General features: G+C 67.8%; 42 protein-coding genes and 2 pseudogenes. 24 read left to right on the forward strand and 20 right to left on the reverse strand.

Annotated features, from left to right (window positions below; all coding sequences use genetic code 11):
• Positions 1-929: 929 nt before the first annotated feature.
• The 7 genes from AC0685_RS40925 to AC0685_RS40955 all read left to right on the forward strand — a co-directional run bounded on the left by AC0685_RS40925 (position 930) and on the right by AC0685_RS40955 (position 10,030).
• On the forward strand, positions 930-3,317 hold the full coding sequence (locus AC0685_RS40925) for a GtrA family protein (protein ID WP_478230419.1): 2,388 nt from the start codon (positions 930-932) through the stop codon (positions 3,315-3,317).
• 101 nt (positions 3,318-3,418) lie between these two features.
• On the forward strand, positions 3,419-4,891 hold the full coding sequence (locus AC0685_RS40930) for an ArnT family glycosyltransferase (RefSeq protein ID WP_478230420.1): 1,473 nt from the start codon (positions 3,419-3,421) through the stop codon (positions 4,889-4,891).
• Positions 4,888-6,237 (forward strand): alkaline phosphatase family protein, encoded by a 1,350-nt coding sequence (locus tag AC0685_RS40935; RefSeq protein WP_478230421.1) that lies wholly within the window; start codon positions 4,888-4,890, stop codon positions 6,235-6,237. The genes AC0685_RS40930 and AC0685_RS40935 overlap by 4 nt, the downstream gene beginning before the upstream one ends.
• A complete protein-coding gene (locus tag AC0685_RS40940; protein WP_478230422.1) occupies positions 6,234-7,244 on the forward strand; it encodes a hypothetical protein in 1,011 nt (336 codons plus the stop codon). Before AC0685_RS40935 ends, AC0685_RS40940 begins: the two co-directional genes overlap by 4 nt.
• 5 nt (positions 7,245-7,249) lie before the next feature.
• Positions 7,250-8,314 carry a glycoside hydrolase family 71/99 protein gene (locus tag AC0685_RS40945; protein WP_478230423.1) on the forward strand — a complete coding sequence of 355 codons (1,065 nt, stop codon included), beginning with the start codon at positions 7,250-7,252 and terminating at the stop codon, positions 8,312-8,314.
• A gap of 302 nt (positions 8,315-8,616) precedes the next feature.
• On the forward strand, positions 8,617-9,066 hold the full coding sequence (locus AC0685_RS40950; protein ID WP_478230424.1) for a hypothetical protein: 450 nt from the start codon (positions 8,617-8,619) through the stop codon (positions 9,064-9,066).
• Positions 9,056-10,030 (forward strand): metallophosphoesterase, encoded by a 975-nt coding sequence (locus tag AC0685_RS40955; protein WP_478230425.1) that lies wholly within the window; start codon positions 9,056-9,058, stop codon positions 10,028-10,030. Before AC0685_RS40950 ends, AC0685_RS40955 begins: the two co-directional genes overlap by 11 nt.
• Before the next feature lie 230 nt (positions 10,031-10,260).
• On the opposite strand, the gene AC0685_RS40960 is transcribed toward AC0685_RS40955, so the two are convergent.
• Together AC0685_RS40960 and AC0685_RS40965 are read right to left on the reverse strand one after the other, a co-directional pair.
• Positions 10,261-11,250, reverse strand: a complete 990-nt coding sequence (locus tag AC0685_RS40960) for a TolB family protein (protein WP_478230426.1) — start codon at positions 11,248-11,250, stop codon at positions 10,261-10,263.
• Positions 11,247-12,515 (reverse strand): MFS transporter, encoded by a 1,269-nt coding sequence (locus AC0685_RS40965; RefSeq protein WP_478230427.1) that lies wholly within the window; start codon positions 12,513-12,515, stop codon positions 11,247-11,249. The genes AC0685_RS40960 and AC0685_RS40965 overlap by 4 nt, the downstream gene beginning before the upstream one ends.
• Positions 12,516-12,783: 268 nt before the next feature.
• Here AC0685_RS40965 and AC0685_RS40970 point away from each other — a divergent pair, with 268 nt between their 5' ends.
• The 3 genes from AC0685_RS40970 (at position 12,784) to AC0685_RS40980 (ending at position 15,767) form a co-directional block, all read left to right on the forward strand.
• Positions 12,784-13,125: a three-helix bundle dimerization domain-containing protein gene (locus AC0685_RS40970; RefSeq protein ID WP_478230428.1), complete on the forward strand. Its 342-nt coding sequence runs from the start codon at positions 12,784-12,786 to the stop codon at positions 13,123-13,125.
• Between the two features lie 529 nt (positions 13,126-13,654).
• The gene (locus tag AC0685_RS40975; RefSeq protein ID WP_478230429.1) at positions 13,655-14,206 is read left to right on the forward strand and encodes a lamin tail domain-containing protein; all 552 of its coding nucleotides are present in this window, start codon (positions 13,655-13,657) and stop codon (positions 14,204-14,206) included.
• Positions 14,207-14,768: 562 nt separating this feature from the next.
• Positions 14,769-15,767: a ferritin-like domain-containing protein gene (locus AC0685_RS40980; RefSeq protein ID WP_478230430.1), complete on the forward strand. Its 999-nt coding sequence runs from the start codon at positions 14,769-14,771 to the stop codon at positions 15,765-15,767.
• 73 nt (positions 15,768-15,840) lie between these two features.
• Here the strand turns inward: AC0685_RS40980 and AC0685_RS40985 are convergent, their stop codons facing one another.
• From AC0685_RS40985 to AC0685_RS41000, 4 genes are all read right to left on the reverse strand, one after another.
• Positions 15,841-16,332 carry an ATP-binding protein gene (locus AC0685_RS40985; RefSeq protein WP_478230431.1) on the reverse strand — a complete coding sequence of 164 codons (492 nt, stop codon included), beginning with the start codon at positions 16,330-16,332 and terminating at the stop codon, positions 15,841-15,843.
• Positions 16,329-16,691: a hypothetical protein gene (locus AC0685_RS40990; RefSeq protein WP_478230432.1), complete on the reverse strand. Its 363-nt coding sequence runs from the start codon at positions 16,689-16,691 to the stop codon at positions 16,329-16,331. The genes AC0685_RS40985 and AC0685_RS40990 overlap by 4 nt, the downstream gene beginning before the upstream one ends.
• Positions 16,692-17,250: 559 nt before the next feature.
• Positions 17,251-17,928, reverse strand: coding sequence for a fasciclin domain-containing protein (locus AC0685_RS40995; RefSeq protein ID WP_478230433.1), 678 nt, complete (start codon positions 17,926-17,928; stop codon positions 17,251-17,253).
• 119 nt (positions 17,929-18,047) lie between these two features.
• Complete coding sequence (locus AC0685_RS41000; RefSeq protein ID WP_478230434.1) at positions 18,048-18,254, reverse strand: hypothetical protein; 207 nt, start codon at positions 18,252-18,254, stop codon at positions 18,048-18,050.
• 334 nt (positions 18,255-18,588) lie between these two features.
• Here AC0685_RS41000 and AC0685_RS41005 point away from each other — a divergent pair, with 334 nt between their 5' ends.
• The gene (locus tag AC0685_RS41005) at positions 18,589-18,870 is read left to right on the forward strand and encodes a hypothetical protein (RefSeq protein ID WP_478230435.1); all 282 of its coding nucleotides are present in this window, start codon (positions 18,589-18,591) and stop codon (positions 18,868-18,870) included.
• A gap of 195 nt (positions 18,871-19,065) precedes the next feature.
• Here AC0685_RS41005 and AC0685_RS41010 read toward each other — a convergent pair whose 3' ends face one another.
• Complete coding sequence (locus AC0685_RS41010; protein ID WP_478230436.1) at positions 19,066-20,316, reverse strand: hypothetical protein; 1,251 nt, start codon at positions 20,314-20,316, stop codon at positions 19,066-19,068.
• Positions 20,313-20,897 carry an RNA polymerase sigma factor gene (locus AC0685_RS41015; protein ID WP_478230437.1) on the reverse strand — a complete coding sequence of 195 codons (585 nt, stop codon included), beginning with the start codon at positions 20,895-20,897 and terminating at the stop codon, positions 20,313-20,315. Before AC0685_RS41015 ends, AC0685_RS41010 begins: the two co-directional genes overlap by 4 nt.
• Before the next feature lie 70 nt (positions 20,898-20,967).
• On the opposite strand from AC0685_RS41015, the gene AC0685_RS41020 reads away from it, so the two are divergent.
• Positions 20,968-22,419 carry a hypothetical protein gene (locus AC0685_RS41020; RefSeq protein WP_478230438.1) on the forward strand — a complete coding sequence of 484 codons (1,452 nt, stop codon included), beginning with the start codon at positions 20,968-20,970 and terminating at the stop codon, positions 22,417-22,419.
• A 19-nt stretch (positions 22,420-22,438) separates the two neighbouring features.
• Here AC0685_RS41020 and AC0685_RS41025 read toward each other — a convergent pair whose 3' ends face one another.
• Positions 22,439-22,807, reverse strand: coding sequence for a hypothetical protein (locus tag AC0685_RS41025; protein WP_478230439.1), 369 nt, complete (start codon positions 22,805-22,807; stop codon positions 22,439-22,441).
• A gap of 164 nt (positions 22,808-22,971) precedes the next feature.
• Here AC0685_RS41025 and AC0685_RS41030 point away from each other — a divergent pair, with 164 nt between their 5' ends.
• From AC0685_RS41030 to AC0685_RS41040, 3 genes are all read left to right on the forward strand, one after another.
• The gene (locus AC0685_RS41030; RefSeq protein ID WP_478230440.1) at positions 22,972-23,763 is read left to right on the forward strand and encodes an ArsR/SmtB family transcription factor; all 792 of its coding nucleotides are present in this window, start codon (positions 22,972-22,974) and stop codon (positions 23,761-23,763) included.
• Positions 23,764-23,795: 32 nt separating this feature from the next.
• Positions 23,796-24,575 (forward strand): DUF3800 domain-containing protein, encoded by a 780-nt coding sequence (locus tag AC0685_RS41035; protein ID WP_478230441.1) that lies wholly within the window; start codon positions 23,796-23,798, stop codon positions 24,573-24,575.
• Between the two features lie 105 nt (positions 24,576-24,680).
• Positions 24,681-26,840 (forward strand): terpene synthase family protein, encoded by a 2,160-nt coding sequence (locus AC0685_RS41040; protein WP_478230442.1) that lies wholly within the window; start codon positions 24,681-24,683, stop codon positions 26,838-26,840.
• Between the two features lie 9 nt (positions 26,841-26,849).
• Here AC0685_RS41040 and AC0685_RS41045 read toward each other — a convergent pair whose 3' ends face one another.
• Positions 26,850-28,037, reverse strand: a complete 1,188-nt coding sequence (locus AC0685_RS41045) for a beta-1,3-glucanase family protein (RefSeq protein ID WP_340686391.1) — start codon at positions 28,035-28,037, stop codon at positions 26,850-26,852.
• A gap of 305 nt (positions 28,038-28,342) precedes the next feature.
• On the opposite strand from AC0685_RS41045, the gene AC0685_RS41050 reads away from it, so the two are divergent.
• From AC0685_RS41050 to AC0685_RS41065, 4 genes are all read left to right on the forward strand, one after another.
• Positions 28,343-28,963: a sigma-70 family RNA polymerase sigma factor gene (locus AC0685_RS41050; protein WP_478230443.1), complete on the forward strand. Its 621-nt coding sequence runs from the start codon at positions 28,343-28,345 to the stop codon at positions 28,961-28,963.
• Between the two features lie 442 nt (positions 28,964-29,405).
• Positions 29,406-29,990 carry a GAF and ANTAR domain-containing protein gene (locus tag AC0685_RS41055; RefSeq protein ID WP_478230444.1) on the forward strand — a complete coding sequence of 195 codons (585 nt, stop codon included), beginning with the start codon at positions 29,406-29,408 and terminating at the stop codon, positions 29,988-29,990.
• A gap of 31 nt (positions 29,991-30,021) precedes the next feature.
• Complete coding sequence (locus AC0685_RS41060) at positions 30,022-30,735, forward strand: ANTAR domain-containing protein (protein ID WP_478230445.1); 714 nt, start codon at positions 30,022-30,024, stop codon at positions 30,733-30,735.
• Positions 30,736-30,787: 52 nt separating this feature from the next.
• Positions 30,788-31,702 (forward strand): LysR substrate-binding domain-containing protein, encoded by a 915-nt coding sequence (locus tag AC0685_RS41065; protein ID WP_478230446.1) that lies wholly within the window; start codon positions 30,788-30,790, stop codon positions 31,700-31,702.
• Here AC0685_RS41065 and AC0685_RS41070 read toward each other — a convergent pair.
• Positions 31,684-32,673 (reverse strand): small ribosomal subunit Rsm22 family protein, encoded by a 990-nt coding sequence (locus AC0685_RS41070; RefSeq protein ID WP_478230447.1) that lies wholly within the window; start codon positions 32,671-32,673, stop codon positions 31,684-31,686. The two genes, AC0685_RS41065 and AC0685_RS41070, sit on opposite strands and share 19 nt — an antisense overlap.
• Before the next feature lie 150 nt (positions 32,674-32,823).
• Between AC0685_RS41070 and AC0685_RS41075 the strand changes: the two genes are divergently transcribed.
• Both AC0685_RS41075 and AC0685_RS41080 read left to right on the forward strand, forming a co-directional pair.
• Positions 32,824-33,240, forward strand: coding sequence for a YciI family protein (locus tag AC0685_RS41075; RefSeq protein WP_478230448.1), 417 nt, complete (start codon positions 32,824-32,826; stop codon positions 33,238-33,240).
• Positions 33,241-33,270: 30 nt separating this feature from the next.
• Entirely contained in the window at positions 33,271-34,545 is a 1,275-nt protein-coding gene (locus tag AC0685_RS41080; protein WP_478230449.1) for an RNA polymerase sigma factor, read from the forward strand.
• Between the two features lie 56 nt (positions 34,546-34,601).
• On the opposite strand, the gene AC0685_RS41085 is transcribed toward AC0685_RS41080, so the two are convergent.
• The 3 genes and pseudogenes from AC0685_RS41085 to AC0685_RS41095 form a co-directional block, all read right to left on the reverse strand.
• Entirely contained in the window at positions 34,602-34,997 is a 396-nt protein-coding gene (locus AC0685_RS41085; RefSeq protein WP_478230450.1) for a sigma factor-like helix-turn-helix DNA-binding protein, read from the reverse strand.
• Between the two features lie 124 nt (positions 34,998-35,121).
• A complete protein-coding gene (locus AC0685_RS41090) occupies positions 35,122-35,994 on the reverse strand; it encodes a nuclease (protein WP_478230451.1) in 873 nt (290 codons plus the stop codon).
• A gap of 107 nt (positions 35,995-36,101) precedes the next feature.
• A pseudogene (locus tag AC0685_RS41095) lies at positions 36,102-37,458 on the reverse strand (L-lactate permease).
• Between the two features lie 23 nt (positions 37,459-37,481).
• On the opposite strand from AC0685_RS41095, the gene AC0685_RS41100 reads away from it, so the two are divergent.
• Positions 37,482-37,697 (forward strand): hypothetical protein, encoded by a 216-nt coding sequence (locus AC0685_RS41100; protein ID WP_478230452.1) that lies wholly within the window; start codon positions 37,482-37,484, stop codon positions 37,695-37,697.
• Positions 37,698-37,775: 78 nt separating this feature from the next.
• Here the strand turns inward: AC0685_RS41100 and AC0685_RS41105 are convergent, their stop codons facing one another.
• The 3 genes from AC0685_RS41105 to AC0685_RS41115 all read right to left on the reverse strand — a co-directional run bounded on the left by AC0685_RS41105 (position 37,776) and on the right by AC0685_RS41115 (position 39,853).
• Complete coding sequence (locus AC0685_RS41105; protein WP_340686402.1) at positions 37,776-38,558, reverse strand: IclR family transcriptional regulator; 783 nt, start codon at positions 38,556-38,558, stop codon at positions 37,776-37,778.
• A 280-nt stretch (positions 38,559-38,838) separates the two neighbouring features.
• Positions 38,839-39,246 (reverse strand): CoA-binding protein, encoded by a 408-nt coding sequence (locus AC0685_RS41110; protein WP_340686403.1) that lies wholly within the window; start codon positions 39,244-39,246, stop codon positions 38,839-38,841.
• 34 nt (positions 39,247-39,280) lie between these two features.
• On the reverse strand, positions 39,281-39,853 hold the full coding sequence (locus AC0685_RS41115; protein WP_340686404.1) for a hypothetical protein: 573 nt from the start codon (positions 39,851-39,853) through the stop codon (positions 39,281-39,283).
• A 130-nt stretch (positions 39,854-39,983) separates the two neighbouring features.
• Here AC0685_RS41115 and AC0685_RS41120 point away from each other — a divergent pair, with 130 nt between their 5' ends.
• Both AC0685_RS41120 and AC0685_RS41125 read left to right on the forward strand, forming a co-directional pair.
• The gene (locus AC0685_RS41120; RefSeq protein WP_478230453.1) at positions 39,984-40,781 is read left to right on the forward strand and encodes a 2-keto-4-pentenoate hydratase; all 798 of its coding nucleotides are present in this window, start codon (positions 39,984-39,986) and stop codon (positions 40,779-40,781) included.
• Entirely contained in the window at positions 40,778-41,539 is a 762-nt protein-coding gene (locus tag AC0685_RS41125; protein WP_478230454.1) for a 2-keto-4-pentenoate hydratase, read from the forward strand. Before AC0685_RS41120 ends, AC0685_RS41125 begins: the two co-directional genes overlap by 4 nt.
• Here AC0685_RS41125 and AC0685_RS41130 read toward each other — a convergent pair.
• From AC0685_RS41130 to AC0685_RS41140, 3 genes and pseudogenes are all read right to left on the reverse strand, one after another.
• Positions 41,526-42,405, reverse strand: a pseudogene (locus AC0685_RS41130) (alpha/beta fold hydrolase). The gene AC0685_RS41125 and the pseudogene AC0685_RS41130 overlap by 14 nt on opposite strands.
• A 32-nt stretch (positions 42,406-42,437) precedes the next feature.
• A complete protein-coding gene (locus AC0685_RS41135; protein WP_478230455.1) occupies positions 42,438-42,629 on the reverse strand; it encodes a hypothetical protein in 192 nt (63 codons plus the stop codon).
• 46 nt (positions 42,630-42,675) lie between these two features.
• Complete coding sequence (locus AC0685_RS41140; RefSeq protein WP_478230456.1) at positions 42,676-44,577, reverse strand: ABC transporter ATP-binding protein; 1,902 nt, start codon at positions 44,575-44,577, stop codon at positions 42,676-42,678.
• Positions 44,578-44,975 lie beyond the last annotated feature (398 nt).

The raw sequence follows: 44,975 nt of genomic DNA on the forward strand, positions 1-44,975 counted from the left end.
AAGGAGGGGGGTTCTTTTCCTACCTGCTGGTGGGGGGTTTGGGGGGGGGGGGGTTTTGGGGGGGGGGGGGGGGGGTTGGGGGGGGGGGGGGGGGGGGGGGGTGGGGGGGGGGGGGGGGGGGGGTGTTGGGGGGGAAAACCCAAACCCCCCCCCCACGACCCCCTCGTCGAACCGTGCAAATCACCCAAGCCGGACACTGTCGCCGCAGAAAAGTCTCTTATGGACAGTTGGGAAGGTGCCTGTTCGGCGAGTCCCGCTTCTGCCGCCAACTCCGGCACGCCACGTTTGCCTTACCCCTCTATAGACAGCCGCATGCTGCGTCTCACTCAGACGGCCGACCTGCGGGGAGCGACGCGCGCGCTCGCCGCTCTCCGATGTTGCCTTCTCATGCGCGGCGCCCTCGGGGCCGGCTGTTCTGCGCGGCAACTCGGGTCAACAGCAGGTGACCGGCGGGCACGGCCCATGTCCGCAGGTGGGCGACCCCACTGGGCAGCCCTCGTCGATGCGCGACACTCTGGTGATAGTGCGCGCATTCTTCGGACTCGCCCTCGATGGCCGAGCTCTCGTCCGGCGCAATAGACGGCATCACTCGTTTGACCGCCCCGCATGGGCGGACCTGTTCGACCGGAGAATGAGCTTGATGCGGGAGCGGCCAGATCATGTCGATACGGGCTGGCCGGCGGCGTAGTGGTCGGCGTCTCCTGGCGGGGCCGGGCGTATGGTCGCCTATTCTTTTCAGGCGCCGGATCGCATACTTATTCCAAGCGCTGGGAATAGCGAGATGAGGTCCACGGCCTTTCGGCAAAGAGTTGACGTAGATTCCGCCCCGAGTTCGGTCCCGCAGGCAACGGTCAGACTCTCCGGCTGTCACGTTCGCCTGTTCCTCGGCTGCCTGGTTTGTCGGTTCGCGAGGCGTGGGAAGGGAAGCTGTGCGGGAGAACACAAAAGGGAAAAGTGGGCCCGACTCGAGCCTCGCCCAATTCGCTATCAGGTCGGCACGGGTAAGTCAGCCACCCGAGATAAGCGTCATCATTCTGTCTGTCGCCAAGGCTGACGATTTCGCCGTCATCGTGCGGCGGCTTTCCAAGGAGCATTCGGGGTCGCCATTGGAGATTCTCTTTGTCGATGACGGCGACGATGTGGCTGGAAATGCCGTGCTTTCCCTCGTCGCGCGGTCACGCGTCCCGATCCGGCTGATCCACCGCGCGTCCGGCGAGCGGCACGGTGGACTCGGTGGCGCGGTGCTCACCAGCCTGGTGCAGGCGCGTGGCGAGTGGCTCGTGTTGATGGACGGCGACCTTCGCTACCCGCCGGCATTGGCACCACGGCTGGCTGAGATCGGCCGATCACGGGACGTGGACGTAGTGGTCGCCAGCAGGTTCGCCAGGCAGGCAGGCGTCTCACGGCACTGGGCGTCCCTGCTGTCCACCGCGGCCGCCAAGGCCCTCTTCCCGCACCGGCTCGGCCGGCCGAGTGACCCGCTGAGCGGCTTCTTCGCCGTCCGTCGCGCCGCGCTCGACCTCGACCGGTTACGGCTGGACGGGGTCAGGACCCTGTTGGAGATCCTGGTCCGGCATCCGGGCCTGCGGGTGGCCGAGGTCCCGTTGACGGCCCAGCCACGACCGGATGGGCGCCGCCCGGTCTCGCCGCGTGCGGGCGTGGCGCTCGTGCGGCAGCTGCTCCGGCTGCGGATCGCGCCGCCAGGCCGACAGGCTCTTTCGCCGGACAACCGGCTGGTGCGGGCCGGGGCGTTCGGGTTGGTCGGGCTGTCCGGGCTGGTGGTCAACACGGCCGTGTTGTGGTTGCTGCACGACCACCTGCTGGGCCTGCACTATCTGCTGGCCGCCGTTCTGGCCACCGAGGCGTCCACGACGTGGCTGTTCGCCCTCACCGAAGTGCTCATTTACCGCGGTGCGAAATCGAGTTCGACGGCCTCTCGTGCCGTTCGGTTCTTCCTGCTCAACCACGCGTTGCTGGTGCTGCGGTTGCCGATGTTGGTCCTGCTGGTGGACGGCATCGGGCTGGGCGTGCTGTCGGCCAACGCGTTCGCCCTCGGCCTGTTGTTCCTGGTGCGGTTCGTGGTGACCGACACGGCGATCTATGGACGCGGTGAATCGCCGACGACCAGATCCGGACGCGATCCGATCCGGCTCATCGTCGACGCCGCTCCCGCCGGGGGCCCGGCGGGTGGAACTCTGAACCGCTCTTCCGGCTTGGCACGGTACCTGCCGTATCGGTACAGCATTCCGAATGTCGCGACGATCGGCTCGCAGGTGCGGCTGGCGGAACTCGACTACTTCCGTGCGCAGTGGCTCGGCAACGACACCGAGATTCAGATCCGGGTCGGTTCGGTCGGCAGCCGTCGCCCGCTGCCGCGGGCGGTGGTCACCCAGTTCGCCGGGCCGCCCGCGATCGAATACTCCGAACATCTCGGCCGGTTCGGGGCCAACTTCCGGGTTTCGTTCGGCGGCCCGATCGAGGTGGTCGTCTCCCCGAGTCTTGGCCGGTCACCCCATGTGGTCTACACGAACATCCTCGAGGCGCTGCTGCGGTTCGTCGCGGTATCGCGCGGCGTGATGCTGCTGCACTCGGCATGCGTCGAACTCGACGGTGTCGGCGCGCTGATCTCCGCGCGAACCGACACCGGCAAGACCGGCACCGTGCTCCGGCTGGTCCGCGAACGCGGTGCGAAGTTCCTTTCCGACGATATGGTCGTGCTACACGGCGATGGCCAGGTGGGCTGCTTTCCCAAGCCTCTGACGATCAGCCACCACACGTTGCGGGCGGCGCAGTCCGACGAGCTGAGCCGCGGGGAGTGGCGGCGGCTGTGGCTGCAGAGCCTGTTGCACTCCCGGCAAGGCCGTCAGCTGGGCCTGTCCCTCAGCCACCTCAACGTGCCGATCATGGGCACGAACGCGCTCACCCAGCGGATCGTGCCGCCGCCGAAGTACGCGGTGGACCGGCTGCTGCCGTGTGAGATCGCATCCGAGACCAAGGTGACCGAGCTGTTCGTGATCGAGCGGGGCCCGTATGCCATCGCCGACCTGTCGCCGGAGGACACAACGAGCACACTGCTGGCCAATACCGAGGATGCCTACCAGTTCCCGCCGTTCAGCCACTTCGCACCATCCATTGTGATCGGTGAAGACGATCATCAGGCGTTGCGGGAAAAGGAACGCGAGATCCTGTCGGCCGCTGTCCGCGAGATCAGGGCACGCTCGCTGGCCGTGCCCGACTTCAGTTGGGCGGACGAGATCCCCGGACTGCTGATCACAGGCCCGGCCGACGGGCGGCCCGAGCCGCGCCGGTCTGCGTGATGGGTGTACCGGCGCCGCCGGGCATGGCCGTTGGTACCGTCACCAGGCAGCGGGACCGCTGGCCGGCGCGGGTGTTCTCACGCGGTGGCGTGGTGCCGGCGATGACCCTCATCTTGGGCGCAGGTGGCTTCCTGCGGGTGTGGGCGCTGGGTGAGATCGGCTTCAACAGCGACGAGGCCGTCTACGCCGGGCAGGCCGCCGCGCTGGCCGGAGACCCCGCGCTGACCGGGCTGTTCCCGATCTTCCGCGCACACCCCTTGCTGTTCCAGGTGATGCTGTCGCTCGGGTTCTCCGGTGGCATGAGCGACACCGGCGCCCGGATGCTGTCCGTCGTTTTCGGACTGTCCACAGTGGTGGCCGTGTACTTGCTCGGCAAGGTGCTGTACGGCTGGAAGACCGGGCTGGTGGCGGCGTTCTTCCTCGCGGTCATGCCCTACCACGTCGTGATCACCCGCCAGGTACTGCTCGATGGACCTGAGACCTTCTTCGCGGTGGTCGCCCTGTACTGCGTCGCGCGGTACTGCTCCGAGCGGGCCCCCGGGTGGCTCTACTCCGCGGCCGCCGTCTTGGGGCTCACCTTGCTGACCAAGGAGAGCGCGGCGATCCTGGTGCTCGCGGTGTTCGTGTTCTTCGTGCTCAGCCGGGAGTTCCGCATCCGGCTGCGCGACCTGCTGGTCGGGCTCGCCATCCTGAGCGCGGTCGTCGTCGCGTACCCGCTGTCGCTCAGCCTGTCCGATCGTACCGGCACGGGACAGAACTACCTGGCGTGGCAACTGTTCCGGCGCGCGAACCATGGGATCACGTTCTACAGCGAGACCGTGACCCCGGCGGTCGGGCCGGCGGTGCTCGTGCTCGCGGCCGCCGGTCTTTGGCTGCTGCGCGGGCAGAACACGTGGCGGGAATGGTTGCTGGTCTGCTGGATGGCCGTACCGCTGGTGTTCTTCCATCTGTGGCCGGTGAAGGGGTACCAGTATCTGTTGCCGATCGTGCCCGCCGTCGCGGTGCTGGCGGCACGAACCGGGATCCAGGTAACCGTGCCTTGGCTTTCGGGCCGCCGTCCCGCGGCGGCCCGATGGGTCCGGGCCTTCGCGGTCGTCGCCGTCGGCGCAAGCCTGGTGGTACCGGCCTGGTCGGCCGTGAACCCGGCACCGAGCACCACGTTCCTTGCCGGTTCCGGCGGCGTGCCAGGAGGCCGGGAGGCGGGTAGGTGGATCAAGGCCGGCCTGCCCGAGGGCAGCCGGTTGATGACGATCGGACCGTCGATGGCGAACGTGGTGCGATTCTACGGCCACCGTAAGGCATTCGCACTTTCCGTGAGCCCCAACCCGTTGTCCCGCAATCCATCCTATGAACCGATCGACAACCCCGACCGGGAACTGCGCAACGGCAACCTCCAGTACGTGGTATGGGACGCGTTCTCGGCTGCCCGGGCGCCGTTCTTCAGCGAGCGGTTGATGCGTTACGTGCGCAAGTACAGCGGCGTGGCCATCCACACCGAAGCGGTCGAAGTGACCACGCCCGACGGCCGGACCACACCGAAACCCGTGATCATCGTCTACGAGGTGCGGTCATGACCCTGCGCCTGACCAGCGTGCTGATAGTCCTCCTCATTCTCGCCGCGCCGGTGCCCTGGCCGGCCGCCGCCGAGCCGGCGCGCACCACGAGCACGCCGATCAAGCACTTCGTGACGCTCATGCAGGCCAACCACTCCTTCGACAACTACTTCGGCACCTACCCCGGCGCGGACGGCATCCCCGCCGACACGTGCATGCGGCAGCGCAAGGACAAACCGGCCGACTGCGTCCGTCCCTTCCGGCTGGGCGATCAATCGCCGGACCACCTCGATCACGGCCCGGCCACTCAGCGGGCCCAGTACGCGGACGGAAAAATGGACGGTTTCGTCTCCACGTACCGGGAAAGAGGCCTCGACGGCGCCCAGGCGATGGGCTACTACGACGCGAACGACCTCCCCTACTACTGGAACGTCGCCGACAAGTACACGCTCTTCGACCGGTTCTTCAGCTCCGCGACCACCGGCAACCGCCGCAACCGTTTCTACTGGATCGCCGGCGTGCCCACGCCCGGCGGCGGTGAACGCGTGCCGCCGGGCGGCTACGGCGACATCCCGACGATCTTCGACCGGCTCGAACAGGCCGGTGTCCCCTGGAAGTTCTACGTCGAAAACTACGACCCGAAGATCACCTTCCGCACGCCGGGCACCGGTCCGCGGGCAGGCCAGACGACCAGGGTCCCGCTGCTGAACTTCGCCCGATTCCTCGACAAGCCCACGCTGTCCGGCAAAATCGTCGACCTGAACCAGTACTACACGGACCTGCGCGCCGGCACGCTACCGGCGGTCGCCTACGTCGTGGCGTCGGGGTCGAACGAGAACCCGCCGGGCCGGGTGCAGACCGGACAAGCCTTCGTTCGCGAGATGATCGCGGGACTGGCGAAGAGCCGCTACTGGTCGAGCTCGGCGTTCATGTGGAGCTACGACAGCTGGGGCGGCTGGTACGACCACGTCTCACCACCCAAAGCGGACAGCGCGGGCCTCGGTTTCCGGGTACCCGCCCTGCTGGTCAGCGCCTACTCCCGACGTGGGCACATCGACCGGACCCAACTCGATCACACCGCGGTACTCAAATTCATCGAGGACAACTGGCGCGTCGCGCCGCTGGGCGAACGGGACGCGCGTTCGGCGGGGATCACCGGAGCGTTCGACTTCGCCTCGCCGCCCAGACCGCCCGAGTTGCTGGGCACTGATCGCGCCGCCGCACCGACGGCGTCCCACCCCGCCTCGATCGTCTACCTCACGTATGGCGGCGCCGCGGTTCTCGCGCTGCTGAGCTGCTTCACCGTCACCCCCATCGGCCGGCGGCTCGGGCACCGCCGGTCCACCAGGAGGAGGGCCGTCCGATGAGGACGATCAGAGGGATCGGCGTCACCGTGCTCGCGGCCATCATCATGGCCGGATTCCCGTCGACAGCCTCAGCGGCGCGACCGCCGTCGCGCAACGTCCTCAAAGTGATCACCGTGCCGTCGTTGCCGTCCGCGAGGTTCGCCTTGGACGGCAAGCCACTCGTGACCGATGACAAAGGCGTGGCGTACGCTACTGTGCCGCGCAACAGGGAAAAGCACCGGTTGCAGCTGCTCACGCCGCACCTGGACTCACCCGGCGGGACCGCCGACTTCGTCCGGTGGGCAGGGCGCGGCGGTGCCGATCAGGGATTCACCGCATCCCTGTCCGATCTCGTGATCGGGCGCACCACACGGATCCAGGCGACGTTCCAGACCACCCGGACCGTTCGTTACGCCTTCGTCGACCAGGCTCACAGACCGGTCGCGCCGGAGCGGATCACCTCGATGACCATACGCAGTGACTCCGGTCGGCAGCTGACCGTGGAGGGCGTCAAGCCAGTCCGGCTGACCGCAGTACGGCCGGTGCTGGAAGCCGGTTCCGCGGTCGCCAAAGAGGTGACGTACTACCTGCAGAGTGTCGTGATCGACGGCACGAACGTAGTCAACGTCGGGGAGCAGCGATTGATCCCCAACCGGACCGCTGACGCCAAGTTCGTCGTTCTGCTGCGATCAGTGCGCTTCCAGATCCGCGACTGGCTCTCGGGCGACCCGATCGCCACCGGCATCGAACTGACCTATCCGGACGGCCGCACCGAGCGGCTGACAGCCGGCCAGGACGGTGACGTGGCGGTGGAGAACCTGGCCCGGGGTACCTACCAGGTGAAGGTATCCGGGGCCGGATACTCGCAGGCCCAGAAGATCACGTTGTCCCGTAGCCGGTATGTGGAGCTTCCCGTAATCACCTATCTGGACGTCGCGACGCTGACCGTCGCCGCACTGACGACGCTGACCGTACTCGTCGTGGTCGGCAGGTGGCGACTGCGCAAGCGGCCGAGGACAGTCACGTGAGGCGAATGTCCGCTGTCCTGCTCGCCGTCCTGATCGCGGTCCTGCCGCTCCCTCCGGCGGCAGCCGGCCCGCGAGCCGTGCTTCCGGTGCTGGCGTACTACTACATCTGGTACACCGAGGCTTCGTGGGATCGGGCGAAGACAGATTATCCAAGTCTAAGCCGCTATTCCAGCGACGACTCCGGCGTGATGCGCCGGCACATCCGGGCAGCGAAGAGTGCCGGCATCACCGGGTTCATCGTCAGTTGGAAGTCCACTCCTGTCCTGGATCGCCGGCTGGCGACGCTGGCCGGCGTGGCCCGGGAGGAGGGCTTCACACTCTCCATCATCTACCAGGCGCTGGACTTTCACCGCAACCCGCTGCCGACCGATCGGGTGGCGGCCGACCTGGCGTGGTTCGAGGAGCGTTACGCGGCCGACCCGGTGTTCAGAGTGTTCGGCGAGCCGTTCGTGATCTGGTCGGGGACTTGGAAATTCTCGATCGAGGACATCACGCGTGCCGCCGGGCCGGTGCGCGACAGGCTGCTGGTTCTCGGCTCGGAGAAAGATCTCGCCGGCTACGAGCGCATCGCATCCGCTGTGGACGGTGACGCGTACTACTGGTCCTCCGTCGATCCCTACCGTGACACGGGTGCGGCGGCCAAACTCGCCGCTATGGGCGCGGCGGTGCATCGGCACAAGGGGCTATGGATCGCGCCGTTCGCGCCGGGGTTCGACGCACGGCGGATCGGCGGTAAGCGCGTGGTCGAGCGGCGGGACGGTGAAGCACTGCGACGTCAATACGCGGCGGCGATCAAATCCTCTCCGGACGCTCTCGGTCTGATCAGCTGGAACGAGTTCAGCGAGAACTCTCATGTCGAGCCCAGCGTCCGGTATGGCGACCGCTACCTGACCGTACTGCGGGATATCACCGGCACATCCGTGCCACGCCTGAGCCCACTGGCGGAAGACTCCAGCGGCACGGGCGCTCGGGGCGGGTTCCCGGCCGGGCCGGTCGTGGCGGGCGGCGCGCTTCTGCTGCTCGTCATCCTTGTCGTCCTGGTGCTCCGGCGCCGGTACCGGTCCGCGTGAGCGATTCAGAACCGATTCCCGAGCATCAGGCCTGAAGCGATCAAGGCCTTTGACGTTTCCCGCGCGGACATCGACCAGTACGTTTCCGTACATCTCTACGGCCATTTTGATCTGCGATAACTACCTGTGGCCGGCCCCCATCCCGGTCTCACCTGAGCTTCCCGATCTTTTCCCACCAAGTCGCGCACCGGTTCTGACGGTCCCACGCGGCTGCACAAGCACGCCCGAATGCTCGAGCTCACGACACGCTCACATGGTCCGCCAACAAATTTCAGGCTGAGGACGCTGGAGGTGCCGGTTCGATGAGGAGCAAGCACATAAGCCTGGCCGTGTCCGCAGGTGCGCTGCTGGGCGGCGGTCTCCTGCTGGTGTCAGGCGCGCCACCGCGGGCGACGCCGCCCGAAGATCTCAGCATCCACCAATGGCTCAGCGGCCGGGAGCCGCTGCAGATCGAGCTCAACAACACGCTCGTCGAGGCGCGGCAACTCGTTCAGCCATTCGCCCGGGCGACGACGATATGCCAGAAACTCGAGCGGGTATCGCAGCAGTTGCTGCACGGCAGGCGTGCGCCGCGTCCACAGCTGGGCACAGTCGCCAACATCGGCATCGCACAGTTCGCCCAGGCCGCCCAGGCTTGCCTGACCGGCGACCTTCCCCTCATGCGGCGCCAGATCGACGCCGGAACCACTCTGCGCGCGGACGCACAGGACACCCTCGACCAAATCCTGCATGGAGGTCACAGTGGCCACTAAATCCCGGATCGCGGCCACGTACGGTTCCCTTCTCGTGCTGAGCCTCACGAATGTCGTCGCCCCGTCGCACGCTCAGGCCGAGACCACCCGATTCGCCGGCGACCCAGTGGTCGTCGCGGTGGGAGACATCGCCTGCGCACCTTCCGATCCGGATTTCAACGACGGCCTCGGCACCCCTGGCCACTGCCGTATGAAGACCACATCGGACCTTGCCACGCAGATCGCCCCGGCATCCGTGTTCATGCTCGGTGACGCCCAGTACAACAGCGGTTCCCTCGCCGACTTCAACACCAGCTACGCCCGGTCGTGGGGACGGCTTAAGCCGATCACACGCCCGGCGATCGGCAACCACGAGTACGGCACGCACGGCGGCGGAGGGTACTTCAGCTACTTCGGCGACGCGGGAACCCCGCAACAGCCAGGGTGCGTGAAGCAGTGCAACGGCTGGTACAGCTTCAACGTAGGCGACTGGCACGTGGTCGTGCTGAACTCCGAATGCGCGAAGATCAGCGGCGGCACCGGATGCGCCGTCGGATCACCGCAGCAGCAATGGCTGGCCGCCGACCTCGCCGCGCATCCGGCCAAGTGCACCGCGGTACTGCAACACCGGCCACGGTGGAGTTCCAACAGCTTCGCCTACGCGGACGTGGCACCGCTGGTGGACACCATGTACCGCGGCGGCGTGGATCTCCTGCTGGCCGGACACTCCCACAGCTATGAGCGGTTTGCGCCGCAGAACCCGTCCGGGGCCCGGGACGACGCCAACGGGATCCGCCAGATCGTGGTCGGCACCGGCGGCTCGTTCTACAGTGGATTCTCCACAGTCATGCCGAACAGCGTGGTCCGCAAGTCCCAGATCTTCGGCGTCCTCAAGCTCACCCTGCGCCCCACAAGCTATGACTGGGCCTTCGTGGCGGCGCCGGAGACACCGTTCACCGACTCCGGAACGGGAACCTGCCATTGACCCGGCTGGGCAGATCAGTCCCATGACCTGACGGAGAAAGCCCGCGCCGCACGAGCAAGGGTTTTCTCCGTCTCCCGGCTTCACCCGAATTCCCTGTTGCGTGACGAAGCGGAGTCGGCTCCGGCCTCATTGCCTCACCGGTGCCGTAGCAAAGCTTGCCCATCCACAATGGACAGTACTGAACAGCGATCCTCCGCGAACGAAGACGACCATTCTTCTGTGATTGCACATCACCCCAACGCCGCCGGAGAATCCCCCTCGGCGATCAGCAGATGTGGCCTTCCGGAACCGTCCGCGGGCACCGACCACACGTCGGAATGACCTACGCCGCTGGGGATCGCATAGGCGACCGTGTGATGGTCGATCCACGCCGCCTGGTCGTCGACACTGCGTGTTTCCGCGAGCGGTGTCACGACAGATGTGGACAGGTCGAGCACTGACAGCCGCCACCCCTTCGCCGGGTCACCGTCTACCGCGGACTTGAACGCTATACGCGTTCCATCGGGTGAGAGCGACGGGCATTCGACGTTGTCCCGCACCGCGCGGACAGAGCGCGCGGCGAAATCACCCTCGACAAGATACCGGTGACCATTGGTCGACATGGTCGCGAAGAACCGATTGTCGTCCTCGGCGAAAGTGACACCCCAGAAATTCGAGTCGGCCGCCGTATAGGGCCTGCCGTGCACCGTCACCGTGTAGTCCTCCAACGTGCCCGTGAGCTCGCCGGTCGCGGTGTCCAGGATGCCAACGCGGGTGGAGAACCCACCCAAGTTGTAGGAATCGCCGGCGACGAACACCGTCCAGGTGACCATCCGGCCGCTCGGTGAAACCCTGGCACGGCTGGCCACCCCGAACAGCGGGACCTCTTGCCGCTCCTTGAGTTGCTCGTCGAGGACGGTCAGATGCGTCATGAAATCGTTGTCCGGGTGCAGGCAGATCCCGGTGCCGCCGGCGGCATGGATCCGTGTGCAGGACACCTGTGACACTACGCGTGGGCCACCGGGGTCGGCCGTGGATACAACGAACAGATGTCCGCGATCGGCATCCGCGGTGCTACGGACGAGCACTTTCGGGCCGGGGGTGAGGGTCACCGCGCCGTCTGTGCCGACGGCGGCCATGTCCCGGCTGCGGGCGGCGATCTGTCCCACGTAGACGGTGGCGGCCGCGGCAAGCGCCACTACACCGGCGACGGCGATCAGAATCCGGCTGCGGTTGTTCATCGTCGACCTTCTTTCACCGACGGGCGCGGGACGAGGAGAATCAGGGTGAAGACGATCGCGAACAGCGCCGCGCCCGCGGCCAACCCGGTCGCCATGCCCGCGCCCCAGACCTGCCAGGCAAAACCGAAGAGGACGGATGAGACGAGGTAGGCGAGCGCTTGCCCGGTTTGGATGAGCGAGATGCCGGTGGCGCGCAACGATTCCGGCAGAACCCGGCTCGCGAGCGCCATCAGCACTCCGTCAGTGGCGGCGTAGAAGGCGCCGTACAACCCGAGCGTGATCACGAGCAGCGGCCAGCCCGATACCGGGCTCACGAGCAGCAAGTAGACCACGCCCAGCGCGCCGTATCCGCAGAGCGTCACCGTGAGCCGACCGAACCGGTCGGCCACCGCACCCAGTGGCACGGCCAGCGACAGGTAAGCGAGGTTGGCGCCTACGGCGAGCAGCGGAAACCACCCCGTCGCGATTTCTTCTCTACGCTGCAACAACAAGTACACGAACCCATCACCGATGGTCGCAGTGCCGAGCACGCAGGCGGCAAGGAACAGCCGGCGTACCTCGCTGCCGCGCAAGAGAGAAAGTGCCGCACGCGGTGATACGCCGCCGACGACCGGGCGTGAGGCCTGGTGCTCGCGGACGAACAACACGAGCAAGAGCAGGCCGACCGCGGCGATGCAGAAGCCGGTGAAGAACACAGCTTTGAACGCGTCGGCGCCGGCGGACGAGCCGACCACGGCGAGTATCCCGAGCGCGACAAGCGGACCGGTGAACGCACCCGCGCCGTCCATCGCGCGGTGCACACCGAAAGCGCGGCCGAGCATGGATTCCGGCACCGACAGCGTGATCAACGCGTCACGCGGTGCCGTCCGCAGCCCTTTCCCGATCCGATCGACGGCGATGACGACGCCGATCGCGGTCGCGGAGGCGCCAGCCACGACCAAGCCCAGCTTCGCGGCCGCGGAGAGCGCGTAGCCGATGCCCGCGACGGTCTTGCGCCTGCCCGCACGGTCGGCGAGATAGCCACCGGCCAACCGGAGCAGCGCGGTCGCTCCGGAGTGCAAGCCGTCGACCAGCCCATAGACCGCAGGGCTCAGGTTCAGGCCGAGAACCAGGTAAACCGGCAGGATCGCGGCGACCATCTCGGCGGAGATGTCGGTGACCAGGCTGACGGTTCCCAGCGCGACGACGTTCGAACCGACCGCGCCGAACGTGTACCGGGACACTGTACCGCTGCGCCCTCGACGACCGATGCTGGACAGATACACGTGGCTCGCCCTCCTGCGTCAGGTCAGAACGGAAGAATCACTGCCGGACGTCGTCGTGACGGTTGCGAGGATGGCCACAATTCGTCGCGGAAACACGAATCCTCCCGACACCGGATACGCCGGGTCAGTCACTCCGGCCCGGCGGTGGACAGGAACCGCCTCATGCTGACCGCGAAAGAGAGACGTCTCATGCATCGTTCACGTCCAGTTCGTGATCTGGACGTAAACAAAGGAGTGCGGAAACTGATCTTGAGGCGAGTCCCGGCCAATGGCCGATATTGGCCATGGCAAGAACGTCACCGACCGAACTCGCGACGATAAACTGAGCGAATTTCGTGGCTTACCGGCTCTGGCGGGCGCAAGAGAGGCGACTTCGATGACCGATGCGCGCACGATCGGCAACATCTCATCCGGCCGGCTCGATGGCCGTCTGGCCGCGCTGGCCGACAGGCTGGACCGCAGCTATCCAGCGGTGTCTCCGGACACGGTGAGCCGGCTGGTGCGAGACGAGTCCGACCGCTTCGCTTGCGCGCGGGTGCGAGTGTTCGTTCACATCCTGGTCGAACGGGCGGCACGGGAACAGCTCGATCGATGGCTCACCCGTTCATGATGCCGTCCGCCGGCGGTATGGCCCACCGGCACCGGGCAAGCCGTCGCGCTGGTCCAGCACTTCGGTCGTTGGCTGCACGTGCAGAGACGCGAGCGTGGCGTCCCTGAGCGGTGTTCGGCCCGCGCTGGTTCGGTAGGTCGCGATGCTCCGCACAGGTGCGTGACCACAACATTTCCCGTGCCGACGCTATCGCCGTTCGCCCGAGGTGGGTGACGTGCGGGCCGCGCCAGTGGAAGCGCATGCCAAGTGGCGTCGCTCAGCTCCGCCCATCCGGCATCCGCCATGGAGCTACAGCAAATTGGGTAACCCGATATTGCGTCGCTGAGCCGCTTTTCTGTGTACCCCGACTCTCGGGGCCGCAGCAACGGCCCCTTTCCCAGAGGGGGTGTTCTTAAGGCACAGTTATTGCAGGATCCCTCGGTGGCGATAATATCAAGGCTCCGCGGTCGAGTCGCCGAGAAGATCCGTCACTCCCCGGCTGGGTTTCCATTTATTGGAGTTGTTTTTCAACCTGACAAAGGAGAACCTCGTGAAACGCATTATTTCCACACTTGCCGTAGCGGCCAGTACTGGCGCACTGATGCTCGGGGCTTCCGGCGCCGCGACCGCGGCGGAGCAGGCGGCCCAGCAGCAGGTGCCCACCGTCTACATCAGCGAGGTCGCCACCCGCGGTACCGGCCCCGCCGGGGCGGCCCAGGACTTCATCGAGATCGCGAATCCCAGCTTCGCACGGGTGCCCATCGGGGGCCTGCAGCTGCAGGCGATGGTCGGTCAGCAGATCGTGACGATGCCGATCCCAGCGGGCACCGTCTTGGGGCCGCGGCAGGTGTACACGATCGCCAACGCCGCCTTCACCGGCTGTGTGCCCGACCAGGTCTTCACCGAAAACCTCTCCGGGACCAGGCCCCTCAAGCTGGTGCTGGGTACGCCAGGGGGTGCTCGTGTGGATGCCGTGGCGGTTCGTTCGCACCCGGCTAGGTTGTCGCTTCACCGGGTCGCGTTCACCGGGACTCCCTCCGACTTCGCCCCGGGCCCGCGGACTCCGTGCGTCCTCGACGCCAATGCTCCCTCCGCCCAGTAACGCACGGGTAACCACATAATGGAGATTTTCGCCGCTGCTTCATAGTCATCTCCTAGCTGTTCACCGGCAAAGCTCGGGGTCGCCAACGCGATCCCGGGCTTTGCTCGTAATAGCCCGGGGTGCCGGCGATCTTGTCGCGATCGGGCCGGGCAACGTCAATCGAGATCAAGTTCAGAGAACTGTGGACACGCCCGTCCGCGACACTCACGCAGCGTCGGCCCCGAACAGGGGTAAGCACGGAGTGAGCCCGTCGATGGTGACCGGAATGTTGCGGTGGCGCTCCAGTGCTCCGCGTAGCACCGGGCTTCGACGGGCTTGGCGGTGCTCGTCGGCTGTGCCGTGTGCGTGTCGCGTGCGCCGGATGGTGCCGGGCCCACTTCTTCCAGCACCGCACTCTCGTGGATTCCAGGTCGATGTGGTGAGGGTGCCAAGCCGCGCCGCCCGCGAGCACGAAAGCAGAGTGTCCGCGAAGGTCAAACCCGCCCTCTTCGGGGTCCGCCCGAGGTGGTGGGCACGCCCGTTGTCGTGCGTAGCCAGGACACGGGCGGGAAGGAGATCGCACATGTTCGGCAAACGCCATGCCGTATCGATGATCAACCGCAGTGCGGAGAACCCGCAGGACAGGCGTCGATTCCTGCGTGCTGCCGGGATGACAGGTCTTGGGGTCGTCGGCGCGGGAGCTCTCGGTGGCTTGGCCGGTCCAGCGTCCGCTGCCACCCCGCGGCAGGCCGAGGGAGAAGCGGCGGCCGAGGGGGTCAGCGACGGTGCCGTGCTCAACTTCGCCCTCAACCTGGAGTACCTGGAAGCCGAGTTCTATCTCCACGCCGTCACCGGCAAGGGGCTCGCCGATTCACTGACCACCGGCACCGGGACGCGTGGTGGGGTCACCGGGGGTCGCGCGGTGCGGTTCAAAACGAAGGCCGCCCGCCAGTACGCCCAGGAGATCGCCTCCGACGAGAAGGCGCATGTGGAGTTCTTGCGCACCGCGCTCGGCTCGGCCGCGGTGAGCCGTCCGGCGATCGATCTGCAGTCCAGCTTCACCGCGGCGGCTCAGGCGGCAGGGCTGGTCAGGAAAGGGCAGAGCTTCGACGCTTTCGCCTGCGAGGAGAACTTCCTCCTCGCCGCCTACCTGTTCGAGGACGTCGGTGTCACCGCCTACAAGGGGGCGGCACCGTTGATCAGCAACAAGACCTACCTTGAGGCCGCCGCCGGCATTCTCGCCGTCGAGGCTTATCACGCCGCCAACATCCGTACCGCGCTCTACCAGCACAGCGGCGGAATTCTCGGCCTCGGCTTGCTGGGGCGTGACCTCCGGGAAGCCAGCGTCAAACTCTCCGACGCCCGCGACGGTCTCGACGGCACGACAGACCTCGACCAGGGCGTCGTCGACGGGAATGGCCGCGCGAACATCGTTCCCACCGACGGCAACGGCATCGCTTTCAGCCGGTCGCCGGGCCAGGTGCTCAACATCGTCTACCTGACTCCCAAAGCGGCGACGTCGGGCGGGTTCTTCCCCAAGGGTGTCAACGGCGACGTGAACACCAGCGCTGCCAACGGCTGACACCGTGGCAGGGCCGGGCGGGTGTCTCCGCTCGGCCCTGCCGACGACTTCGGTGAAAGCGTCGGCCGCTGTTTCACCGTTCGAAGTACATCTGCGCCGGAACCAGCGCCCACACCACTTTCCCGGATTCTTCAGGCCGTACTCCCCATTCGAGCGACAGGTGGGTGACAAGACGAAGCCCGTGATGGCCGGGACCGAATCGTTCGTCCGTTCTCGCTTTCATCCGCTCCACGTCGGGGTCGTCATCGGTCACTTCCACCAGGAGACCGCGGGACGTCCGGGTGATGCCGAGGACGCCGGGAGTGATGGTGTGCCGGTAGGCGTTGGACACCAGCTCGTCGACCACCAGCACGACCGCGCCAAGCGGTTCGTGCTCACCACGCCCGAAACCCAGGCAATTCACCACCGTCGCATGGACGCGACGTAGTTCAGGGCGGTTCGACAGCCCGAGCCTGACCTCCGCCGCCCAGGAGACTCGCTGGGTCAGCCGTTCGACTTCGAGATCGAGGTCCACCGGGAACGGCGGATCGGTTCCGTCGTCGGCTGGATCCAGCTGCCCGCTCATCTCGGCTTCCCTTCGATAGACGTCAAAGGGTTTTCGGGACAGCGAAGCTCGCGGGCGGTGCCGGACCGCGATGTCACTCGTTTGCCCGGCAAGTAACGGAAGCCGGTGCTCATCGGTTCCACTCCGCGATCGTCGCAGTGGTTCGGGCATCGCCGCCACCGAGACGAAGCCGGAGGAGATACGGGCGACCAGGCCGACGCGCCGACCCAGGACATCGCGACGGCGAACAAGAGGATCAGCAGGTAGGCCAGGACGCGCCAGCGGATGGCGAGTCCGCAGAGGCTGGTGGCGAGCAGGCTGACGACCTTCGTGGTCAGGTGGGAGGTGGTCCTGCCGATCATGATCGCGACACGCGACATCCGTCCGCTTCGATGAAGCCGAGTGGTCGATCGGGCCGTCGATGTCGAGTTACCGCGGACGCCGTCGCGCCGGTCGATCAGCGATCGATCGCATGAAATTCATGAGAACCCTCCGTTCGCGGGGTAAACGTGACGGCCTCTGGGAACTCGTCACTGACTACCGTTGCCCACAGTCTTGCTCGGAGTGAGATGGTTCGCGTAGTGCCCGCGGCTCGTTCCGCCGGCGTGCGGCGCGTGAGCAGCGGCAACCAGGGTTGCGGTGATCGCGTCGGCTCTGGAGATCCACGGTTCGGCGTGGCTCGTTCCTTATGGCGGGGGGCCGGCCGTCGCCGTGGCCATGGAGTGAACCAGCGACGGCGACGACCGGCGGAACGCTGCCGCTACAACGTTCCCCATGCGGCAGATGGTGCTCGTTCTGCCGCATGGCTGTGGTCCACAGGCCTCAGTGGCCACTGTGGACGTAGAGGAAGGGGCCGCCGCGGCTTCGGAGGTCACAAAAGCTGCGGCGGCCGTTGTGGCCGGGCCATCGACTGGGGGTCGGTGATGGCCCGGACGAGTGTCAGTTCTTGTTGGTGCCAGGTGTGAGCACCTTGTCGATGACGAAAACGGTGGCGTTCTTGGTGGGGATGTTGCCGCACAGGATCTTCGCGCCGTTGACGGTCATGTTCTCGCCGGTGCCTTCGATTTTCACGGGGCCGCCGGCCGTGTTGAGGGATTCCACCGAACCGGCGGTCGCGAGGCCCTTGGCGTCGTAACGCTTGCCGACGACGTGGTACTGCAGGATCGGGGCCAGCTCGTCCGGCTTGCCGGCCAGCTCGTTGAACTTGGCGTCACCCAGTGCCTGGAAGGCGGGGTCCGCCGGGGCGAACACGGTGATGGCCTGCTGGCTGTTGAGCGTGTCGACCAGGTTGGTGGCCTTCACCGCGGCGACCAGCTTGGTCAGCAGCGGGTTGGTCGAGGCGGCGCTGGCGACCGGCTGCGGGCCCATCGAGTCCAGCGAACCCGGGGCACTGCCCTGCGGAAGCTGCGAACAGGCCGGGCCGAATACGTCGGCGTTGGTGGTCACACCGTCGGGTGAACCGGTCGAGCCGGAGCTGGACATCGGGGCCGACGAGGACGGGGCGGGCGCGGGGGTGCTGGCATTTCCGGACGAAGCGTTGTCGTCACCGCTGCACGCGGAGAGCGCCAGTGCGGCGACCGCGGTGAAACCGATACCTGCGACGCGAATCTTGTTCACGAAAACCACTCCATTGCTTGAGGCGGCAAAGTCTTGTCCACTGTGGACGACTCGTTTCGTCTTCTCGCAAAGTGATTCGTGGCGGCCGGTGACGCGGATTGGTCGTTCGCCGATCTTTCTCAGGCGGCGGTGAACGGCACGTTGTGCCGGCCGGTCGCACCGTCGGGAACGGTGCCCGCGCCGGGTGTACCGGATTTGTCGGTGGCGCGGCAGAACACTTGGTGAACGCCGGTGGGCACCTCCACTTCGGTCCACCACATCCGCCACGTGTTCGGATCGGCCTCCTTCGACAGGTTCTGGCCACCCGGACCTCGACCTTCTCGCATCCGGGGTGGCCGGCGCGGGTCCCGAGGGTGGCGAGGTTCGCGCGCCGGCGTGGTGAGTCCGCCGATCGACGCACTCTCTGTTGTGACGGCGACCGTGGGCAGGTGCCCCGAAAGCATGGTGTTCGAGACAAAGGCGCCTGGCTCTTCGTGGCGCCATCGTCCATTCATGCTTTTATGGACCGGGCTGGCGGTAGGCGAAGCCGGAACGCGAATTCTGTCGCTCGCGGGGTAAGGCTCAGGCTGCGCTGGTTGGCGAGTTGCGCCGCGCATCTTGGTGTGATAGAAAACCTTTCGGTGTTGATCATCTGGGGATTTCTTGCTGGGGGCGACCTCTGTGGCGAATCTGATCAGCGCCTCGACGAAGCATCACTTAAGCGGTCAGGAGTATGTGAACTTGAAGCGTGCTTTGAAGAACCTGGTGATCGGGACGGGAGTCGTCGCGGTGATGACCCTCTCGCTGGGTGGCGTGGCAAGCGCGAAAGAGGCAGGCGACTACTACGGCCCGTTCGCAACCGAAGGGGAGTGCGAAAGCGCCAGGGTTCTGTTCAACTACAGTGACCCTTGCTACTGGTCGCTCCAGAACGGCGGCAGTTGGTGGTTTTACGGCGGTTTCTAAACGCCTCTAAGTACCCGAAGACCCCTTCTCTCGGATGAGCCGAGAGAAGGGGTCTTGTGCTACTCGGGCCTCGCAGGAGATCGCAAGACGAGACAAGAGTCTTCGTATTCCGATCTCGCAGGCCAAAACGATATTCATTTCTCGCGTCGGTGGCGCCACTGGACACGATCTGGCGGTCGCGGGCCGGCGACCCGGCTACAGCGTCCCTGCGAACACGACCGTGCCGTTGGCGTCACGCGCTTGAATGCGGACCCCTTGCGGGAACGGGTCATTCACCTCTTTCGGTACGAAGACCACGAAGGTCCCGTCGACCACATCGGTTGTCGAGGTCAGTCCGGCGCCGAAGTCACAGGTCACCGTCACCGCCGTCGCCGGCAGCCGCGTCCCGGCGAACGGCGTCCGGGAGTTGCCCCGGTCACCACCGTCTTCCACGCCACCCAGGGGCTGCATCGGGATATTCCGGGGCTGCTCCGGCGGGATCTCGAAATGGTCTTGGTAGACACGCATCTTCATCCGACCGGGACGCCGCGGGTCCGGAACCGTCGTGCACGCCAGACTCCGGTCGCCCAAACGGCCGAGAACGACCTGATAGCCGTCCTTGTCCAGCAGCGCGCCCGGCCTGTAGCCCGCCACGTCGGAGATGGCGTCCACCGCGCCGGACAGACATTCGCCCAGCGCACGTCCCGCGGGCGAGGTCCGGTCGGCCGGGGCGATCGGGCGATCGACGGCCGAAAGCAGCGGCGCCGGAGCCGGTGGCAGGCTCGTAGTCGTCGCTCGGGCGGCCTCGTAAACGGTCAGTTGCGTCTTCGCGGGGTCGGTCCAGGAGAACGAGACGAACTGATGTGACAGAGGCGAAGCTTCCACGGAGTCCCCGCCGCCGGAATCCTCGGCCTGGAATGCGAGACCCGCACCCGGCCAGGCCGGATCCAGCACCCCGCCGATCAGCCCGGTCGAGCTCTGCAGGAGCAGCCCGGTGCGGGTGCCCGGCACATACGCGGGGGCGGCGTTCGGGTCGGACACGGTCACGGTGGTCAGCGTCGTCTCGCAGAACATCGGCTTGCCCGCCGCCGTCGCGGCGACGACCGAAACGTCCAGCATGACGTCCGTGAACAAGGGAATCCATTCCTCGCGCGGGGGCACACGGTCCGTCTTGCCCGCGGCTCGCACCGCGGCCCAGCAGCGGTCGAGCGACGACGTCGCCAGCCCGACGTCCAGGTTGAGCCCGCCGGCGGCAGGCTCGGGGCCGGGGTCCGCGCCCTGGTGACGGAGCAGCTGCGTCGCGGCGGCGACGCCGGACGCGACGAGAACGACCGCCGCGGCGGCGGCGTACCAGACGCGCGCCGTCCGCCGCGGCTTCGCGATCCCCTCGTGGACGGCCGATCGCATCCGGGCGCGGACCTCGTCCGGCATCGCCTGGCGAGGCGGGTACACGGGTTCGCCGCTCATTTCTCCTCCAGCAACGTACGCAGCCGGGCTCGTCCCCGGGAAAGATGGGCGCGGACGGTGACCTCGGCGATGCCCAGCAACTCCGCGGCGTCAGCGATGCTCACCTCGGCGGCCAGGCAGAGTTCGACGACTTCGCGCTGCGATTTCGGCAGCGACCGGACGGCTTCGGCGACTTGCCCCAGCCGGCGCTGGCCGTCGATCTTCTCGGCCACCGAATCGGCGTGGTCGGATACGGCGGGCTGTGCCGGGATCTTCCCGAGGAGCCGCAGCCGGCGACGAGCACCGCGGTGCTCGTCACGGGCGACATTGGCCGCGACCGTGTAGAGCCACGGCAGGGCGCTGTTCCGCACCAGGGTCACCTCGGCCCGCCGCCGCCAGGCGATGAGGAACGTCGTGGACGCCAGATCCTCGGCGCTGCTCCACGAACCGGTCAGGCGATACGTGTAGTTCCACAGAGCCTCGGCGTGCCGCTCGAACAGCTCACTGAACGCCCCCTCGTCGCCGCCGGCCGCGCGGGCCCACAGTTCCCGGTCACCGGTCTTTTCCACCGGTACCCCCACCTCGCTCGCGAGACTGCTCACGCCCTGGTTGTGGCCGGCACCGGCCGAACGTTGCGCGCAACTTTCCGGGTCGGAGGAGCCATATCAAGCCATGATCATGGAACAGGTCCGGACGACGGACAACCAGGCGACGTCCTGGCGGATGCCCCTGTCCGTAGCGGTGCTCTCGGCGGTGGTGTTCCTGCTCGCCCGGCCGCATTTGATCGACGACACGTTCATCACGCTGGCGTACGCGCGCAACGTCGCCTTCCACGGCCACTGGGGCCTGCTCGCCGACGCGACGTCGAACACCGCGACGTCGCCGGCGAACGTGCTCATCCTGGCGGCCCTGACCATCTTCGTCCGCGACGCCGTCTTCGCCGCCGGAGCGCTGTTCGTGCTGTGCCAGGTCCTTCTCGCCCTGGCGTTGCGCAGACTCGGCGCGGCGGCCGGGCTGTCGCCCCGGTTCCCCGCCCTGACACTCGCCGCGCTGACCGCGAACCCGCTTCTGCTCTCGTCGATCGGGCTCGAGGTCACCCTCGGCGCGGCGGTCCTGGGCTGGCTCACCGTGTTCGCCGTCGAAAAGAACCCATTCGCCTTCGGTCTGACAGCCGGCGTGCTCGCCCTGGTCCGGCTGGACCTGATCGTGTTCGCGGTGGTGCTCGCCGTCTTCCTCCGTCCCGGCACGGGACGTGCCCTGCTCGGCGCCGGGCTGATCACGCTGCCGTGGTTCGGCTTCAGCTGGGTGGTTCTCGGCGCGGCGGTACCGGACACCGTCGTGATCAAGACTCTCCAAGGCGCGCGACACGCTTGGGGCGCCTGGAACTTCGGCAACGGCCCGCTGTTCTACGCGCGGACTTCGCCGGTGATGGCCGTGCTGGCGTTCCTTCCCGCCGTCCTCGCGGTCCTCGCCGTGGCGACACTGGCCGTCCGGCTGCGCACGATCCCCGCCGGGCTGCGGCCGTTCGTGCTGCTCGCCCTCGGCGGTCTGCTCTACCACCTCGGCTACGTGTTGCTGGCGGTCCCGCCCTACCACTGGTACTACGGCCCCGGCCTCACCGCGGCGACCGTTGTCGTCTGTGCCGTAGCGGTTTCCCACCGGATCATGGTCCGCGGGGTGCTCGCGCTGATCGTCGCCGGTCTGATCGCGTACGCGGCTGCAGGACTTCCCCGCACGTACGCGCCGTTCACGTCGAACTACACGTCGAGCGCGCAGTACGCCCGTATCGGAGCGGAACTGGGAACGCTCGCCGGAGGCCGGATCGTCGGCAGCGCGGGCGAAATCGGCGTCCTCGCCTACAGTTGCGGCTGCCCGGTCGTCGACGTCTTCTCCGACCGTGGCCTGCTGCCTGCCGCGATCGAGGCGCGAGGCGAGGAGAACCGCTGGATCCGCGCGATACTCCGCGTGAACTACGCCTTCTTCGACTTCGACGTCCGGCCACGCCGTCCCGAACTCGTGCTGCGCCGGCTGGCGGCCCCGCCGCCGGACGCGCTCGCGCACTGGACGCTCGACGCGCCGACTCTCGGGAAGCAGGAGCTGTACCTGGTGCCGAACAAGGAGTGAAAGCCCGGCGGACCCTGGGTCAGGCGTTCGGGACCGCCGCTTCCCGCGCCGGGCGGATCCGGCTCAGCTGCAGGAGACTGAAACCGAACAGCAGGACCCCGAGCGGGACGTGGACCGCGGTCACGTGCGCGATCCCGAGGAACACCTGTACCAGCGTGAGCCCGAGGAACACGGCCGCCGGCAGGATCGGCTCGGGGGAGCCGCCGCCCGGCCGCCACACGAGGATCGCGGTGAGCACGTGCAGCGTCGCGACGATGAACAGCGTGTAGGACGTGGCGCTGTGCAGTGCGTGGCCGCTCGGCACGGTCAGCAGGAGACCGGCGGAGATGGGGGTGAGGAAGACGGCCAGGGTCTGCACGGCGATCGCGACGCGCAACGGGGTCGGCATGGGAACTCCTTCGGGGGGAAGTGTCACCACGTCGACGAGGTAGCCACCGGAAACGTGACACAACCTGGTGGCCGGGGAACGGCTGAGCCTGCCGCTTGACATGCAGCCACTTAGCTGCCTAATCTGCAAAGGCAGTCAAGCGGCTGCATATCAGGGAGAGCGGCATGGACGAGGTCTTCAAGGCATTGGCGGACCCCAGTCGTCGCCGGTTGCTCGACGACCTGAACGCCCGCAACGGGCAGACCCTGCGTGAGCTGTGCGCGGGACTGGACATGGCGCGGCAGTCGGTCAGCAAGCATCTGGGTGTCCTGGAAGCGGCCAATCTGGTGACCACGGTGCGCCGTGGCCGCGAGAAGTTGCACTACGTGAACGCGGAGCCGATCAACGCGATCGCCGAGCGCTGGATCGACCGCTACCACCAGGGCCGCGTCGACGCGCTCGCCGACCTCAAGAAGGCATTGGAGCAGGAACCCATGAGCACCGACGAATTCGTGTACACGAGCTACATCAGGACGACGCCGGAGCGGCTTTGGCGGGCACTCACCGATCCGGCCTTCACCAAGCGGTACTGGGGTTGTGAGTTCACCTCGGACTGGAAGCCCGGGTCGACGATGGCCTGGGAGCAGCTCGGCGTGAAGCTGGAGGACCCCGGACAGGTCGTCCTCGAATCCGACCCGTACCGGCGGCTGTCCTACACGTGGCACACCTTCACGCCGGAGTTCGCGAAGTCGGTGGGGCTCGACGACGACGTGTCGGCGAAGCTCCAGGCCGAATCGCGGTCGAAGGTCACCTTCGATCTCGAACCCGTCGGCGACACGGTGAAACTGACCGTGGTGCACGACGGTTTCGACCCGGGCAGCACCGCGTTGGAGATGGTCAAGGGCGGCTGGCCGTCGATCCTGTCGAGCCTCAAGACGTTGCTCGAGACCGGTGAGCCACTGCCCGATCCCGCGTAACCGGGTCGACGTCGCCGGGGTGATCGGGCACGATGCGCAGCGTGCCCCTGGAGATCGCCTGTGACGAGTCCGGGTCCGAGGGCGAGAAACTGATCGGCGGGGAGACCGACGTGTTCGCGCACGCGGGGGTCCGGCTGAGTCTCGAAGAGGCCGCCGCCTGCCTGGTCGAACTGCGGCGAAGGATCCGTTCGCCGGCGGTCGAGTACAAGGCGAACCATCTCCTCCGGACGAAACACCGGCGAGTCCTCGAATGGTTCCTCGGGCCGCTCGGCCCGGTCCACGGGCGAGCCCACGTGTACCTCGTGGACAAGAAGCGGCTGCTGGCGAACGAACTGCGCGCGCTCGCCGGGCCGGAGATCCGGCCGGACGACGAACTCCTCGCCGCGTTCAACGACGTGCTGCGGGCCAGGAATCGCGGGGATCCGGCGGCGGGGTCGTTCTTCGCGATGGCCGGGGACACCGCGGAATTGAGGGTGAAGGTCGCCGCGGCACGTGACGCCAAGATCCTCGATCCGCTGGTGCCCGCGATCCTGCGCGCCGTCGAATACTGGAGCGAGGGCGGGGAGCAGGTCTTCCTCGTCCACGACGAACAACCGTCGCTCAAAGGGGACCGGCTCGCCCGGATCGAGTCGAGCCCGGGATTGGCCGGGGTGAGGTTCGTGGATTCACGGACCGATCCGCGGGTGCAGGCCGCCGATTTCCTGGCCGGTGTCGCCCGCCGGATCGCCGAGGACGCATTGAACGGGAACGGCGACGAGGTATTGACCGGATTGCTGGCGCCGTATGTCGATTCGGCGTCCCTTTGGCACTGATTCACTCCATGGCACAGCGAATCGCTCGGGTGGACGGTTGCCCGGCGCGGCAGCGGGCTGGAAACGTCGGAACGGATCCGACATCGGCCCGGGAGGCGCTCGCAGATGCAGGCTTTCACCTTGCCCGAGTTCTACGTGCCGCATCCGGCCAGGATGAATCCGCACCTCGAAGCGGCGCGGGCGCACAGTATGGCCTGGGCGAGGCGAATGGGGATGCTCGATTCACCCTCGCCGTCCGGTGACGTCGTCTGGACCGAACAGGCACTGGCGAAAATGGACTACGCGCTGCTCTGCGCGCACACCCATCCGGACTGTGACGGGCCGTCCCTCGATCTGGTCACGGACTGGTACGTGTGGGTGTTCTTCTTCGACGACGATTTCCTCGCGCAATTCAAGTACACCCGGAACATCGAGGGTGCGAAGGCTTATCTGGACCGCCTGGAACTGTTCATGACCGGGCCGGGGGAAACATCGCCGGAGCCTGCGAATCCCGCCGAGGCCGGGCTCGAAGACCTTTGGGGGCGCACCATTCCCTCGATGTCGGAGGCCTGGCGACGGCGTTTCGTCACCAGTACGCACAACCTGATGGTCGAATCGCTCTGGGAACTGGACAACATCGACCGCGGCCGGATCGCGAACCCCATCGAATACGTCCAGATGCGTCGCCGGGTCGGCGGCGCGCCGTGGTCGGCGAACCTCATCGAGTACGCCGTCGGGGCCGAAGTGCCGGCCGAGATCGCGGCGACCAGGCCGATGGAGGTCCTGCGCGACACGTTCGCCGACGCCGTCCACCTTCGCAACGATCTCTTTTCCTACCAACGCGAAGTGCGCGAAGAGGGGGAGAATTCGAACGCGGTCCTCGTCTTCGAGAAATTCCTCGATTGCCCGACGCAGGAGGCCGCCGATCTCACCAACGACCTGCTGACCTCGCGGCTGCAGCAGTTCGAGAACACCGCGCTGGTCGAGGTGCCCGCGCTGCTGGCCGAACGCGACGTCTCGCTGTCCGAGCAGATCGCGGTCGGCCTTTACGTCAAAGGCCTGCAGGATTGGCAGTCCGGCGGACACGAATGGCACGTGCGGTCGAGCCGGTACATGAACGAGGGCGTGACCGAGCCGACGGGGCTCTCGCCGAACCGGCTGGGGCTGGTCCAGCGGGTGCGGCAGCAGGCGCCCCCGCCGTTCGCGAAGGTCGGGCAGCTGCCCCTGCCGGAATTCCGCATGCCGTACCCCGTGCGCACCAGCCCCCACCTCGCCGCCGCCCGCGCGTACGGGCCGGGCTGGGCGCGCGAGATGGGGATGTTCGACGAGGGGGTCTGGGACGAGCGCCGGTATCTCGGCATCGACCTGGCGCACTGCGCCGCGATGATCGACGCGGACGCGGACTTCGAACGGCTGAAGCTGTCGACCGACTGGCTCACTTGGGGCACCTACGGCGACGACTACTTCCCTCTGGTCTTCGGTGCGAAACGCGACGTGATCGCCGCGAAACTGTGCAGTGACCGGCTTTCCTTGTTCATGCCGCTCGGCGGCGAGCCGATGCCGCAGCCGTCGAACCCGGTCGAGCGAGGCCTCGCGGATCTGTGGGGCCGCACCGCCGGACCGCTGACCCCGCACGGGCGGGCGGAGTTCCGGCGGGCGGTCGAGAGCATGACCGCGAGCTGGGTGTGGGAGGTGGGGAACCAAGCGCAGAACCGCGTCCCCGACCCGGTCGACTACGTGGAGACGCGGCGGCGGACGTTCGGCTCCGACCTGACGAAGAGCCTCGCGCTCCTCGAACTCGGCGACGTCGTGCCGCCGGAGCTCTTCCAGAACCGCGTGCTGTCCGAACTCGACACCGCGGCACAGGACTACGCGGCGTTCGCCAACGACCTGTTCTCGTACCAGAAGGAGATCGAGTACGAGGGCGAGGTGCACAACCTCGTGTACGTGGTCGAACGGTTTCTGGCGGTGGACCGGATCGAGGCCCGCGACATCGCCGCCCGGCTGATGAACGCGCGGTTGGACCAGTTCGAGCAGCTCGACGGCGAGGGCCTGCCGCGGATGTGCGACGACCTCGGGCTCGGCGACGACGTCCGCACGGCGCTGACCGGGTACGCGGACCACCTCAAGGACTGGATGGCCGGAATCCTGGAATGGCACCGGAAATGCGTGCGATACATGCCGGTGGAGCTGGAGCGCGCCCGCACTCCCGAACCGCCGTCGTTCTCGCGCGTGCCGAGCGGGATCGGCATGTCGGCCTGGCGGATCGGGAGCGGGGCGCGGTGAGGCGCGCCCCTAGAACGCGGTGAGGATGATCCGCGCGGTCCGCGGGTCCCCGTCGTGCACCAGCGATTCGAAGTGCCCGACGTCGTCGAAGGCGAATCCGTACGCCTTCCCGTCCACCATCTGCTCGTGCACGATCCGCGAGTAGTGGTCGGTCACGGGCTGCTTGTAGAACTGGCCCGCGTCGTAGGTCGGCTGCGTGTGCAGGGTGCCGAGCGTCGAGCGGTGCAGCGCCGCGCACAGTGTCCGCGCGATCGGGCCGACGACCTGGTCGTTCGGCGCGTGCAGCCGCCCGTCGCAGTTGAAGACGTCACGGGTGCTCGGCTTGCTGAACGACGCCACCGTGGCGCCCGAGGTGTCGGTGAAGCGCAGGACGTCGTCCCCGCCGGTCCGGCCGGTGAACTTCTTGCCGGGTTCGGCCTCGAACGGGACCACGGTCAGCGGTGTCGACTTGTAGGCGTTCCAGGCGCTCGTGACGTAGCCGTCGAGGTAGGTCCCGCTGAACTTGCCGGTGTCGAGCCCCTTGCCGGGAGCGAGCACCCGCAGCCGGTTGTACACCAGGTTCGAGAAACCGGACTGTCCTTGGACGGCGTTGAAGAGGGCTTCGCGGCCACCCGCCTTGAGCCGCCCGGCCTCCTTGTTCGTCCCCGCCCCGTTGGTGAGCCCGACGGCGTGCGGCACGCTGAACATGTCGACCTGCGAGCTGTTGATGAACAGCCCGCCGTTGTCGTAGGTGAATTCGCTCCAGTCGAACAGGATGTCGCGGTTCGGGTCGCCGTCGGCCCACGGCGCGGGCTGCACCAGCCCGTCCGGGGTCAGGAAGAACTTGATCTTCTGCCCGAACGACATGTAGACGCGGCCCGAGAGCATCCGCGGGATCCGCAGCGTGGTCGAGCCGCCGTTGCCGGGGCCCGCGATCGAGACGTCCGGCGCGGGGCTCGGCGGGTTCGCGCCCGGCGGCCACGGGGTGAAGGCGCCGTCGGCGTTGACGTAGCCGAGTTTCCCGGTGTTGAGGTTCGTGCCGAGCACGTAGAGGTGGACCGCGTCGGAGCGGTTCGAGTTGTTGGTGACGGTCAGTGGCAGCGGATCGGGGCCCGCGGCGACCGCGGTGGGTGCCGAAAGCGCCGACACCCCGGTGACCAGGGGGAGAGCGACCGCCAACGCGGTCAAGACGCGCCGGATCTTCTTGCGGATGCGCACAGTTCACTCCTCGGCGGAATCCCGTCGCGGAGCGCGGACGCGCCGCGGCGGTGCTTGCGGATGTCGGCCGGGGGCGCGTTCCCGGCCTGGGCGTGACCTTGGCGAGGGGTCTCAGCACGGGAAGTTACGTCGCCGGACGCGGAGATGTCCAGACCATTGGTGGTAATCTGTCCGGTTTTCCGCCGGGCCGGACAATTTGTCGCGGGCCTTTCGTCGATTGAGGTGGCCGGATTCGTCGGCTACCGTGGGCCGGGTTCCGTCCTGGACCCCGGCGGCCGGGTTTTCTCATCCGTGGGGAGCGGGACATGAGCGACGAGTTTCCGAGACGAAGAACCGGCGGCGGTGAGACGTGGATTTCCCCCGCCGGCTGGGACGGCCTCGCCAAGGCCGCGGTGGACGGCGCGCCGCACGCCATGGACGACCTCATGACCGCACTCATGCCGTGGGCGCGGCAGTACGTCGAGACCCGCCTCAGCGGCCATGAGCTGACCTATCTCGAGCCGGCCGACGTGGCGCAGGAGATCTGCCTCGCGGTCTTCGTCGCGGTCCCCGGACATGGCCGCCGCGGAGGCTCCTTCGTATTCCTCCTGCGTGCCATCGCGGCGAACAAGGTCGCCGACGTCTTCCGGAAGGCCGCGCGGAGCAAGCAGGTGCTGACCGGTGAACTCCCCGAACGTCCGGCGGGGGCCGCGGAGGAACCCGAGCAACGCGCCCTGCGGACCGAACTCGGCCTCCGGCTCGGCAGGCTGATGAGGACGCTGCCGATCTCCCACCGCGAGGTGCTGGGAATGCGGGTGATCGGCGAGCTGACGTCGAACGAGACCGCGGCGGCGCTCGGGACGACGTCATCACGTGTGCGGGTGACCAAGCACCGCGCGATCAGCAGGCTGCGCGCCTGTGCTCAGCGCCAGGACGCCTTGAGCTGAATGCGGGTCAACAACCGGACAAAAGGGTTCTCCCGTTTGGCGCGGGTTTCGAGAATGCGAACGCACATGGCCCCTCCAAAGCTCGCCGGCGAGTGCCGTTGCCGGGGGCCGGGGACAAGCGGTCTCGGATCCACCCTAGGCGCGGACCGGTGAGCCGGAACCGGCCGAACGGGCCATTGGGGCAGGGGAATTCGTCACTGAAACATGGAAGAATGGTCCTTGGTGCGGACAAGCCGTACGCGCTGTTCGCTCTTGATCCCGGCGGGCCCGTCCGATATCGGGCAACGCCGGGAGGCACGCCATGGCGATTCGACGGCATGATCGCGCCGCTTCGGTATGGGCGAAGATGTGTTTTCTCGCTTCGGAAACCGATTCACCGGTCTCTATCGAACACGCCTGCGTCATTTGCGGAGAGGTCCTCGACGCGGCGGGTGTCGGGCTCGTGCTCACCCCCGGGGAAGGTCTCGCCGAGCCGGTCTTCGCCACCGACGAACGCAGCCGCGAATTGGAAGATCTGCAGTTCACCCTTGGCGAAGGTCCCGCGGTGGAAGTGGCGCGCGGCGGTATGCTCGTCGTCGTAACCGATTTGACCAGTTCGGAGGCGGCACTCCGATGGCCGATGTTCGCGCCGGAGGCGATTGACCGAAGCGTGAAATCGATCATCGCGGTGCCGATTCAGGCCGGTGCGATCAAAGTGGGCGTTGTCGACTGCTATCGCGAATTCGCCGGATCCCTGTCAAGGGAGGGCAGGGCGCAAGCACTCGTCTGCGCCGATGCGGTGATCACCCTCGCCGTCGCCGAGGCCGACACGGGTGGGCCGGGGCTGGCCGGATTGATCGATCGCCGATTCACCGGCCATCGCGACCGGGTGCATCAGGCCGCGGGCATGGTGTCGGTCCAGCTCGGCGTCGGGCTCGCGGACGCGCTCGCGCGCTTGCGTGCCTATGCCTACACCAACGACAGGAGGCTCGACGAGGTGGCCATGGACGTGGTGCTTCGCCGGGTCACGTTCCGGTCCGAACCATGACGGGCGTGAGCCTGAGGAGATATCAGAAACGATGATCGACCTGACGGCCGGCTTGCGCGAGACCTTCGTCCAGTTGGCGGACACCCTCGTCGACGACTTCGACCTCATCGAGTTCCTCGATCTGTTCGCTTGCGGATGCGTCGAACTACTCGGTGTCCCTGCCGCCGGGCTGGTGCTCGCCGACCCGCGCGGCACCCTCACCATGGTCGCCGCGTCCGAGGAAAAGACCCGCCTGCTCGAATTGTTCCAGCTACGGAACTCGGAGGGGCCGTGCCTGGACTGCTACCGGCGCGCCGAGCCGGTGGACTGCCCGGATCTGGCGCGGGCGGGCGGAATCTGGCCGAAGTTCTCCCGAGAGGCGGAAAACGCCGGATTCCGCTCCGTGTACACCTTGCCGATGCGGCTTCGGGAAGACGTGATCGGTGCGCTGAGCCTGTTCGACACCCGGCCCGCGTCGCTCGACGACGACGGATTGTGCTTGGGGCAGGCGCTCGCGGACATCGCCACGATCGGCATCCTGCATCACCGGATGTGGCAGCGGCAGGAGATCATCACCGCGCAGCTCCAGGCGGCTTTGAACAGCAGGGTGATCATCGAGCAGGCGAAAGGCGTTCTCGCCGAGCGGCTCCGGGTTTCGGTCGACGACGCGTTCGGCGTATTGCGCGCCTACGCGCGGAGCAACAATCGCAAGATCCTCTCCGTGGCGACCGGGATCATCGACCGCACGGTGGAAATCCCGCGCTGAACGATACCGATTCGGCGCTTGTCCGCCCTTCGGCGATACCTAGACTGGCTGGGTGTTTTCCCTGGAGCAGCTGGTGAGTTTCGTTGCGGTGGCCGAGGAACTGCACTACGGCCGGGCGGCGGAGCGGCTCTCGATGACCCAGCCGCCGTTGAGCAGGCGGATCCAGTTGCTGGAGCGCGAACTGGAGGTCGAGCTGTTCGACCGGACGCACCGCACGGTCCGGATGACCCCGGCAGGACGGGTTTTTCTGGCCGAGGCGAGGAAGATCCTTCGTTCGGTGCAAGAGGCGACGCTGTACGCCCGGGGGGCGAAGAAAGGCGAGGCCGGGGTCGTCACGCTCGGCTTCACCGCCACGGCGGCGTATTCCTACCTCGAACGCGTCATCGCCGTGGCGAACGCCGAGGTGCCCGGCGTCGATCTAGTACTCCGGGAGATGGTGACGGCGGCGCAGGTGGCGGAACTGCTGGCGGGTGGGATCGATCTCGGCATGATCCGGCCGCCGGTCACGGGAGCCGACGTCGTGACCCTGCCGCTGTGGCGGGAGCCGCTGCTGGCGGCGTTGCCGTCGGCGCATCCTTTGGCGCGGCGCGAGAAGAATCCCGAAGTCCGCGACTTCGACGGCGAACCGTTCATCATGTATTCGCCGTCGGAGGGCCGCTACTTCCACGACCTGGTCGTGGCGGTGTTCCGCGCCGCCAGGGTGCTGCCGGAGTACACGCAGTACCCCTGTCAGGTGCATACGGTGCTCGCGCTGGTGAAGGCGGAGATCGGGGTCGCGCTGGTGCCGGCCGCGGCGGCCGCGTTGCGCTTCGAGGGGGTGGTGCTCCGTCCGGTGGACGGTGTCGAGAACCGCCCGGTCGAACTCGAACTGATGTGGCGGCGGAGCAACGACAATCCGGCCCTCGGCGCGTTGCTCGCCGCCGTCGGCAATCAGGTGCGGCGAGGTCCTCAGTCCACTGTGGACTGAGGGGGCCAGGCGTCGCCCCATTCGGCGTCGCGGGCCGCGCGGTAGGCCGGGCCGTGCCGTTTGGTGACGATCGTTTCGGTGAGCCCGGCTCCGGCGCAGAGGGAGAGGCCGACCATGCCCTTGCGTTTGGCCGGATGCCGCAGGATGCGGGCTTCGGCGCGTTCCGGTGCCGTGCGCGACGCGACGACGTAGGAGAACTTCTCGTCCTCGAAGCCGAGCGTTCCCGACTTGAGCTGGCGGTGCAGGCCGGTGCGCGGGAGACGCGCGGAGAAATGGCACCAGTCCTTGCCGCGCGGGATCGGGCACGCGCCTTCGTGCGGACACGGCGCGACCAGGGAGAGCCCGAGCCCGACGAGCTGATCCCGCGCTTCGGCGATCCGTTCGTAGCCGGCGGGGGTGCCGGGTTCGATCAGGACGAGCATCCCGGCCTTCGCCGACAGCCAGCGGACGGCGTCGGCCCTGCGGGCTTCGGGCAGCTCCCCGAGGACATAGGAGAGGGTCACCAGATCGGCCTCCGGCGCGGGCGCGGCCGGGTCGATCAGGCCACGTCGCCAGGTCGAGCCCCGGACGGCCTTGTCGCCGGCGTTCCCCGCGAGCCGCCGCCCCAGCGCGATCGCGCCCGGGACCTGCTCGACGACGGTGCTTTCCTCCAGCGACGGCCACACGCCGGCCGCCGCCCAGATCGCGGCACCGGTCCCGCCGCCGACGTCGATCTGCGTCCGGGGAGCGAACCCAGGAGCGCGAAGGGCGGCTTCGGCGAGAACGGCGTGTACGGCCGCGTACGTGGCAGGCATCCGGTAGCCCGCGTACGCCGCGATGTCGACCTCGGAAGAGAGGATGGGCGCGCTCGCGGGGTTGTTCTCGCGGTAGCGCGTGCTGAGCCGCTCGACGGACTGCGTCAGCCTGTTCTGCGGGTACTTGCCCAGCTCTTCGTCGAGGGCGGAGCGGAGGGTTTGGGGGAGTGCTGCCACGAGGGAATATCCTCTCATGGGCCTTGACCTGCGATTTTCCGGCTGCTCGAATATCCGCGGAAAAAGTTCGGGGACCGTGTCGAAACCGGGGATGCCCGATCGACGCGTAGATGTGGCAGGGACGAGCCCCGCCGGGAACGGAGACGCGAGATGCGGTTCATGGTGATTGTCAAGAGCGACGAGAAGACCGACGTGGCCGGTGCGCAGCCGAGCGCCGAGGACCTTCAGGAGATGGGGAAGTTCAACGAGGAACTGGTGAAGGCCGGCGTCATGCTCGCGGGTGAAGGCCTGCTCCCCAGCGCCGAGGGTTTCCGCATCCAGTACTCCGGCACCAACGAGGCCAGGGTCGTCGACGGGCCCTTCGCCGAGAGCAAGGAGCTCATCGCGGGTTTCTGGATCCTGCAGGTCAAGGACAGGGCCGAGGTCGTCGAATGGATGAAGCGCGCGCCGTTCCGCGAGGGCGAGATCGAAATCCGCCGCATCGCGGAGCTGGAGGACTTCGACAACGCGACACCGGAGATCGTCGAGCGCGAGCAGAAGCTGCGGGAGCAGTCCGGAGCGAACTAGTGGTTGCGGTCGTCGCGCCGACGATGTTGATTGGTCGGCGTGACGGCAACAGCAGACCCCCGTTCGGCGATCGACGCGGTGTGGCGGATCGAATCGGCCCGCCTCATCGCCGGCCTCGCGCGGATGACGCGCGATGTCGGACTCGCGGAGGAACTGGCGCAGGACGCGCTGGTCGCCGCGCTCGAACAGTGGCCTGAGTCGGGCGTCCCGAGGAACCCGGGCGCCTGGCTCATGACCACGGCGAAACGCCGTGCCGTCGACACCTTCCGGCGCAACGAGCGGTACGAGAAGAAGCTCGGCGAGATCGGCCGCGAGCTGGAGTTCGAGGAGGATCCCGACTTCACCGCCGGTCTCGACGAGCATATCGAGGACGATCTGCTGCGGCTGGTGTTCACCGCCTGTCATCCGGTGCTGTCGACCGAGGCCAGGGTGGCGCTGACGCTGAAGATGATCGGCGGGCTCCAGACGCACGAGATCGCGCGGGCGTTCCTCGCCAAGGAGACCGCCATCGCGCAGCGGATCGTCCGGGCGAAGAAGACGCTCGGCGACGCCAAGGTGCCGTTCGAGGTGCCCGAGGGGGAGGACAGGGTCGCGCGCCTGTCCTCGGTGCTCGAGGTCATCTACCTGATCTTCAACGAGGGCTATTCGGCGACGGCGGGCGAGGACTGGATGCGACCGGCGCTGTGCGAAGAGGCACTGCGGCTCGGCCGGATCCTGGCCGGGCTGATGCCGAGGGAACCCGAGGTGCACGGGCTCGTCGCGTTGATGGAGATCCAGGCGTCGCGAGCCGCCGCGCGCGTCGGGCCGAACGGCGAACCCGTGCTGCTGATGGATCAGGACCGGACGAAATGGAACCGGCTCCTGATCGGCCGTGGTCTCGCCGCGCTGGAGCTCGCCGAGTCGCTGGCGGACGGCGCTCTCGGCGTCTACGCGGCGCAGGCCGCCATCGCCGCCTGTCACGCGCGGGCGCGAACGGGCGACGAGACCGACTGGGCACGCATCGCCGTCCTGTACGAAGGGCTCGGGAAGCTGAACCCGTCGCCGGTGATCGAACTGAACCGGGCGGTGGCGCTGTCGATGGCCGTCGGCCCGGAGGCGGGGCTGGAGGTCGTCGACAAGCTGGTGCCGGAGCCCGCGCTGAAGTCGTACCACCTGCTGCCCAGTGTGCGCGGCGACTTCCTGGCGAAGCTCGGCCGCCTCGACGAGGCCCGCGCCGAGTTCGAGCGCGCGGCCGGGATGACCGGGAACGACCGCGAGCGCACCCTGCTGCTGAACCGGGCGGCGGAGTGCACCCGCCGCGATTAGTCCTCTGGATGCGGTAGTTCGCGCCGCGAACTACCGCATCCAGAGGACGAAACGCGTCAGGCGGGGGCAGGACGCAACGCGCTCAGCGCCCGGTGCTGCCCCAGCCGGACGGCCTGGACGGAGCAGCCGAGCGCCAGCGCGGTGTCGTCGGCGGAAAGCCCGACGAGCGACCGCAGCACCATGATCTCGCGCTGCTGGCCCGGCAGCCCGGAAAGCGGGTTCGGCAGCTCGGCGGTGGTCCGGTGGAAGTCGTCCACCAGGCCGCGCGTGACGTCGTAGGCGAACCTGAGGAGTGCGGGAGCGCCGGCCGCCCCGGCGAAGATCTCGCGGCAGCTGTCCTTCGCGATCGCGTCGGCGATGTCGTAGGTGCCCGCACGGCGGCCGATCCGCGCCCGGCAGTAGCGCATGACCAGGACGCGGATGGCGTCGACGAGTTTCGAAGCCGTCTCCATCCGCCCGCCGGCCTCCTCCGGCCGTCGTGAACCGTGTCCTCGCATCGGCTCCCTCTCCCACCTTTCAGATGAGCACGGTGGAGGGGGAGGGAGGTACGGTGTTTTTGCCGACACGGGACATGGTTCAGGCCTCGATGAAGACGGTCCGCTCGGGCTCGATCGTCAGGCTCACGGTCTGCCGCCTCACGCTCACCAAGGTCTCGAATTCCGTGGCGTGCCCGTCCGGGACGGTGAACAGGCGGTCGTCGCGGGAATCGAGGAAGTCGGAGAAGCCGCTCAGCGAGACCCCGCCGCTTTCGTCGAGCGCGAGGTAGTCGACGAGCCTTCGGAACAGTTTCGGCAGGATCACCAGTTCGTCGGCCAGTTGCCGGCGCGACGAGAGCTTGAACCCGGAGTTCGTGACGTCCTGAGGCCACAGCCCGAGCCCGTTCTGGCGCGCTTCGACCGCCGCTTCGGCCAAGGCGTCACGCAGATCGGGGTAAAGCAGTGAATAGAACGTCGGGTAGACGAGCCCGTCCGCGACCTGCCGGTAGTTCGCGGAGTTCTTCAGCGTTTTGACGTCGAGATGGACCTTGGAAAGGTCCGCCGACCGTCCCGGCCGTTGTCCGGGAAAGGCGAACGCCACCGCCCGTCCGTATTTGTCGGCGAACCGCGTCAGTATGTGACCGGGTACCTTGATCGGCGTCGACGAAGTGACCGTTCCCCGTTCATCGCGTTCGACCGTCTTGAAGCCGAGGGCCTTCAGCAGGTTCGCCGCGGCGGCGTCGGCGAATTCCGCGGGCTGATGCCACATCCCGCCGGTTCCCCTGCCCCGGTAATGCGTTTCGAGCGCGTCGATCGCGTCGAGCCGAAGCTGCATCCCGCCCCGCGAATTGAGCCGGACCTTCAGGCCCGCCTTCTTGGTCGCCTGGGGATCTTCGGGATAGAACCGTACCGAATCGCCGTCCGGTGAGGCTCCGACGAGCTGGAACGTACCTTTGATCAGCGTCATGGGCATGAGGACAACGGTAGTTCCCATTCCGGTGAACGAACCTGGCGTTCATCCATCCAGCCCAATGGCCGGTAAAGATCGGGTGACCATTGTGGACATTCCCGCATTCCCGCTCACGACGGGATCATGAACTCCAGCACGGTCGCTTGAAGCAACGCGATACCCCCGACCACGGCGGTCAGCACGACCGACCACAGGAAGGTCTGCCGCAGCAGCGCGCCCTCCTGCCCGGATCGCCCGATCGCGGTGGCGCCGATGGACAGGTTCCGCGGCGAGATCATCTTGCCCATCACGCCGCCGGAGGTGTTGGTGGCACCGGCGAGGATCGGGTCGACGTGCAGTTGCTGAGCCGAAATCACCTGCATCGGCCCGAAGAGACGCGTCCGATCCGGTGAGGAACACCCCCAGCCAGCCGATGTAGGCCGAGAACAACGGGAACAGCACCCCGGTGGTCGCCAGCGCCAGGCCGAGTGTCTGCGTCGCACCCGAGTAGTTCATGACGAACGCGATCGCGAGGATCATGAAGATCGTCGCCAGCGCCCAGCGCCCAGCGCATCTGGTGCAGCGTCCGGCGGTAGGTCGCCGGCAGCAGCCGCGGTTTCGCGCCCATCAGGAAGACCGCCACGATCGCCGCGATCAGGGCCACCGTTCCCGGCGAGTAAAGGAATCGACGGTCAACGTCGCCGCGTACGGGGTGTCCTTCGGCGTGATCGGCGCGTGCTGGACGACCTCCTTGTGCAGTCCCGGCCACGCGAACACCCAGTCGGCCTTGTGCAGCAGCTTCGTCAGGTCCAGCCATTCCGGCGGGTTCTTGAAGATCGTGCCGATCCGGGACAGGAAGATCGCCGCGATCAGGATGATGTACGGCGCCCACGCGTACAGCGCGCCGCGCCCGGCTTTCGCCGCGCCGAGGCTTGCCCCGGCCCGCACCGGTTCTTCGCCGTCGAAACGCCGGATCGCCGACGGCTGCCAGAACCGCGTCAAGATCCACAGCGAGGCCATCGCGGCGAGCGCGGCGACGACGTCGACGAGGCTCGGGCTGATGAAGTTCGAGGTGACGAACTGCATGACCGCGAACGACGGCCCGGCCGTCAGCACGGCGGGCCAGACCTCGATCATCCGTTTCCAGCCCGCGAGGACCACGATCAGGAAGCCGGGGACGATCAGCGCCGGCAACGGGAGCTGGCGGCCGACCATCGACGAGAACAGTTCCGTCGCCTGCTCCTGTTTGATGCCGAGGATCGGCGCGGTCAGCCTGCCGAGCACGATCAGCGGATTGCCGAGGCCGCCGAACGCGACCGGCGCGGTGTTCGCCGGCAACGCGAGCACCACCGCCTTCACCGGCGGGAAACCGAGCACGGCCATCATCGCCGCCGTGATCGCGATCGGCGAGCCGCCGCCCGCGATCCCTTCCAGCAGCGCCCCGAAGCCGAACGCGATCGCCCGTCGCCTGGAGGCGGCGGTCCTCACTGAACCCGGCGAGGGCCGCCTTGATGTCGTCGAATCGTCCCGTCGCGACGGTGACGTTGTGGAAGTACACGGCGTGGAACGCGATCCAGGCCACCGACCACGAGACCCATGGCCGCGGAATCGAAGGCGAGCCCGGCGGGCATGCGATACAGCAGTACCGCGACCAGCAGCGCGGTGATCAGCGCCGGCGCCGGCGAGAGCTGCGCCGATCGGCGCAGGACTCCCAGCGTCACCAATAGCACGATGATCGGCAGCGCCGCAGCGCGGCGGACGGCCAGAGCCCGCCCGCCGGCTGGTAGTCCTGGACCCAGCCCACGTCAGGCCCTTTGCGCGCGGACGTAACCCAGCCGGAGCGACAGCGCGGCCGCGGTGCCCGCCACCGTCGCGCCCAGTTCGTCGGTGCGGCGGAGCACCCGGCCGGCGGGGCCCGCGATGCTGATCGCGGCGATCGGCCGTCCGGTGTGGTCGCGGACGGCGGCGGCCACGCAGCCCACGTCCGGTTCGTTCTCGACGTCGTCCACGGCCCAGCCGCGGCGGCTGGTCCTGGCAAGGTCGTCGAGGAGCCGGGCCGGATCGTTGATCGTCTTGAGCGTGAGACTGTCGAGTTTCATCCGGCGGATGCGTTCGACGCGGTCCTGTTCGGGCAGCGCCGCCAGCCACGCCTTGCCCAGCGACGTCGCGTGCTGCGGGCGGCGGGTGCCGAGGCGGCAGGCAAGGGTGACGGCGTTGGCGCTGCGTTCGGTGGCGACGTAGACCATCGTGTCGTTGTCCGGGACGGCGAGATAGGTCGTCTCGCCGCTGCGTTCGGCGAGCGACGCGAGATAACGCGGCGCGCAGCGGTGGAGGTCGGTCGCGGCCATCGCGCGGGCGCCGAGTTCGACCAGCCGGGTGCCGAGCCGCACGCGGCCGGTGGTGCGATCGGCTTCGAGGTATTCGAGATTCTTGAGGGTGCCGACGATGCGGTAGGCCGCGCTCCGGGAGAGACCCAGTTGCCGGGCGATCGCGTTGGTGGAAATCTCCTGGTTCTGGCCCACATGCTCGAGAACCGCGAGTCCGCGCTCGAGTGTGCCACTGGAATCCAGGGAGCGGGGTGTGCCCACTTCGCCCTCCGATGGACCGGGGTGCCGGTGATCGGCACCTGTTTCCGCTAAGCGGATTCGGACGTTAACAGCTCGCCCCACCCTAGGGAAGGTTTCTTAACAAACTGGCGACCGGACAAGTTTTCCCAGCTTGGAGGCTTCCCGTCAAGATCACCGGTTTGGACCAATTCGTTCGGCTGATCAGAATCGGTGTATGACTTCAAAGGTCATTCTTCTGTTCACGGATATGAACGAACCCCCGCCGGAAAATCGCGGCGAGGGTTCGTGGCGAAGTACGTTTCTAACGCACAGACAGATTCGCGACCGCTCGGACGACGGCGGTGCAGCGGTCTTCGACGTAAGCCAGCCCGCCTTCTTCGGCGATCCGGCGGGACTCGGCGGAGACGATGCCCTGCTGCAGCCAGAGCGCCTTCGCGCCGATCGCGACGGCCTGTTCGGCGATCGGCGGGGTGTCCTCGGACGGCCGGAAGACGTCGACGATGTCGACGGGCTCCGGGATGTCGGTGAGCGAGCGGTAGACCTTCTGGCCCAGCAGCTCGTCGGCCGAGGGGTGGACGGGGATGATCCGGAACCCGTGTGCCTGCAGCACGGCGGCGACCCCGTGCGAGGCCTTGGCCGGATCGCGGCTCAGCCCCACGACGGCGATCGTCTTCGATCCGGCGAGGATCTCGGTGGCGCGATCGGTCATACCGGGTTCAACGACGGCGGGTGGCAGCGCATTCCTAGAGCTTCCAGAGTCGCAGCCCCCGCACCCGATACACCGGCCAGACGACGTGCCAGGCGCGGCGGCGCAGGAAGACCGCGGAGCAGGTGAGGACGCTGCGCGCGGAGGTTGTCGCGACGTCATGGCGGTCCGGCCAGATCTCGCCGTGCCGCCCGGCGGCGATCCGGAAGACGTTGACCAGGCCGCGGCCCTGCAGGTCGAACTTCGCCCCCGTGTCACCGGAATCCGGGGTCAGGGAGGCGATCTCCGGGCCGAACGCGGCCGCGGGCGCCGGCCCCGCGTCGGCGGGGAGGTCACCGACGGTCGCCGAGACCGCCTTGCCGTAGAGACGCCGGGTGTAGCGCTGGAGCAGCAGCCGCTCCCACAGCGGCAGGACACGGCGGTGCTTCAGCAGCGCCGAACACTCCGCGTGCCCGATGGCGAAGATGTCGGTCAGCTCGTCGTAGGCGTTGTGCGCGGTGGGCTCGTTGAGGTGCACCCGCACCTCGTAGCGGATGCGCGCGGTGAGCTCGTCGAGCTCTTCGCGGCGGTCGATCCTGGCCTTCGCCCGTGAGAGCGTCCAATCGGACATGGGTGCAGGCTAGGTGATGATCGGGGGCGTGCGAGACCCTTTCGGCCTAATCCGTGCGTACCGGCCAGTGGAACGGGCGTCTTGTGCGGGCACAGGCGACGGGGCAGAGTTCGGCTGTCGGAAGGAGCCCATGGACGCCAGCACGCTGCAGGAGGCCGCGGCCGCGCTGCTCAGCGCGTACGAGACCGGCAAGCCGATCGCGCCCCTCATCGAGACGTATCCCGCCGCGACCTTGGAGGACGCGTACCGCATCCAGCAGCGGCTCGTCCGCCACTGGGCCGAACGCGGCGACGAGGTGCGCGGGCACAAGGTCGGTCTCGCGTCCGCCGCAATGCAGCGGCAGATGGGCGTCGACCAGCCCGACTACGGCCATCTGACCGCCTCGATGTTCCACCTCGAACACCAGCCGATCCCGGTCGGCGGCTTCCTGCAGCCGAGGATCGAGCCGGAGATCGCGTTCGTGCTCGGCTCACGGCTGCGCGGCCCCGGCGTCACGGTGGCGGACGCGCTGCGGGCGGTGGACTTCGTCGTCCCGGCGCTGGAGATCGTCGATTCCCGTATCCGGGACTGGAAGATCAGCATCGTCGACACGATCGCGGACAACGCGTCCTCGGGCGGTGTCGTCCTCGGCAGCAGGCCGACCGCGATCGGCGACATCGACCTGCGGCTGGTGGGCTGCGTCCTGCACCAGAACGGTGAGATCGCGGCGACCGGGGCCGGCGGCGCGGTGCTCGGCTCACCGGTGAACGCGCTGGTGTGGCTCGCGAACACGGTCGGGCCGCTCGGTGTCGCGCTCGAACCGGGGCACGTCGTGCTGCCGGGTTCGATGACGCGCGCGATCCCGGTGAGTCCCGGCGATACCGTCGTCGCGACGATGGCGGGGCTCGGCAGTGTCACCGCGAAGTTCTCCGGGGAGGAACGGCCGTGAGCCTTGGTGTGCGTGAGGCGGCGGAAGCGCTGCTGTCCGGGGAAGAACGCGAGCCACTGACGGACACGTGGCCCGCTTTGGACGTCGATACCGCTTATGCGATCCAGGACGAGGCACTGCGGCTTCGGCGGGTGCGCGGCGAGACGGTGATCGGCGTCAAGCTGGGCCTGACCTCGCGTGCGATGCAGCGGCGGATGGGGATCGACTCGCCGTTGCTCGCGTGGCTGACCGACGCGATGGTGCTGCCCGCCGGCGTCCCGGTGCCGTCGCTGATCCACCCGCGTGCGGAGCCCGAGCTGGTTTTCGTGCTGGGTGACCGGCTCGCGGGCCCCGGTGTCACCGCGGCGACCGCGATGGCGGCGGTGCATCGGGTCCACGGCGGCATCGAGATCGTCGACAGCCGCTACCGCGACTATCGGGGCAGGCTGCCGGACGCCGTGGCGGACAACGGTTTCTCGGCTTATTTCACGCTGGGCCCGGTCGGCGCCGAGCCGTCCACAGTTGATCTCTCGCTGGAGGCGGCGCTTCTGGAGGTCGACGGTGCGATCGTCGACACCGCCACCGGCGCGGCCGTGCAGGGACATCCGGCGGAAGCGCTGGCGCTGGCGGCCAACACCCTCGGTGCTCGGGGGCTCGCGCTGGAGCCTGGCTGGATCGTGCTCACCGGCGGGATGACCGACGCGGTCGACGTGCGCCCGGGTTCACGGGTGGCGGCGCATTTCTCGCATCTGGGCTCGATCACGCTCACCGGGTCTTGACGTCGGCGCGGTCGGCGGTCCGGACCAGACCGCGCGTCAGCCGCGGCCAGATCACGCGCGGGAGGTCGTGCCCCATGCCGGGGACGATGTCCACTTCGGACTCCCGCAGCGCACGGGCCGTCGCCCGGCCGCCGGAAACGTGCACGAGCGGATCCTTCGAACCGTGCACGACCAGTGCGGGCACCTCGAGTTTCCGCAACGCGCGGAAGCGATCCCGGCTCGAAACGATCGCCGCCAGCTGCCGCCCGGTCCCGCCGGGATCGACGCCGCGATCGAAGGACCGTTCCGCGCGTTCCCGCATCCGCGCCTCGTCGAAGGGGGTAGCCGGGCGAGCCGATGACGCGGAAGATGCGCACCAGCGAATCGACGTACTCCTCTCGGCCGCGAGGAGGCGCCGAAAGCAGCATCGCCATCGCCTTGGCGCTCGGCCGCCCGACGAACCGGTTGCCGGTGGTCGACATGATCGACGTCAGCGACCGCACCCGCGACGGATACTCGATGGCCAGCGTCTGCGCGACCATCCCGCCCATCGACGCGCCCACGACGTGCGCGCTCTCGACGCCGAGTGCGGTCAGCAGCCCGGCGGCGTCACCAGCCATGTCCGCCAGTGAGTACGGCGCCGTGCGCAGGGCGTACGCGAGCGGCAGGTTCGCCCGGCCGGACATCCGGCTGGACCGGCCGGCGTCCCGGTTGTCGTAGCGGATGACGTAGAACCCCTCGGCCGCGAGGTTCTCGCAGAGTTCGTCGTCCCACCAGATCATCTGCGACGCCAAACCCATGATCATCAGCAACGGCCTGCCGCCCGGCGGCCCGAACGTCTCGTGGCACAGCTGGATGCCGTTCACTTCGGCGATCTTCTCCGGCATCAGGACAGTGTGACCGCCGAAGCCGGAAACGGCTACGCGTCCTCGACGTGGACGGCCTGGCTCTCCGGCCCGGCGGCCCGCTGCATGCCCTCGTCTTCGGCGATCTCCTCCGGTTCTGTGTCGCCCGGTTCGCCGCCGTCGGGCCTGCTGAGCTGGACAGCCTCTTCGGAGGCGTCGGCCGGGCTCGGGCCGTCTGCTGCTTCGCGGTCTTCCTGGTCGGACATGGTTCCCTCCGGTGGATCGGGTCCTTGCCGTCCACCGGTTACCCGCTCACTCGCCGCGATACGCACGGGCCTGGATCTCGTAAAGCTCGTGGTAGACGCCTCCTTCCTCGATGAGCTCGGCGTGCGTGCCCTGCTCGATCAGCCGTCCCTTCTCCAGCACGAGGATCCGGTCCGCGGAGCGGATGTTGGCCAGCCGATGGGTCACCAGGATCGTCGTGCGCCTGCCCGCCCCGGAAACGCTCGCGTGCCTCAGCCCCGCGAAGACCCGGGCCTCGGCCTTCGCGTCGAGGGCGGCCGTCGGCTCGTCGGCGACCAGGACGGCGGCGTCGCGATAGATCCCGCGGGCGATGCCCATCCGCTGCCACTGCCCGCCCGAAAGGTCCTGCCCGTCGTTGAACTTCTTGGACAGCACCGTTTTCTCCTTGGCGGGCAAGGAATCGATCACTTCTTCGGCGCCGGAGGAGGTGATCGCGTCGTGCCACGCGGCGCGCTCCGGGTCTTCCCGGCCGAGCCTGCCGACGGTCACGTTGTGCTCCGCCGTCATCGGCCATTCGGCGGGATCCTGGGCGATGACGGCGATGTTGGCGTGCACCGACTCGTGATCGGCGCCGGCCAGATCGACGTCGTCCCAGTACACCTTTCCCTCCGAAGGCGGATAGAGCCCGGTGAGCAGCTTGCCCAGCGTGGTCTTGCCCGAACCGTTCTCCCCGACGAGGGCGACCACCTCGCCGCGCCGGATGGTCAGCGAAACCTCGCGCAGTGCGGGGTTCTCCTGGCCGGGGTAGGTGAAACCGACGTTCTCCAGCCGGATCTCCGCCGGATCCGGTGGAGCCGCGACCCCGCCCTTCGCCGGGCCCCGTTTCTCGGACTCCACCAGCAGCCGATTGAAGAAGGCGATGTAGAACGACTCCTCGTACAAGGAGTTCACCGCGTGCATCGTGATGGACAACGAATTCGACGCCGTCCGCATGGCGAGCGCGGCCGTCCCGGCGAGGGCGAGCTCCATCTGCCCGGAGTAGAGCAGGAGACCGAGCACCAGATACGCGATCGCGGTGCCGACACCGGCCGCCGCGCGCCCGGTCAGGCGGACCATGTTGCTGCGATGCGCGAGCAGGACCTCTTCGCGCATCAAGCTGTCGGTGATCCGCCGGTACTCACCGAGCAACGGCTCCTGGAGGGTGAGGGCGTGCCGTTCGAGAGCGAACTCGCGCCAGGTCGCGACCTCCTCGACGATCCCTTTCCGGATGTTGCGGCCGACGGTGTCGAGATAATGCCGGTAGTTCAGCTTCGCGACCTTCGCCGCGGCCCAGCCGTCGGCCACCGCCGCGAGCAGCAGCACCGGCGCGAGCCACGGGTTGAGCAGACCCGCCGCCACCAGCGCGGCGACCAGCGAGATCAGCGCCGACGTCAGATCCGCGAGCCAGCGCAGGCTCATCTCGATCGACCGGACCCCGTACCGCGCGCCCTGCCTCGCCAGCTCCCGGAAGTCCGCGTCCTCGAAGGCCAGCAGGTGGACGCGGACCATCGCGGCGGTGACCTCGTCGCCCGCCGAAGTCACGACGCGCGGCCGGAGCGCGCCCTCGACCGCGGCCACCGCCGTGTCGAGCAGCGCGCGCAACGCGTACGTGCCGACGACGATCAGCAGCGCGGGCAGCGATTGCAGCACCCTCTCGGGCGTCGGCCCGTTCTCCAGCAGCGCGATGAACACGTTCGCCGTGGCCAGCAGGCCGAAGGCCGTGACACAGCCGGAAAGGAGGTGGACGACGCCGGCGAGCAGGGTCAGCCGCGGCGACGTCCGCCAGGCCAGCCGCAGCACGATGGCCACGGCGGACGGGAGCGTGCGGATGGCCTTGACCATCCCCGCCGCGGCCACGGTCTCGTCGACCGTGGCCCATTCGGGCATCTTGAGGTTCTCGACCCCGATCAGGGGCACGGTCGCTTCGGGCACTCGTCCTTCTCTACGCGCACCCACCGACATTTCCGAGAGCTGAAGGGGTGGGGCGTGCTTTTCCTGATGTGTCACCGCGCTTCGGTCGCGCTTCCGCGGTGGAGGGCGTTGCGAAAGCATCTTTTCGCAACCTGCGCTCGAAGGGCGAGGCCGGGCACCAGGCGGTAGCAAAGGTCCCTTGCTCCCGCGCGCGAAGCGGATCGGGCCGCCTTCGGTGACTGTGTGGGTTTCGGGACATCTGACGTCCCAAAATCCACACGGTCGGTCAGTGTCGCTACGCGGGGTGAGGGGTGTGTGGGAATAGGGACACTCAACCTGGATCCACCGGTGTGATGTGGGTGTTTGGGGTGTGTCCGGGTACGCAAATGCCCTCTGGCTTGGGATGATTGTTCTTGCGA

It is taken from the genome of Amycolatopsis sp. NPDC043889 (assembly GCF_056435645.1).

Coding starts and splice junctions, on each gene's coding strand:
- AC0685_RS41020 (WP_478230438.1), top strand. CDS start 20,968: ATGATCATGGAACAGGTCCGGACGACGGACAACCAGGCGACGTCCTGG.
- AC0685_RS41100 (WP_478230452.1), top strand. CDS start 37,482: ATGTCGTCGAATCGTCCCGTCGCGACGGTGACGTTGTGGAAGTACACG.
- AC0685_RS40970 (WP_478230428.1), top strand. CDS start 12,784: ATGGCCGATATTGGCCATGGCAAGAACGTCACCGACCGAACTCGCGAC.
- AC0685_RS41135 (WP_478230455.1), bottom strand. CDS start 42,629: ATGTCCGACCAGGAAGACCGCGAAGCAGCAGACGGCCCGAGCCCGGCC.
- AC0685_RS41085 (WP_478230450.1), bottom strand. CDS start 34,997: ATGGAGACGGCTTCGAAACTCGTCGACGCCATCCGCGTCCTGGTCATG.
- AC0685_RS41050 (WP_478230443.1), top strand. CDS start 28,343: ATGAGCGACGAGTTTCCGAGACGAAGAACCGGCGGCGGTGAGACGTGG.
- AC0685_RS40990 (WP_478230432.1), bottom strand. CDS start 16,691: ATGTCGCGTGTCGCGATCATGATCGGCAGGACCACCTCCCACCTGACC.
- AC0685_RS41075 (WP_478230448.1), top strand. CDS start 32,824: ATGCGGTTCATGGTGATTGTCAAGAGCGACGAGAAGACCGACGTGGCC.
- AC0685_RS41110 (WP_340686403.1), bottom strand. CDS start 39,246: ATGACCGATCGCGCCACCGAGATCCTCGCCGGATCGAAGACGATCGCC.
- AC0685_RS41000 (WP_478230434.1), bottom strand. CDS start 18,254: ATGCGAGAAGGTCGAGGTCCGGGTGGCCAGAACCTGTCGAAGGAGGCC.
- AC0685_RS41090 (WP_478230451.1), bottom strand. CDS start 35,994: ATGCCCATGACGCTGATCAAAGGTACGTTCCAGCTCGTCGGAGCCTCA.
- AC0685_RS41030 (WP_478230440.1), top strand. CDS start 22,972: ATGGACGAGGTCTTCAAGGCATTGGCGGACCCCAGTCGTCGCCGGTTG.
- AC0685_RS41025 (WP_478230439.1), bottom strand. CDS start 22,807: ATGCCGACCCCGTTGCGCGTCGCGATCGCCGTGCAGACCCTGGCCGTC.
- AC0685_RS41010 (WP_478230436.1), bottom strand. CDS start 20,316: ATGAGCGGCGAACCCGTGTACCCGCCTCGCCAGGCGATGCCGGACGAG.
- AC0685_RS40935 (WP_478230421.1), top strand. CDS start 4,888: ATGACCCTGCGCCTGACCAGCGTGCTGATAGTCCTCCTCATTCTCGCC.
- AC0685_RS40945 (WP_478230423.1), top strand. CDS start 7,250: ATGTCCGCTGTCCTGCTCGCCGTCCTGATCGCGGTCCTGCCGCTCCCT.
- AC0685_RS41060 (WP_478230445.1), top strand. CDS start 30,022: ATGATCGACCTGACGGCCGGCTTGCGCGAGACCTTCGTCCAGTTGGCG.
- AC0685_RS41120 (WP_478230453.1), top strand. CDS start 39,984: ATGGACGCCAGCACGCTGCAGGAGGCCGCGGCCGCGCTGCTCAGCGCG.
- AC0685_RS40980 (WP_478230430.1), top strand. CDS start 14,769: ATGTTCGGCAAACGCCATGCCGTATCGATGATCAACCGCAGTGCGGAG.
- AC0685_RS40960 (WP_478230426.1), bottom strand. CDS start 11,250: ATGAACAACCGCAGCCGGATTCTGATCGCCGTCGCCGGTGTAGTGGCG.
- AC0685_RS40985 (WP_478230431.1), bottom strand. CDS start 16,332: ATGAGCGGGCAGCTGGATCCAGCCGACGACGGAACCGATCCGCCGTTC.
- AC0685_RS41040 (WP_478230442.1), top strand. CDS start 24,681: ATGCAGGCTTTCACCTTGCCCGAGTTCTACGTGCCGCATCCGGCCAGG.
- AC0685_RS41035 (WP_478230441.1), top strand. CDS start 23,796: ATGCGCAGCGTGCCCCTGGAGATCGCCTGTGACGAGTCCGGGTCCGAG.
- AC0685_RS40940 (WP_478230422.1), top strand. CDS start 6,234: ATGAGGACGATCAGAGGGATCGGCGTCACCGTGCTCGCGGCCATCATC.
- AC0685_RS41115 (WP_340686404.1), bottom strand. CDS start 39,853: ATGTCCGATTGGACGCTCTCACGGGCGAAGGCCAGGATCGACCGCCGC.
- AC0685_RS40950 (WP_478230424.1), top strand. CDS start 8,617: ATGAGGAGCAAGCACATAAGCCTGGCCGTGTCCGCAGGTGCGCTGCTG.
- AC0685_RS40930 (WP_478230420.1), top strand. CDS start 3,419: ATGACCCTCATCTTGGGCGCAGGTGGCTTCCTGCGGGTGTGGGCGCTG.